The sequence below is a fragment of the Actinomadura parmotrematis genome, from assembly GCF_019458805.1.
GTDB classification, from domain to species: domain Bacteria; phylum Actinomycetota; class Actinomycetes; order Streptosporangiales; family Streptosporangiaceae; genus Spirillospora; species Spirillospora parmotrematis.
In genome coordinates this window covers 1-54,766 of record NZ_JAIBOA010000022.1, presented here as the reverse complement: position 1 = coordinate 54,766, position 54,766 = coordinate 1, and the positions used below count along the sequence as shown (strand labels likewise).

Below are 54,766 nucleotides of genomic sequence, written 5' to 3'. Positions count from 1 at the left end.
GTTAGGCCCCGACCTTCTTGGCGGCGCGGCGGCCGGTGCGCTTGGCGTCGCGGACCTGCCGGGCGGCCTCGCGGCGGGCGTTCTTCAGCTCGGCCTGCGCCTGCTTGCGCAGCACCTTGCTCTCCGCGCTCGCCTGGACCCGGGCGTCGTGGACCTGGCGGCGCAGCTCGGCGGTGCGGGGGGAGCGGCGCGGCTCGGTCGCGACCATCAGCAGGGCCCCGAACAGGCTGGCGTTCTTCAGCAGGTGCGAGCGCTCGTTGGCGCGCCGCTCGGGGTCGTCCTCGGTCCAGTACCGGTGCTCGGTGGCGAGGGAGGGGACGAGCTGGGCGGCGAGCAGCAGCGTCGTCAGCCGCCGGAACTTGCCGGTCAGCAGCAGCGCGCCGGTGCCGAGGCTGAGGGCGCCCTCGATGCGGACCAGCTTCTCGGGGTCCTTGGTGGGCAGCCAGTCGAGCCGGTCGGCGATCGGCTTGACGGTGGGGGCGACCTGCTCGGCGCGCGACCCCGGATCGCGCAGCGTCTCCAGGCCGGTGATGATGTAGGGCGCCGCCACGAACGGGCGCGCCAGTGTCGTGAAAGGTCGCATGAGCCCTTCATGCCCACCGCATCGAAGAACAAGCACCGCCCCGGCGGTTCTGGACGCAGCGCGGTGGCGGCCGTCGAGCGGGAGCGGGCACGGACGGCCTCGGGGGCGTGCGCGGCCATTCTCGGGCGGTGCGGAGAAGGCCATTCGCGGGGGTCCCTTTGTTCGCGGAAGGCGGGGATGCGCGCCATTCCGGGAAAGGGGGGACGATCATGAGGATTTCCGCGCGACCCCGGAACGTCGGTGGCGGCTCATAAGCTGGGGCGTCCGGGGAAGGGGAGGGACATGTGCGGTCGATACGCCACGGCGCGGGCGAGACAGGAACTGCTCGACCAGTTCCAGGTGCAGGACGACGAGCTCGGCGGTGAGCTGGCGCCCGACTACAACGTCGCGCCCACCAAGCAGGTGCCCGCCGTCCTCACCCGGGCGCCGAAGGACGCGCCCGAGGAGAAGGCCGTCCGGCAGCTGCGGACGCTGCGGTGGGGCCTCGTGCCGTCCTGGGCCGAGGACCTGTCCGTCGGCGCCCGGATGATCAACGCGCGGGTCGAGACCGTCGCCGAGAAGCCCTCCTACCGGCGGGCCTTCGCCAAGCGGCGCTGCCTGCTGCCCGCCGACGGCTACTTCGAGTGGTACGTCCTCGAAGGCCAGGAGGACGCCAAGCGCAAGAAGAAGCAGCCGTTCTACATCCGCCCGAAGGACGGCTCGGCGATGGCCATGGCCGGCCTGTACGAGCTGTGGAAGTCCCCCGAGGACGAGTGGGTGTGGACCTGCACGATCATCACCACCGACGCGCCCGACGACCTCGGCCGCATCCACGACCGGATGCCCATGGTCGTCGAGCCGGAGCGCTGGGACGCCTGGCTCGACCCCGGACTCACCGACGCCGACGAGGTGCGCGGCCTGCTCGTCCCCGCCATGGCCGGGACCATGGAGGCGTACCCGGTCTCCCCGGCCGTCGGCAATGTGAAGAACAACGGCCCGCAGCTCATACAACCGGCTTCAAGTGGGGATACATCCGGCAAACAGGCCGACGGCCTGTTCTGACCGCTGCCGGCGGTGGCGGTCATCGGCGCCACCCCCCTTCCCCGGGGCCGACCGGGAGGAGTCCAGCGATGGACGTCCCCACCGCCCGCAGCCGCCTTCAGGACATGCTCGCCGAGCTCGACCGCTCCCTCGGTGTCCTGCGCGGCGAGTACCCCGAACGGGAGTCCTCCGCCGCCGACGCGGGGACGGTCCTCACCGACGGCGACCGCGTCCAGGCCGCCCTGGCCTCCCTGGGCCGCCAGCGCCGGGCCGTCGCCGCGGCCCTCGACCGCGTCGAGGCCGGCACCTACGGGCGCTGCGTCGGCTGCGGCGAGCCCGTCCCCGAGGGCCGGCTGGAGGTCCGGCCCGACGCCGCGCGCTGCGTCCCCTGCCAGTCCAGGCACGACCGCGCGCACCGCTGACGGGACGGCCGCGCCGCTAGTCCTTGCGGCGGGCGCTCGCGAGGAGCTGGACGCCGAGCGATTCGTCCTCGGCCGGGGCCGTCAGCTCGGTGCGCACGAGCCGGTCCAGGGAGCTCGGCGAGCGCTTCAGCAGGTGCTCCACCGTGGAGGGCGACAGCACCGTGCGCGGCCGCACCCACTCGACCTCCAGGCCGCCGTCGGTGAGCAGCTCGCGCAGCTGGTCGCCGCCGAAGCAGCGGGTGATCGTGCCGTCCGGCCAGGGGACGAGCAGCACCTCGGCGGCCGGCACGTCCGACAGGTGCGCCCAGTAGTTGCGCTCGGCGAGCAGCGCCATGCCGAGGGTCTGGGAGTCGACCGACAGCAGCAGCCGCCCGCCGGGCCGCAGCACGCGGGCGATCTCGCCGACGGCGGCCTCGGTGACGAGCTGGCGCGAGAGCGCCCGGTTCTCCGCGATCACCGCGTCCACGCAGCCGTCCCGCAGGAAGGGCAGCGTGCCCGAGTCGCCGGTGAGGCGGCGGAGCGGGCCGCGGGTCCGATGGCCGTTCGCGGGCGGAGGCCCGTGCGGAGGCCCGTGCGGAGGCCCGTGCGGAGGCCCGTGATCAGGGGCGGGGCCGTCGGCGGGCGGTGCCGCCGGGTCCAGCACCTCGACGACGCGGTGGCCGGCGCCCGCCGCCTGCACCGCCGTGCGGCCCCCGCCGCCCGAGACGTCCAGCACCAGCGACGGCCGGCCCGGCAGCCACTCCGCGAGCTGGGTGCGGGCGACCGCCCAGTAGAACCGCCAGTAGAGCGCGAGGGGGTCGCCGTCCCCCGCACCGCCCCCGAGGGCCGGAGGGGCGGTGGGCTCGGGAGGTCGCGCCGGCACCGGTAGCAAGGGTTTGCTCCTGTTCTAGCCGTGTATGGGACTTGTTCCCCATCAAGGACGTCATCACCCTCCGTACAGGACGAAGGATGATCCGCCAATGTTCCGGGCTTCCCCCGACGAGCATGCCAAGCCGGGAATCCTAGCGCTGTGACCGGTGTTGCAGAGTCTCACAGGACGTACCGCCCGGCCCGTCCCCCGACGCCCGCCCGCAGGAGGCCCGCACGATGACCGCTCTCGTCGCCCCGCGATCCGCCGCCGTCCCCGCGGCGCGGACCGGCGACGCGCCCGCCCCCGGAGGGGCCGCCCGGCGGCGCGGCCCGATATCGTCTGTGAGGTACGGCGCGGACAACGTCGTCACAGACGAGGGGGTGGGTACGGTTCCGGGCACCGCGGAAACCGTGGAGCAGCGCCAGGAGCGCTTCCAGCGCGACGTGCTCCCGTTCTTGGACCAGTTGTACTCGGCCGCCCTGCGCATGACGCGCAACCCGGCGGACGCCGAGGATCTCGTGCAGGAGACGTTCGCCAAGGCGTTCGCCTCCTTCCACCAGTTCAAAGAGGGCACCAACCTCAAGGCCTGGCTGTACCGCATCCTCACCAACACCTTCATCAACTCCTACCGCAAGCGCCAGCGGCAGCCGCAGCAGTCGGCCACCGAGGAGATCGAGGACTGGCAGCTCGCGCGCGCCGAGTCGCACACCTCCAGCGGCCTGAAGTCGGCCGAGGCCGAGGCGCTGGAGCACCTGCCCGACTCCGACGTGAAGCGGGCGCTGCAGGAGCTGCCGGAGGAGTTCCGGATCGCGGTCTACCTCGCCGACGTCGAGGGCTTCGCCTACAAGGAGATCGCCGACATCATGGGGACCCCCATCGGGACCGTGATGTCGCGTTTGCACCGCGGCCGCCGGCAGTTGCGGTCCATGCTGGAGGACTACGCCCAGGACCGCGGACTGTCCCGGGCGACGGCGAGTGGGAAGGGTGAGTAGGCCATGAGCTGCGGCGACCACCACGAGACGCCCTGCAGCGAGGTGCTGGCGCGCGTCTACACCTACCTCGACGGCGAGCTCGACCAGGGGGGCTGCGGCGAGGTGCGCGAGCACCTGGACGAGTGCGGCCCCTGCCTGCGCGAGTACGGCCTGGAGGAGGTCGTCAAGAAGCTGGTCGGCAAGTCGTGCGGCTGCGAGCCGGTGCCGGGCGACCTGCGCGCCAAGGTCCTCGTCCGCATCGAGGAGCTGTGCGGCGAGATCAAGACCAAGGAGGCGGCGGAGGCCGCCGACCCGGCCTGACGCCGCTCGCGGCCCGGCTATCGTGCTGGGATGCGCGTTCTCGTGACCGGCGCCGCCGGGTTCATCGGTTCCCACCTCGCCGACCGCCTGGTCTCCGACGGCCACGAGGTCGCCGGGCTGGACGACATGTCCGGCGGCGCGAACGAGCGCCCCGGCGTCGACCTGTGGCGGATGGACGTCGCCGCCCCCGCGCTCGCGGACCGGGTGAAGGGCTTCGGCCCCGAGGTCGTCTGCCACCTGGCCGCCCAGGTCAGCGTGCGCCGCAGCGTCGAGGACCCGCGCCACGACGCCCGGGTCAACGTGCTCGGCACCGCCAACGTGCTGGAGGCGGCGCTCCGGGCGGGCAGCCGCAAGGTGGTGTTCACCTCCAGCTGCGCGGTGTACGGCGTGCCCGACGCGCTGCCCGTCCCGAACGACGCCCCGCTCCGCCCCGCCTCGCCGTACGCCGCCTCCAAGGTGACGGGCGAGGTGTACGCCGGGATGTACCGCAGGCTGCACGGCCTGGACTTCACCACGCTCGCCCTCGCCAACGTCTACGGGCCGCGCCAGACGCCCGAGGGCGAGGCCGGCGTCATCTCGATCTTCACCGACGCGCTGCTGGCCGGCCGCCCGACGCGGGTGTTCGGCGACGGCACCCAGACCCGCGACTACGTCTACGTCCTGGACGTCGTGGACGCCTTCGCCCGCGCGGCGGGCGAGGCGGGCGGCGGGGGCCGGTTCAACGTCGGCACCGGCCGCCAGACCACCGACCGCGACCTGCACGCGCTGGTCGCCGGGGCCGCGGGCGCGCCCGACGACCCGGCGTTCGCGCCGCCCCGCCTCGGCGACCTGCCCGCGATGGCGGTCGACCCGTCGGCGACCGAGCGCGACCTCGGCTGGACGGCCCGCACCCCGCTGGCCGAGGGCCTCGCCGCCACGGTCGCGTGGGCGCGCTCGCGCACGACATGAAATGCACATCGCCAATGCACGTGCAGAACATTTGTGCGTGTACGCGCCGTCGCTTTTTCGGGAATGCCGCTCACCTCTGGTGACGATTACTTCACGCTTTGCTCACGATTCCCGGCTTGCCTGTGTGACCTGCGCCTCTCGCGTTAGGCTTGGGTCGAATTCAGTGGCGGGGACCAGCGGAGCGCGCCTTGGCGACGAGAGCGGGCCCGGGGGCCGCGGAGGGCGGCCCCGTCTCCACGCGCGCGGGGGGAGATCTCGGGACATGGTCGATCGGAAGCGGATCGGTCGCGGCACCGCGGGTGCCGCCGGCGCGCCGGGGGCACCGGCACTGAACCTGCCCATGGGCGTGTCCTGGGTCTAGACGCGGTCATCGGCGCCGGGCAGGGCGCCGACCGCGCCCGGACCGAGGACGGCAGCCCGCACTGCGTCACTCCCCAAGGGGCGGCTATGCGTGGACTACCTCTCGCCGCGTGGGTGTACGTCTGCGGTGTGGCCGCGCTGGCGGCCTACGTCATCGCGACGGCACCCTACGGCGATCTCGACTGGCGCGCGCTCGCGGTGCTGGCCGTGCTGTTCCTGGTGTGCGACTCGGCCCCGGCGCAGCTCAACGTCGCCCGCGCCCGCGTGTCCCTCGGCTTCGCCGCGGCGCTCGCCGGCGTCGTGCTGCTCGGCCCCTACGGCGCGGCGCTGCTCGGCGCCGTCGCGATCGTCACCGGGCAGCGCTTCTTCGCGCCCGTCAAGCGGCTGTTCAACGGCGCCCAGTTCGCGCTGAGCGGCTACGCCTCGGGCGTGGTGTTCGACCTCCTCGGCGGGCACCGCTTCGAGGCCGGCCGGCAGGAGTGGGTCGAGCACGTCATCGGGCCCTTCCTCGGCGCCCTCATCACCTTCGTGCTGGTCAACCTGACGCTGATGACCGGCATCCTGCTGCTGGCCAAGCAGGAGACCGCCCGCACGCTGCTGCGCGAGAGCGGCCAGCTCGCCTTCGGCTGCCTCGGCTACGGCATGTTCGGGCTGCTCATCGCGGGCCTCTGGCCGGGCATCCAGGCGTTCGCCGCCGTCCTCGTGCTGCTGCCGCTGTTCATCGCCCGCTGGGCGCTGGAGCAGGCGCACGCCCAGCAGCAGGCGCACGCCGCGACGCTCGCCGCGCTCTGCCAGGCGGTGGAGACCAAGGACTACTACACCCGCGGCCACTCCGAGCGGGTCTCCCGCGGCTCGGTCATGATCGCCCAGGAGATCGGGATGCGCGCCGACCGGGTCGAGGCCATCCGGATGGCGGGCATGCTGCACGACGTCGGCAAGCTCGGCGTGCCGACCAAGGTGCTGCGCAAGGACGGCCCGATGACCGAGGAGGAGTTCGCCGCGATCCAGCTCCACCCGATGCGCGGCCTGGAGATCGTCCGCGAGATCGGGTTCCTGGACGAGGCGCTCGCCGGGATCATGCACCACCACGAGAAGATGAACGGCCGCGGCTACCCGATGGGCCTCGCCGGCGAGGAGATCCCCGAGTTCGCCCGGGTCATCTCGGTGGCCGACGCGTTCGACGCGATGACCTCCACCCGCTCCTACCGGGCCGCGCGCAGCGTGGAGGCGGCCGTCACCGAGCTGCGCCGCAGCGCCGGCGACCACTTCGACCCGGTGATCGTCGAGGCGTTCCTGCGGGCGCTGGAGCGCGACGGCTGGGAGCCGCCGCAGCCGCCGGTGCTGCCCGACGACGACGTCGCCCAGACCACCCGCCAGGACCACGACGACCCGACCGAGCCGATCCGCATCGCCCGGGACGGGGCCGCCAGATGACCGTCCGGACGGCCGCCCGCGAGCGGCAGCGCTGGCAGACCGTCGACTCGGGCTACCTGCTGCTCGTCGCGCTCGCCGGGCTCGGCGTGCTGGTCGCGGTCACCCAGGTCGCCGTCGTCGGCGTCGCGCAGCCCGACGTCGCGCTGGTGTTCGGCGTCCTCATCGCGCTCGGCGAGCTGTTCCGCATGGTGATGCCGGGCAACCGCGAGGTCGCGCCGGTCGCGTCGGCGGGCGCGCTCGGCTACGCGCTGCTCGTCGGCGTCGGCCCCGAGCGCTCCGGCCAGGCCGCGTCGCTGGACGTGGTGCCCGCGGTGCACTCCACCTTCCAGGTCGTCGCGATCACCGCCGCCGGGATGATCGTCGGGTCGCTGCCGCACGTGCTGGTCGGCCGCACCCCGCGCCTCGACGCGATGGCCCGCCGCCTCATCACCGTCGCCGTCGTCGCCACCTGCTTCCGGCCGCTGCTCGCGCTCGACCCGAAGTGGCCGGTGCTGATCGTGCTGATGGGCCTGGTCGTCGTCGGGTCCTGCTTCACCGACGTGCTGATCGCCGCGCTGATCCGCGCCGAGGCGGTGCGGGCCCGGCTCGGCATCGCGATCCGCGACGAGATCGGCGCCAAGATGGCGCTCTGCGCCGCGACGAGCGCCACCGCCATGCTCATCGCCGTCGCCACGACCGTGATGGGCCCGGCGGCGCTGCTGGTGTTCACCGTCCCGATCCTGGTGTCGCAGTTCGCGTTCCGGCGGTACGCCGGCATCCGCGCCACCTACCTGCAGACGGTCCGCGCCCTGTCGCGCGTCACCGAGGTCGGCGGCTACGTCGAGACGGGCCACTCGCGGCGGGTGTCGCGGCTGTCGGTCGCGATGGGCCGCGAGCTCGGCATGTCCGAGGAGGAGCTGCTGGAGCTGGAGTACGCCGCGCTCATGCACGACATCGGGCAGCTCTCGCTCGGCGACCCGATCCCCGGCGGCGCCACCGTCCTCGCCTCGCCCGCCGAGCAGCGCCGCATCGCCGAGCTCGGCGCCGAGGTCATCCGCCAGACCGGCGTCCTCGACCGGGTCGCGCACATCGTCCGCCAGTCCTCGCACCCCTACCGCACCGGGCACGCCGCCGCCGCGGGCGCCGGGTCGGCCGTCGCGCCGCCGCTGCCGCCGCCGCTCGCCAGCCGCATCATCAAGGTCGCCAACGCCTACGACGACCTGGTCGGCGACTCCGCCGACCGCGACCGCGGCGCCGCCGTCCTGGAGCGGCTCCGCCTCGACTCGGCCGCCGAGTACGATCCGGCGGTCGTGGAGGCGCTCGGCCGCGTCGTGGACCGCCGCCCCCGCCTCTGAACGGGCGGGACGGGCGGGACGGGCGTTTCCGCTGGGACCTGGGGGGAAGCACCGCTGCCGACAGGACCCGGGAGCCGGTCTTTGTCGCCGTCCAGGGCCGCCACCGGCCGCGCCGCCGCTAGGGTCGGCGGGGGAGCGGCACGGGCCGGCCCCGCGATCGGCGTGAGGAGTGGCGACAGGTGTTCGAATCCGTGCTCGTGGCGAACCGCGGCGAGGCCGCCAGCCGGATCATCCAGACCGTCCGCGGCCTCGGCGCCAAGTCGATCGCGGTGTACTCCGAGGCCGACGCCGCGCTGCCGTTCGTCGCCGAGGCCGACGAGGCCGTCCTCATCGGGCCGCCGGAGCCCGCCCGTAGCTATCTGGACGCCGCGTCGGTGCTGGAGGCCGCCGAGCGCTCCAACGCGCGCGCCGTGCACCCCGGCTACGGGTTCCTCGCCGAGAGCGCCGCGTTCGCGCAGGACGTGCTGGACGCCGGCCTCGCCTGGGTGGGGCCGCCGCCGCTCGCCATCGCCCGCATGGGCGACAAGATCAACGCGCGGAACCTGATGAAGGAGGCCGGCGTCCCGGTCGCGCCGGGGAGCTGGGAGCCGGTGCCCGACGAGGCCACCGCCGTCGAGGAGGCCGCCCGGATCGGCTACCCCGTCATGGTGAAGGCCGCCCTCGGCGGCGGCGGCCTCGGCCTCGCCGCGGCGGCGGACGAGCCCGCGCTGCGCCAGGCGTACCGCTCGGCCCGCGCCGGCGCCGAGCGCCACTTCGGCGGCGGCGACGTCCTGGTGGAGCGCTACATCGAGGGCGCCCGCCACGTCGAGGTGCAGATCTTCGGGCTCGCCGACGGCACCGTCGTCGCGCTCGGCGAGCGCGACTGCTCGGTGCAGCGCCGCCACCGCAAGGTCGCCGAGGAGACCCCGTCGCCCGCCCTCACGCCCGAGCTGCGCGCCCGGATGCTGGACGCGGCGGTCGCCGCCGGGCGGGCCGTCGGCTACCGCAGCGCCGGCACCGTCGAGTTCCTCCTCGACCCGGCGGCGGGGGAGTTCTTCTTCCTGGAGATGAACACCCGGCTCCAGGTGGAGCACCCGATCACCGAGATGGTCACCGGCGTCGACCTCGTCGAGCAGCAGCTCCTCCTCGCGGCCGGCGACCCCGTCGGGATCGGCGCCGTCCAGCCTCGCGGGCACGCCCTGGAGCTGCGCGTCTACGCCGAGGACCCGCAGCGGTTCCGGCCGAGCGCCGGCCGGATCGAGCACTGGGAGGAGCCGGTCGGCGACGGCATCCGCATCGACGCCGGCTACATCGAGGGCAACACCGTCACCCCCTTCTACGACCCGCTGCTCGCCAAGCTGTGCGTGCACGCCGCCGACCGCCCGGCCGCGCTGGCCCGCGCCCGCGCCGCCGTCGCGGCGTTCCGCATCGACGGCCCGGCGACGAACCTGCCGTTCCTCGCCGAGCTCCTGGACGACCCGGGCTTCACCGCCGGCGACTACGACACCGGCATCGTCGCGCGGATGCGGGCCCGCTGAGCGCCGGGCCGGGCGGGGGTAGGGTGCGGCCTGTGGAGACGACCTACTGCGACCGCTGCGGCGAGCCGGCCGGCGGGCCGGACGATGCCGCGCACGAGGCGTGCCGGACGGCGCGCGAGATGGAGCCGCCGCGCTACTGCGCGGCCTGCCGCCGCCGGATGGTCGTCCAGGTGACGCCGACCGGCTGGACGGCGAGCTGCTCCCGCCACGGCGAGCTGCACGGCGTCTGACCCCTGCCGCGAGGCCGGTCAGAGGGCCAGGCGATAGGTGACGAGGTCCACGCCCGGCGCGGGCGACCAGTCGCGGTCGGGCGTGCGGACGAAGCCCATGCGCTCGTAGAGGCGGTGCGCGTCGCGCATGTTCCGCTGCGTGGACAGCCGCAGGCCGCGCAGCCCCGCCGCGCGCGCCCGGTCGACGCACGCCTGCACGAGCGCGCGTCCGGCGCCGCGCCCGCGCGCCTTCTCCAGCACCGCCAGCATCCGGAACTCGCCCTCGTCTGGCCCGGCGAGCTCGGCGTACGGGCTGCCGGGCGGCGCGTAGGCGACGGCGCCTACGACGTCGTGGTCGGCGACGGCGACGAGCAGCTCGGCCTTCGCGGCGCGGTCGGCGGCGTCGGCCAGCGTGGCCACGTAGCCGGACTCCGGGCCGACGAGGCCGCCGTGGACGTACACCTCGACGGTCAGCTCGCCGATCCGCGCGACGTCGGCGGCGCTCGCGCGCCGGACGGTCACCGGTGCCGGCTCGGCCATCGGCGCCCCCTCCTCGCGTCCCGCGTTCCCGGCCAGGGTACCGGCGGTCCGGGACGGACCACGGGGGCGCCACCCGATAGTCGTTAGGGTCTTGACGACGGGCGGGTGCGGGCGGTTCATTGGGTCCGTCGCCGGACGAACCCCCGCAGGAGGCGCCGTGCCCGTGCCCCGCTCCATCCTCAGCAAGGACGACGTCACCGACCTGGACCTGCGGGTCGTCGCGGGCGCCTGGCCGGACGACCTCACCGGCCACTTCGTCGTCAGCACCTCCGACCAGCGCACCCACCCGCTGCACGCCTTCTTCGGCGACGGGATCCTGGCCCGCCTGGCGCTCCGGCCCGGCACCGACGGCGCCCCGCCGGACGCGTTCGCCTGGCGGCCCCGCGTCATCGACACCCCGTCGGTGCGGCTGCGCCGCGCCCGCCCTGACCTGTTCACCGCCGGGCCCGTCGGCACCAGCTCCCCGTGGGGGTTCCAGAACGCCGCCAACACCGCGCCGCTGCCCTGGGGCGACCGGCTGTTCGCGACCTGGGACGCGGGCCGGCCCGTCGAGGTCGACCCGGTCACCCTGGCGTTCGTCGCCGAGGTCGGGCACCGCGACGGCTGGAAGCCGGCCATCGACCAGCCGGTGCTGCCGCTCGTCTCCTCGTCGGCGCACCCGGTGGTCGACCCCGAGCGCGGCTGCCTCTGGACGGTCAGCCGGGACGTCATGACGGGCACCGTCCACGTGATCCGCTACGACGGCACCGGCAAGCACGTGCGGCGCTGGCTCGTCGAGGGCGCGACGCTCCCGCAGGCCACCCACACCATCACCCAGACCCGCGACTGGCTGGTCCTCGCCGACACCGCCTACAAGATCGACACCGATGAGATCTTCGGCGCGGACCGGACCGTGGCCAACAACCCCGACGGGCCCGTCCTGCTGATCCGCAAGGACGACCTGGACCCCGGCCGCGCCACCGTCGCCTGCGCCGAGTTCCGCATCGCGCCCGAGGTCAACCACTTCTACGCCCGCTACGACGACTCCGACGGCATCGACGTCGTCATGGAGCACACGCCCGGCGTCGACATCGGCATGTACCTGCGCGAGGACGACCTGGACGCCTTCGGCCGCCCCGTCGATCCGGCGCTGCGCGGCATGTACTGCCACGGCATGACTCCCGCGCTCACCACCGTCCTGCGCTTCGACCCGGAGTCAGGGCGCGTCACCGAACGCGCCCGCGCCTGCGACCCGGCCCGCTGGTGGCAGGCCGAGCTGTCGGCGATCGACTGGAGCCTGGAGGGGCAGCTCGCCCCGACCCGCCACCACCTGGTCCACCTGGGCTTCCACCCCGAGGCGATCAACCAGCGGGCGCTCGCCAACTACGGCGACCGCGTCGACCGGTCGCTGTTCCCGCCCGAGGAGACCCCGGCCGTCCTCGCCAGCCTGGACCGCGACGACCTGAAGCCGCTCGCCGAGTGGACCTTCGACCTCGCCGACTACCCGACGTCGCCGGCGTTCGTCCCGCGCGGCCTCGGCGCGCCCGGCCGCAGCCGCTACGCGGGCGCCGACCCCGGCGGCCACGACGGGTACCTGGTCGTCGCCGTCCACAACGACGACCGCTTCCGGATCGAGGTGTTCGACGCCGCCGACGTCGCGCGCGGCCCCGTCGCCGTCCTCGCCCCGCCGCACGGCACGACGGTGCCGTTCCTCATCCACTCGGCGTGGCTGCCCGACGCCGTCCCCGCGCCGCCCGGCCTGGACCGCCTGCGCTTCGCCGACGACCTCGACGGCCGCCTGGACGCCCTGCCCCCGGACCTGGTCGCCCTCACCCGCGAGGTCGCCGCCGACCTCGACGCCCGTTAGGAGCGGGCGGCGTCGGCGCAGGTGCGCTCGTCGGGGAGCAGGGGGCGCAGGCGCACCGAGTAGACCTTGCCACCGCTGCGCCAGCGCGCCTCGCGGGACGCCGCGACGCGCTGCGCCGTCCGCGCGTCCGCGCCGGTGTAGACGGTGCAGAGCCCGCCGAGGGCCTGCTGCCCGCCGCCGAGCGCCGCGAGCGGCCAGGGCTTGGCGGGGCCGGGCTCCTCGCCGGTGTCGCCCGCGATCACCGCGGCGCGTTCGGCGACGTACGGCTTCGCGGGGGCGGCCTGGTCGGACGTGGCCCAGCCGGCCGGGTCGAGCCGCTTCCAGAAGCGCGTCTGCGGGACGTTCTCCGCCTCCGGCTGGGAGATCGTGGTGCGGGCGGCGCCGAAGGTCAGCACCAGGACCCGGACGTCGGCGACCTGGCCGCGCTCGATATGCCGGGGCGTGCCGAGCCCGGCTGCGCGCGCGCCGTCGAGCAGCCGTTGCAGCGCGTCGGGCTTCAGCCGGTACTCCAGGCCCTTGGCGAAGGCGCGGCCGTCGCCGTAGAGGGAGAAGTCGGGGACCGTGCCGGGGCCGCCCATGCCGGCGATGCCGCCGGTGAGCCGCCAGCGCAGCACGAGCTCGCCCGGCGCCGTGGGCGCAGCGGACGGGCCGGTGGTCGGGGTGGTCGGGGTGGTCGGGGTGGCCGGGGTGGCCGGGGTGCGGCCGGGTTCGGCGACCGGGTCCTGGCCGCCGCATGCGGTGAGGACCGCGACGGCGACCAGCGGCACCGCCAGTCCGGCCCGTACGGAGGGAACCGCCATGACGGCTTGGACGCGGCGGCGCCCGCGCCGGTTCCCGCCCGTACAAAAAGGGGTCGGTCAAGACTGTGGGATCCGGCCGGGGCGCGCCGTGCGGGCGCGCGCTAGTGTGCGCGTCGTGAGTGTTCTCGTGGTGACCGGGACCTGCACCGGTGTCGGCAAGACCGTCGTCACCGCCGCGCTGGCGGCGCTCGCGGCGGCGCGCGGCGCGTCCGTCGCGGTCGTGAAACCGGGCCAGACCGGCGTCGCGCCGGGCGAGCCGGGCGATCTCGACGAGGTGCGGCGGCTCGCCGCCGTCACCGACCTGCACGAGACGGCCCGGTTCCCCGACCCGATGTCGCCGGCCGCCGCCGCCCGCCACGCGGGCCTGCCGCCCGTCCGGCTGACCGAGGTCGCCGCGACGGTGAGCGGGCTCGCCGAGACCCGGGACCTGGTGCTGGTGGAGGGCGCGGGCGGCCTGCTCGTCCGCTACGACGAGGAGGGCGCCACGATCGCCGACCTGGCGCGCTGGCTCGGCGCGGCCGCCGTCGTCGTCACCCGCCCCGACCTCGGGACGCTCAACCACACCGCGCTGACCCTGGAGGCGATGGCGCACCGCGGCGTGCTGCCCGCCGGCGTCGTCGTCGGCGCCTGGCCGGCCGACCCCGACCCGGTGATGCGCGGCAACATCCGGGATCTGGAGACCCTCGCCGCCCGTCCCCTCGCCGGCGCGCTGCCGGCGGGCGCGGCCTCGCTGGACGCCATGGAGTTCCTGGTGACCGCGCACCGCGCGCTCGCCCCCGTGTTCGGGGGCGCGTTCGACGCCGCCGCGTTCCGCGCCACCTACGGTCTCGACAAGGAGATTCAGTGACCGACATCCTCGAAGTCGCCCGCCGCCAGGTCCTCGCCGAGGGCCGGGGCCTCACCCGCGAGCAGGCCCTGGAGTGCCTGACGCTGCCCGACGACCGCCTGGAGGAGCTGCTCGCCCTCGCGCACGAGGTCCGGATGGCCTGGTGCGGCCCGGAGGTCGAGGTCGAGGGCATCATCTCGCTGAAGACCGGCGGCTGCCCCGAGGACTGCCACTTCTGCTCCCAGTCCGGCCAGTTCACCTCCCCGGTCCGCGCGGTGTGGCTGAACATCCCCGAGCTCGTCGAGGCCGCCAAGGAGACCGCGAAGACGGGCGCGACCGAGTTCTGCATCGTCGCCGCCGTCCGCGGCCCGGACGAGCGCCTCATGTCCCAGGTCCGCGCGGGCGTCGAGGCGATCAACGCCGCCGTCGAGATCAACATCGCCTGCTCGCTCGGCATGCTCACCCAGGAGCAGGTCGACGAGCTCGCCGGAATGGGCGTGCACCGCTACAACCACAACCTGGAGACGGCCCGCTCGCACTTCCCCAACGTCGTCACCACCCACTCGTGGGAGGAGCGCTGGGACACCCTGCGGATGGTGAAGGCCGCCGGCATGGAGGTCTGCTGCGGCGGCATCGTCGGCATGGGCGAGACCGTGGAGCAGCGCGCCGAGTTCGCCGCCCAGCTCGCCGAGCTGGAGCCCGACGAGGTCCCGCTGAACTTCCTGGCCCCCCGCCCCGGCACCCCCTTCGCCGACATGCCCCTGGTCGAGGGCACCGAGGCCCTCAAGACCATCGCGACGTTCCGCCTCGCCCTGCCCCGCACGATCCTGCGCTACGCGGGCGGCCGCGAGCTCACCCTCGGCGACCTCGGCACCCGCGGCGGCATGCTCGGCGGCATCAACGCCCTCATCGTCGGCAACTACCTCACCACCCTCGGCCGCCCCGCCGAGAAGGACCTGGACCTCCTGGAGGAGCTCCAGATGCCCATCAAGGCCCTCTCCAAGACCCTCTGACCCCGCCCCCGGGTTCACCCGCCGGAATCGTCGGGCTCCGCCATCGTCCGGCGGGTGAACTCGCGCGACTCGGCGACGGTGAGGGGTCTGGCGCGCGCCGCCCCCGGATCCGGTCGCCGCGGCTCGCCGTCGATGTAGATGTCACCTTCGAGGACTTCGACCTTGGCGCCCTCGGCGGCGTTGACGTGCTCCCAGAGCTCGCCGCTCCGCCACAGTTCGATGGGTGTGCCGGGGAGCTCGATGTCGTAGTACTGCCGGACGACGTACCAGGGCATGCGTGCTCCTCTCCGCGGCTACCAGGGGAGCCAGGCGGTGGTGTCGATGTCGAGGGCGAACGGGTCGGGGAGGTGGACGGTCTCGCCGAAGGGCCATTCCTCCTCGTGGAGGTAGGCGGCCGTGCCCTCGTCAGGGATGGAGTACAGGACGGACCGCGCGGCCTGGGGGTCGCGGTCGACGAGCAGGTAGTACGGGATGCCGACCGCCGCGTAGCAGCTCCACTTGTTGCCCGGCAGCCGCGCGCCCGGACGCCGGTCGGTGTCGGCGTTCCTGGGGGAGGTCACCTCGACGACGAGTTCGACCTCCTCCGCGACGATCTTCTTGACGCGGCCGTCGCGGACCCGGCGGAGCGTGTCCCTGTCCAGGACGGCCAGATCGGGCACGAAGCCCTTGAGCGAGCCGGTCATGGTGAGCCCGCTGTTGATGTCGACGTCCCAAGGGAAGCCCGGCCGCAGGATCTCGGCGCGGTGGAACTCCCGCGAGACGTCCATGACGATCCCGTTGTGCGCCGGCGACGGTGCGGGGGACACGACGACCTCGCCTTCGACGACCTCGACCCGGGAGCCCTCGGGGAAGGGGAAGAGACCGTCGAGCGCGTCGTCGACCCACAGGTCGTAGACCTGCGCGGCGTCCGTCGGGACCAGGTAGGTGATCCGCAGGGTGTCCACTTTCGGTGACCCCTCCCTCACGATCTGCTCCCGGCCATCGTAGGGACCGCGCGCCGGGACCGTACCCCGAACGCGTCAGGTGCGGCGGAGGCGGGTGATGAACTTGTAGCGGTCGCCGCGGTACATCGACTGGGCCCACTCGACGGGCTGGCCGGTGGAGTCGAAGGCGTGGCGGGACAGCAGCAGCATCGGCAGGCCGACGTCGACGGCGAGGAGCTGGGCGTCGTGCGGGGTCGCGAGGACGGTCTCGATGGTCTCCTCGGCCTCGGCGAGGTGGACGTCGTAGGCGGTCGCGAGGGTCTCGTACAGGGAGCGGTGGCGGGGGAGCTCGCGGCGCAGGCCGGGGAAGCGGCGGGCCGGCAGGTGCGAGGTGTCGATCGACATGGCCTCGCCGTCGGCGAGGCGGAGGCGGTGGATGCGGAGGACGCGGCCGCCGGGGCGGATGCCGAGCAGGGCGGCGAGGCGCTCGTCGGCGCTGACGTAGCCGATGTCGAGGATGCGGGTCTCGGGGTGCAGCCCGTGGTGCCGCATGTCCTCGGTGTAGCTGACGAGCTGGAGCTCCTGGGAGACCTTCGGCTTGGCGACGAAGGTGCCCTTGCCCTGGATGCGCTGGAGGCGGCCCTCCACGACGAGCTCGGCGAGGGCCTGGCGGACCGTGGTGCGGGACGTCTCGTACTTCTCGGCGAGGGCCCGCTCGGGCGGCAGCGGGCTGCCGGCCGGGAGCGACTGGATCAGCTCGACCAGCAGCTCCTTCAGCTTGTAGTACTTGGGGATGCGCGGGGCCGGGGCGGCGTAGTGCTTGGCGAACTCGCCGAGCGGCGCGCGGTCGTAGCCGCCGTAGGGATCCCCGTGCCGGGGCCCGCCTCTGACCTCCGTCACGGTCTCTCCTCACGTTCATCACCGGTTGTCCCCGATGTTACGTGTGAAGACTACGGCCGGTAGAGTCCGCCACCGCCGCCAGGGCGGTCCGGACCGTTGTGAGGTCGGCCTCCCCGAGGGCGGCGCGCGCGGTGAACCGCAGGCAGGCGCGGCCCTTCGGCACCGACGGTGGCCGGAAGCAGCCGACCCGCGCGCCGCGGGCGCGGCACGTCTCCTGGGCCTCCAGCGCGGCGCGCGGCTCGCCGAGGAAGACCGGGACGACGGCCGCCGCCGGCTCCGCCGTCTCCAGGCCGAGGTCCGCCGCCGCGGCGGCGATCCGGGCCGCGTTCGCGCGGGCGCGGGCGGGCAGGTCCGGTTCGGCGGCGAGGACGTCCAGGGCGGCGAGCGCGGCGCCGACGGCGGCGGGGTTCAGGCCGGTGTCGAAGATGAAGGCGCGGCCGGCGTCCACCAGCGTCCCGATCACCTCGGGGGCGCCGAGGACGGCGCCGCCCTGGGACGCCAGCGACTTCGACAGCGTCAGCGTCAGCACGACGTCCGGCTCGCCCGCGAGGCCCGCGGCGTGCGCGGCGCCCGCGCCGCCCGCCCCGACGACGCCGAGCGCGTGCGCCTCGTCGACCACCAGCAGCGCGCCGTGCGCCCGCGCGACGCGGTGCAGCTCGGCGAGGGGCGCGGCGTCGCCGTCGACGGAGAACACCGCGTCGGTGACGACGAGGGCGTGCTCCTCCTCGCGGCCGGCGAGGAGCCGCGCGACGGCGGCGGGGTCGCGGTGCGGCGCGACCGCCACGCGCGACCGCGACAGCCGGCAGGCGTCCACGATCGAGGCGTGGTTGGTCTCGTCGGACACCACCAGGACGCCGGGTCCGCCGAGTCCCGCGACGGCGCCGAGGTTGGCCAGGTAGCCGGAGGAGAACACCAGGCCGGCGGCGCTGCCGGTGAGGGCGGCGAGCCGGGCGTCCAGCTCGGCGTGCAGGGCGGTGGTGCCGGTGACCAGGCGCGACCCGGTGGCGCCGGTGCCCCACTCGCGCGCGGCGCGGGCGGCGCCTTCGGCGAGGCGCGGATCCCGCGACAGCCCGAGGTAGTCGTTGGACGCCAGGTCGAGGAGGCCGTCGTGGTCGGCGCTCCGCGGCCGCAGCGCGCGGTGCAGCCCGGCCTCGGCGCGGCGAGCGGCGGCGGCCCGGAGCCGGTCCAGGGGGTCGGCGGGCGATACGGCGTCCATGCCGGGGATCCTGCCAGCTCACCGCCGGGGGAGGGGCACAGAAACCGGTGCGCGATGATTGGAGGGTGCCTACGTTGACCGATCTGGTGCGCGACCACACCGATCTGACCGACACCGACCTGGAGTGGCTGCACGCGCTGGTCTCCGACTGGCAGCTCCTCGCCGACCTGTCCTTCGCCGACCTGCTGCTGTGGGTGCCGCTGAGCTCCGCCGACGCGCTGCCCTCCGACTCGGGGCGCCGCCGCCCCGCGCTCCCCGACCAGGCGGTCCCCGGCTGGGTCGCGATCGCGCAGATGCGCCCGACGACCGGCCCGACCGCCTACTCCGGCGACCTGGTCGGCAAGGTGGTGCGGACGGGCCGCCGCGGCCTCATCGACGTCGCCTGGCGGGAGCGGCGCATCGTCCGCGAGGGCGACCCGGAGTGGGGCAGCGGCATCCCGGTCCGCGAGGAGTCGATCCCGGTCCGGCGCGGCGCCAAGCTGCTCGGGGTGATCCAGCGCAGCACCAACCTGTCGTCGGCGCGCACCCCGTCCCGGCTGGAGCTCACCTACCTGCAGTCGGCCAGCGACCTCGCCCAGATGATCTCCGAGGGGCGGTTCCCGGTGCCCGGCCAGGAACCGAACCTGGTGCGCTCGCCGCGCGTCGGCGACGGCCTCATCCGCCTCGACCGGGCGGGCGGGGTCACCTACGCGAGCCCGAACGCCCAGTCGGCCTACCGGCGGCTCGGCTTCCCCGCCGACCTCGTCGGGGAGTCCCTCGGGGAGGTCACCGGGCGGCTCTGCGACACCGGCGAGCCGATGGAGGAGGCGCTCACCGTCGTGCTGAGCGGCCGCGCGCCCCGCGAGGTGGAGGTGGAGGCGCACGGGTCGGTCATGCAGCTCCGCACGATCCCGCTCATCATCGCCGGCAACCGGATCGGCGCGATCGTGCTGTGCCGCGACGTCACCGAGCTGCGCTGGCGCGACCGGGAGCTGATGAGCAAGGACGCCACCATCCGGGAGATCCACCATCGGGTGAAGAACAACCTGCAGACCGTCGCGGCGCTGCTCCGCCTCCAGGCGCGGCGGCTGCGCGTCCCCGAGGGCCGCGCCGCCCTGGACGAGGCGGTGCGCCGCGTCGGGTCCATCGCGATCGTGCACGAGACGCTGTCGCACACCCCCGACGAGCTGATCGACTTCGACGACATCGCGGACCGCGTCATCACCATGGCGGGCGAGGTGTCGGCGCCCGAGACGCAGGTGCAGCCGAAGCGGACCGGGTCGTTCGGGGTGCTGCCCGCCGAGATCGCCACCCCGCTGGCGATGGCGCTCACCGAGCTGCTGCAGAACGCCCTGGAGCACGGCCTCGCCGACGGCGCCGGGACGCTGGAGGTCGTCGCCGCCCGCTACGGCGAGGGCGCCGACCCGGCCGTCCCCGCCAGCGTCGCGGTCTGGGGCGACTGGCCGGGCGCCGGCGACGGCGCGGCGCCCGCGCCCGCCGCGCCCGCGGGGGAGGGCCGCCGCCTCATCACGGTGGTGAGCGACGACGGCGTCGGCATCCCCGCGGACTTCGACATGGACGCCAGCAACAGCCTCGGCCTGCAGATCGTGCGGACCCTCATCGTCGGCGAGCTCGGCGGCCGCCTGGAGTTCCGGCGCCGCGACGGCGGCGGCACCGAGGTCGTGGTGGACGTCCCGCTGGACCAGCAGCACCGGCCGGGGCCGCCCCGCTGAACCGGCGCCGCCCGGCGGGTGCGGGGACGACGAGAGCCCGTGGCGATGCCACGGGCTCTTCGTCGTCAGAGGCGCTCCTCGCGCGATCCGGCCAGGGGGTCCGGACGCGGGCGCCGCCGGGTGCCGTTCAGGCCCCCGCGTTCGCGCGGGCGCGGGCCCGTGCCGTCCGGCGCTTCAGGGCGCGGCGCTCGTCCTCGCCCATCGCGCCCCACACGCCCGAGTCCTGGCCGGACTCCAGCGCCCAGCGCAGGCAGGCGTCGGAGACGCCGCACTGGCGGCACACCTGCTTGGCCTCCTCGATCTGCAGGAGGGCGGGGCCGGTGTTGCCGATCGGGAAGAACAGCTCGGGATCCACGTCACGGCAGGCTGCCTCGTGGCGCCAGTCCATGCGGTCCACTCCTTCGTCAGCGGTGGCGGTTGCTCACTCAACTTGTGAACAGATTCACATGTCGCGAACACCCCAGGACGCAAAAGATTTGGTCAGGGATGATTGTCGGCGGCGCTGCGAGCAGAAGGCGCACGGCACTGGTCCTTCAGTCGTTGGGCGCACTTTGAGCCTGTCAGGGCCGCTACGACACACGCAAGACCTGGGGGAAACGTTTCGCCAAAGAAGCGTGTCGTATGTGTCACATCCACGGGTCGGGCCCGTTTCTTTCCTGTTAACAACCGGGCCCGGCCCGTTGTTAGATGACGATGCGTATCGCCTTCGCCACCGAACGGAAGGTGATGGCCTCCTGCTCGCCCAGGTAGTCGCCGTCCAGCTGGAAGGCCACCGGGCGCTCCGCCCGCAGCGTGACCTGCGCCGCGTCGTGCACGTTGGCGACCTGCCCGCCCTGCACCGGGCGGTTGCGGGCGAGCATCATCTGCGCGGCGGTCCCGAGCACCGGCGGCACCTTCAGCGAACGCATCGCGAAAACTTCGAGGCCGCGGTTGAAGTTCGCCAGCGGGCTCGGATTGAGCGGCAGCGGACCGAGGAAAGTCCACGGCGAGGTATTGGACACGAACGACAGGAACAAACCCGATTCCGGGGGGCGGCCGGGCACTTCCAAGGTAAGCGCGGGGCGGCGGCGGTCGGTGCCGCGGAAGAAATGCCGGAGGGTGGTGCGCACATACAGCGAGGGGTCGGCGCGGGCGCCCTCCAGGCGGCGCAGCTCCACCTCGCGGACGACCTCGGCGTCCAGCCCGACGCCCGCGCAGAACGTGAAGTAGCGCTCCCCGCCGTCCGGCAGCGAGGCCGTGCCGAGGCCCACCGTCCGGTGCCGGCCCGCGCGGAGCGCCGCCAGCACCATCCGCATCGCCGCGATCGGGTCGTTTGGCATGCCGAGGGCCCGCGCGAACACGTTGGCGCTGCCGCAGGGCAGCACGGCGAGGCCCGGAACCGCCGGGGAGGGCCCGTCCGCGAGCAGGCCGTTGACGACCTCGTTGACCGTGCCGTCGCCGCCGAGCGCCACCACCACGTCGTACTTGTCGCGGGCGGCGTCGCGGGCCAGGTCGGTGGCGTGGCCGCGGCGGGCGGTCTCGGCGACGAGCACGTCGGCGTCGCCGGCGAAGGCCCGCACGAGGACGTCACGGGCCCGCTGGGAGGTCGAGGTCGCCTTGGGGTTGGCGATGAGCATGGCGCGCACGGCGACAGGGTATCCAGCCGGGCGGACCGGACGTCCCGCCGTCCCCGCGCCGGTGCGGGCCGGGCGGCGGGGGGCGGGTAGGGTCTTGGACCGTGTCGAAGCGTCCTGCCACCGTGTACGCCGCCGCCGCCCTGGAGGGCGCGGAGGGGCTCGCCGCCCTCGGGTTCGGCGCGTTCGTCGGGATCGAGACGGCCGTCGGCGCGGCCGTGGACCCGCCGAGCGCCATCGGCGTCACCGTGCTCGCGCTGATCGGCGCCGTGGCGATGCTGGCGTGCGCCCGCGGCCTGCTGCGGGGCGCCCCGGGCAGCCGGGCCCCGACGGTGGTGACGCAGCTGTTCTCGCTGCCGGTCGCCTGGTCGCTGTGGCAGAGCGACCGGCCGTGGATCGCCGTGCCGCTCGGCGCCGTCGCGATCGTCGCGCTGCTGCTCACCCTCAGCCCCCCGACGACCGCGTGGCTGGCCCGCGAGGACGAGCCCGGCGACGCGCCGGTCCCGTAACGCGCCGGAACCCCGGCCTGGCGGCGCGGGGTCCCGGTCACGGTGCTGCGGTGCGGTGTCACGGTGCTGCGGTGCGGTCTATTCGTCGGCGGTGAGGCCCTCGCGGAGCTGCGCGAGGGTGCGCGCCAGCAGCCGCGACACGTGCATCTGGGAGATGCCGAGCTCGGCGGCGATCTGCGACTGCGTCATGTTGCCGAAGAAGCGGAGCAGCAGGATCTTCTTCTCCCGCGGTGGCAGCTTCTCCAGCAGCGGCTTCAGCGACTCGCGGTACTCCACGCCCTCCAGCGACTCGTCGATCATGCCGAGCGAGTCGGCGACCGCGGGGGCGTCCTCGTCGCCGGAGTCGGGGGCGTCCAGCGAGACGGTCGAGTAGGCGTTGGCGGACTCCAGGCCCTCCAGCACCTCCTCCTCCGACATCTGCAGGTGCGCGGCCAGCTCGCTGACCGTCGGCGCCCGCCCCTCGCGCTGCGCGAGCTCGCTGATCGCCTTGGTGAGCGAGAGCTTCAGCTCCTGGAGGCGGCGCGGCACGCGCACCGCCCAGCCCTTGTCGCGGAAGTGCCGCTTGATCTCGCCGACGATCGTCGGGGTCGCGTAGGTGGAGAACTCCACCCCGCGCTCCAGGTCGAACCGGTCGATCGACTTGATCAGCCCGATGGTGGCGACCTGGATGAGGTCGTCGAGCCACTCGCCGCGGTTGCGGAAGCGGCGGGCGAGGTACTCCACCAGCGGCAGGTGCAGCTCGACGAGCTGGTCGCGGATGCGCTGGCGCTCCGGGTCGCCCTCGGGCAGCTCGGCGAGCCGCACGAACAGCGCGCGGGCCCGGGTGCGGTCGGGGACCGCGCTGCTCTCGGACCGCTCGGACCGCTCGGGGGCGGTGTCGCTCCCGGCCACAGTCGTCTTTTCCGTCACAGTGCCCCCGCTGCACCGCGACGCTTCTGCAGCGTCACGGTCACCCGGTCGTCGGCGCCGGCCTGCGCGTCCACCTCGCCGGCCAGCGAGGAGAGCACGGTCCAGGCGAAGGTGTCGCGGCTCGGCACCTGGCCGTCCACGGTGAGCACCGACACCGCGATGCGCACCGCGTCGCCGGTCAGCTCGAACTCGCAGGTCAGGTCGGTGCCGGGCACCGCCTGGGGGAGGAGCATCGCGCACGCCTCGTCGACGGCGATGCGCAGGTCCTCGATCTCGTCCAGCGTGAAGTCGAGCCGTGCGGCGAGACCCGCGGTCGCAGTGCGCAGCACCGAAAGGTACGCACTGGCCGCCGGCAGCTTCACGGTCACCACATCGCGCACGGACAACTTCGTACTGGCCGCCATTGCAGCGGTTTCCTCGGTCACGTCACTCCTCGTGGGATGGTCCCGCTGCTTTGAAAGTACCGCTAACCGGGGCCGTCGCGAGCATTCGCCGCGCGTGGCTTTCTCACCAATGTCCCCGGGGAGGTGTGGCGACGGGTCCCAAACCTCCCTCCACTGAGAGGTGTATCACTCGTCCTGCGAGGTCAGCGCCGCCGCGCCGCCGAGCGCGGCCAGCGGCTCGCCCGTCAGCCGGTAGACGGTCCACTCGTCCTGGGGGCGCGCGCCGAGCGACTCGTAGAAGGCGATGGAGGGAGCGTTCCAGTTCAGCACCGACCACTCGACGCGGCCGTAGCCCCGTTCGGCGGCGATGCGGGCGAGCTCGGCCAGCAGCGCCTTACCGTACCCGCGGCCGCGCATCGCCGGGTCGACGTAGAGGTCCTCCAGGTAGACGCCGTGGCGGCCGAGCCAGGTGGAGAAGTTGAGGAACCAGAGGGCGAAGCCGACGACGCGGCCGCCGTCCTCGGCGATGTGGGCGAACGCCTTCGGCTCGGGGCCGAACAGGGCGGCGCGCAGGTCGTCCTCGGTGGCGCGGACCTCGTGCAGCGCGCGCTCGTACTCGGCGAGGTCGCGGACGAGGCGCAGGATCTCGGGGACGTCGTCGGGGGCGGCGGGCCTGATCATGCGGGTCAGGCTACCGGGATGCGGGCCGGTGCTCCCTTCTTCGGGCCTGCGCTGGAAAGGCCGCCATATCCAAGTGGTGGCTTGAGCGGGGCATTTGTGCTGCTCGGCGACGTCGGCGGTACGCCGCCCGCAGGATCGGTGAACACCTCGCGCCCGGAACCCGGCCACCGCGACCGGACGGATATGCCTGGTAAGAACGCGGTGTCCGCCGATGATGTCATCTAACGGGCCGGTCACTTGCCGGCACGGTACGGTTACTCATTCGGCAGGCCGTCCGCTTCACCCGCAACTCCAATTTCAAGATCCTGGGCAACGGACGGCTGCGGCTGCCCAAGATCGGCGACCTGGCTGTGCGCTGGTCCCGGAGCCTGCCGTCGGACCCCTCCAGCGTGGCGATCATCCGGGATGCGGCGGGCCGGTACTTCGCCTCGTTCATGGTGCAGACGAGCGGCGAGGTGCTGCCGCCGGTCGAGTCCGAGGTCGGGATCGATCCGGGGCTGACGCACTTCGCGGTGCTGTCGGACGGCACCAAGATCAGTTCGCCCAAGTTCCTGCGGCGGGCGGCCCGCAAGCTGAAGCGGTTGCAGCAGGCGTTGTCACGCAAGCAGAAGGGTTCGATCAACCGCCGCAAGGCGGCGTTGAAGGTCGCTCGGGCTCATGCGCGGGTGGCCGACGCGCGGCGGGACTGGCAGCACAAGCTCTCGACCCAGATCATCCGCGACAACCAAGAGGTGTACGTCGAGGACCTGTGCGTCACCGGCCTGGCCCGCACCCGCCTCGCCAAGAGCGTCCACGACGCCGGCTGGGCATCGTTCACGGCCATGCTGGAGTACAAGGCCGCCCGCTACGGGCGCACGTTCGGTCGGGTGGACCGGTTCTTGCCCTCCACTCGGATGTGCTCGGCCTGCGGCCGCATCGGCGAGAAGAAGGCGCTCGACGTCCGGTCGTGGACCTGCCCGTGCGGGGCGGTCCACGACCGGGACGTCAACGCCGCCGTCAACATCCTCGCCGCCGGGCAGGCGGAGAGGCGAAACGACCGCAGAGCGCGGGTAGGACCGGCACCCGTGCCGGCACCGCGCGGTGAAGCGGTAACCCACCCCGACGCCGCGCGGATCCCGCGCGGCGTAGAGGGGGTCTCCGCCCGTTAGGGCGGAGAGGATGTCACCAGGTGGTGGGCTTGCTCTTGGTGTAGAGCCAGGCGTGGAACAGGCCGTCGAGCTGCTTGTGCGACACCTTCTCGGCGAGGGCGATGAAGTCCTTCGTCGTGACGTTGCCGTTGCGGTGGAGCTTGGTCCACTGCTTCAGCAGGGCGAAGAACGCCTTGTCGCCGATGCGGCCGCGGAGCGCCTGGAGCGTCATCCCGCCGCGGTAGTAGGCGGTGAGGGTGAACATCTCGTCGGCGCCGGGGTTGCCGGCCTGCCGCGCCGTCCACAGGTCGGCGTAGTAGGGCCAGGTCGTCGGCTCGTTGTAGAGCAGGTCGAACGTCTGCTTGGCGGTGCGGCCGCCGTGCTGCTCGTCCCAGAGCCACTCGGCGTAGGTCGCGAAGCCCTCGTTCAGCCAGATGTCCTTCCAGCGCTTCACGCTCACGCTGTCACCGAACCACTGGTGGGCCAGCTCGTGCACGATGACGCCCTGGTCGGGCTCGAAGCCGTAGATGGGGCGGCTCTGGGTCTCCAGCGAGAACTCCACGTCGACGCCGACGCGGATGCCGCCGGTCGACTGGAAGGGGTACTTCCCGAAGACCTTCTCCTCCCAGTCGATGGCCTTGATGGTGTCGTCGTGGATGGTGGTGAGCTCGTCCGCGCGGTTCGGGGCGACGGCGGTGATGACGGGGACGCCCGAGGCGGTCTTGCCCTTCTTCACCTGGAACTTGCCGATGGCGAGCATGGCGAGGTAGCTGGCCATGGGCGTCCGCTCGTTCCACACGAAGGTGGACTTGCCGCCCTTGGTGGTGGTCCCGCCGGGCTCGCCGTTGGACAGCACCTGCGTGCCCTTGGGGACGGTCACCTTGTAGGTGTAGGTGGCCTTGTCCTGCGGGTGGTCGTTGGAGGGGAACCAGGTGGACGCGCCGTCGGGCTCGCTCACCACGTACGCGCCGTCCGGCGTCTTGATCCAGCCGAACTTGCCGATGTCGGGCCGCTCGATGGGCTTCGGCGTGCCGCCGTAGACGACCTTGACGGTGAACTTCTTGCCGCGGTGCAGGCCCTTGGCGGGCGTGATGGCGAGCTCCTGGCCCTTGCGGGTGTACTTGGCCTTCCTGCCGTTCACCGTCACGCTCTTGACGGTGAGCTGCTTGAGGTCCAGGTCGAAGCGCGACAGGTCCTGCGTCGCCCGCGCCGAGATGACGGCGGTCGCCGCGAGGGTGTCGGCGGCCGGGGCGTAGTCGAGCGACAGGTCGTAGTGGCCGACGTCGTAGCCGCCGTTCCCCTCGGCGGGGAAGTAGGGGTCGCCGCCGCCCGGCGCGCCGGGCCGGAAGCCGTGCGGCGCCGCCGCCGTCGCGGGGGGCGCGGCCGCGAGGACGCAGGCGCCGGCGGTGAGCGCCGCGGCGGCCAGACGGAGGGTGCGGATCCTGGGGGGCATGGATCACCTTTCTGTGACTGATCCGCCCTAGAGGATCACGAAATGCCCCTCCTGTCAGTCCTGTCCGGAAATTTTCCGCTGCCGGACAGCGCGACGGGGGCCGTCCGCGTGCGGACGGCCCCCGCGAAGCGCGCCGGTCCGCCGGCGCCCGGGAGGAAGGCTCAGGCCTTCTTGGTCTCCCAGAAGATGTCGGAGATCTCCTGGATCTTGGCGAGCAGCTGGTCCGCCGTCGCGACGTCGGTGCTGCTCTTGGTGCCGCCACCGCCGCCGGCCAGCTTGGTGGCCTCGTTGATCAGCGTGTGCAGCTGCGGGTACTTCTCGAAGTGCGGCGGCTTGAAGTAGTCGGTCCACAGCACCCAGAGGTGCTCCTTGACCAGGTTGGAGCGCTGCTCCTTGATGATCAGGGCCCGGGCGCGGAACGCCGGGTCCTCGTTGGCGTGGTACTTCTCCAGGATCGCCTTGACCGACTCGGCCTCGATGCGGGCCTGGGCCGGGTCGTAGACGCCGCACGGCAGGTCGCAGTGCGCGGAGACCGTGGTCTTAGGACGCAGAAGGTTGGCGAACACCTGCGTATCCCTTCCCTCGTTACGGATCATGCTCAGGGCACCGACATTACTCTGATGCGGTGCGGCGGGACCGGCCAGGGCGCTCGGTACATCGGCCTAGGACCCGCCGCCGACACCATCACCGATCGGGGGCGATCCATGCGGGGACCGGCACGGCGCTGGACGCGCGTCGAGGTGGCCGGGCCGTCCATGCGGCCCGTGCTGGAGCCGGGCGACCGGCTGTTGGTGCTGGTCGGCGGCCGGGTCCGGGCCGGGGACGTCGTCGTGGCCCGGCATCCGCACGACGCCGCGCTGCTCGTGGTGAAGCGCGCCGCGCACCGCGACGGGGACGGGTGGTGGCTGGAGAGCGACAACCAGCGCGCGCCCGGCCGGCAGGACAGCTGGGACTTCGGGGCGGTTCCGGACGCGGCGGTGCGCGGGCGTGTCGTCGCCCGCTACGGCCCGCTGCGGCGCGCCGGCCGCGTCCGCCGCCGCCCCCCGGACGCGGCGCCCGCGTCCGCCTAACCGCCGGCGCGGGGCTGCGCGCGGGCCGTCACGGGGGTGCGGGCGGGGCGGCGCTGCGCGGCGGCGGCGCTCGGGGCGCCGCGCCGGGCGCAGTGCGCCGAGCAGTACCGCCGCGACCGGTTGGCCGTGGTGTCGAAGAAGACCCGGCCGCAGCCGTCGGCGGCGCAGACGCCGAGGCGCTCCAGTCCCCGGTCGGCGATCGTGACGGCGAGGCCCATCGCGGCGCGCGCGGCGAACCGGTCGGGGACCGAGCCGCCCTCGTTGATGTGCAGGTGCCAGCGCTGGCCGTCGTGGCCGGACACCTGGGGATGGACGGGATGCTGGATGAGCAGCGTGTTGAGGCGGTCGATGGCGTCCTCCTCGTCGCCGCCGGCGGCCGAGACGAAGACGGCCCTCAGTTGCCCGCGGAGGCCGCGCATGGCGTCCAGGTCGCGGTGGGAGATCCGGCCGCCGAGGTGCGGGTGGCCGGCCAGCAGCTCGTGCAGCCCGTCCAGGCTGCGCAGGGTGTCACCGTCGGGGCGCTGGGTGTTGACGAGGTCGACCGCGAGGTCTGCGTATGAGGCGAGGTCCACGTGCGCTCCTGCCGGAGTCGACCCGATGAGGGAATCGCAGGGTTGATTCCCGTATGTCGATTATTACACCTGCGGCGGCGGGAGAAGGGCGTCCGATGCCGAGCCCCTATGGAACATCGTGCGGTCGCGGTGCCCGAGAGCCGACAATTCACTCGCGAGAAGGGCGTTCTGCCGGAGATTTCAAGGTCGTCTCCGCGGCGGGTGCGCCGGGACGCGAGCGGCCCGCGACCCCGGGTGGGGGGTGCGGGCCGCGCGGGACGTGCGGGGGCCGGGCGGGGCCGTCAGATCCGGGCGACGCCCTCCGCGCGGGCCTGCTCGGCGACGGCGGTGGTCACCGCGGGCGCCACGCGCTCGTCGAAGGGGTTCGGGATGACGTAGTCGGGCCGCACGTCGTCGCCGACGATCGCGGCGAGCGCGTCGGCGGCGGCGAGCTTCATGCCCTCGGTGATGGAGTGCGCGCGGGTGGCGAAGGCCCCGGCGAAGATGCCGGGGAAGGCCAGCACGTTGTTGATCTGGTTGGGGAAGTCGCTGCGGCCGGTGGCGACGACGCGCGCGTGCCGGGCGGCGACCTCGGGGTGCACCTCGGGGGTGGGGTTGGAGAGGGCGAACACGATGGCGTCCTCGCTCATCGTGGCGATGCACGACTCGTCCACCGTCGCGCCGGACAGGCCGATGAACACGTCGGCGCCGCTCAGCGCCTCCTCGGTGGAGCCCGAGCGGCCCTCCCGGTTGGTGATCCGGGCGATCCGCTCCTTGACCGGGTTCAGCCCCTCGCGGCCCTCATGGATGAGGCCCTTGCTGTCCGACAGCGCGATGTCGCCGATGCCGGCCTCGATGAGGATGGTGGAGACGGCGATGCCGGACGCGCCCGCGCCCGCGACGACGGCGCGCAGCTGCGAGAGGTCCTTGCCGATCAGCCGCGCCGCGTTCTTCAGCGCGGCGAGCGTCACGATGGCGGTGCCGTGCTGGTCGTCGTGGAAGACCGGGATGTCGAGGGCGGCGCGCAGCCGGTCCTCGATCTCGAAGCAGCGCGGCGCGCTGATGTCCTCCAGGTTGATGCCGCCGAAGCTCGGCGCCATCCGGATCACGGTCTCCACGATCTCGTCCACGTCGGTGGTGGCGAGCGCGATCGGCACCGAGTCGACGCCGGCGAACTCCTTGAACAGGATCGACTTGCCCTCCATGACCGGCATCGAGGCGGCCGGGCCGATGTCGCCGAGGCCGAGGACGGCGGTGCCGTCGGTCACCACGGCGACGACCTTGGAGGTCCAGGTGTAGTCGTGGGCGAGCTCGGGGTTGTCGGCGATCGCCGAGCACACGCGGGCGACGCCCGGGGTGTAGGCGAGCGACAGGTCGTCGGCGTCGCGGACGGGGATGGTCGAGCGCATCTCCATCTTGCCGCCGCGGTGCAGCGGGAACGCCGGGTCGGTATCGAGGAAGGACTGATCGGTGGGAATGGGCTCGGCGGCCACAGCGACCCCTGTCGGTAGATGATTTCGGACGATGCCGCCGCAGCGGTGCGGTCTGGTGGCCGTCACCTGGGTGGCATCTCGCGACGCACGGGGGTCACCCGTTGCCCGATTGTGCCACATCCGTCGGAAGTATCCAGGGGGAAGCCCCGGTGGCGGCCGTCACGCCCGTCGCCCAGCGTACACGGGCGCGCGCGGAGCGTCCCGAATCCCAGGCGGGGCGAGGTGGCGGGGGAACGGCGTTGTTGTCCGATTGTTTCGGAGCCTTAATCCCGTGCCCGCCTCCTGTGAGCCAAAATGTGCAGCTAACCGGCAGATCTGACCGGATCGGCCTACTTCACCTGGAGGGGGACCTGTGATCACTGGTTCTCTGCGCCGCCGCGCCGTTGCGGGGGCCGCACTCGTGCTGACGGGCGCCCTCGCCCTGTCGGCCTGTGGCGACGACAGCGACTCGGGCGGATCCGGCGCGAAGGTCACGCCGTCCGGCGGCGCCGACGCCAAGCTGTCCGCGCTGGTGCCCGCGGCGATCAAGTCCGACGGCAAGCTCGTCATCGGCACCGACGCGTCCTACCCGCCCAACGAGTCGGTGGACCCGGCCTCCCAGAAGATCGTCGGCTGGGACGTCGAGCTGGCCGAGGCGATCGGCGTGAAGCTGGGCCTGAAGACCGAGTTCCAGAACGCCGGCTTCGACACGATCATCCCGGGCGTGCAGTCGGGCAAGTACGAGCTCGGCGTCTCCTCGTTCACCGACAACAAGGACCGCGAGAAGGTCGTCGACTTCGTCACCTACTACACGGCCGGCACCTCCTGGGCCGCGCTGAAGGGCAACCCCAAGGGCGTCAACCCCGACGACGCCTGCGGCAAGAGCATCGGCGTCCAGCAGGGCACCGTCCAGGTGGACGACCTCACCGCGCGCAGCAAGAAGTGCACCGCCGCCGGCAAGCCCGCCATCAAGCAGGTCGTGCGCAAGCAGCAGACCGAGGTCAACAACGACCTGGTCGCGGGCAAGGTCGACGCGATGGCGGCCGACTCCCCGATCGTCGGCGGCGCGGTCAAGAAGACCGGCAAGCTCGACATCATCGGCCAGGCGTACGACACCGCCCCCTACGGCTACGCGGTCGGCAAGAACTCCGGCCAGCTGAAGGAGGCCGTCCAGGGCGCGGTGAAGGCGCTCATCGCCGACGGCACCTACAAGAAGATCCTCGAGAAGTGGGGCGTGGAGCAGGGCGCCGTCACCGACCCGGCGATCAACGGCGCGCAGAGCTGACGCGATGACCGTCACCGCAGACGACGGCGGGAAGGGGCGGCCCGAAGCGATCCGGGCCGTCCCGGTCCGCCACCCCGGCCGCTGGGTCGGCGCGCTCGTCGTGCTGGTCCTGGCCGCGATGTTCGTCCACTTCCTGTTCACCAACGACGCGCTGAACTGGCCGGAGCAGCGCAAGTTCATGTTCTCCGACGCCGTGCTGAAGGGCGTCCGCAACACCGTCTGGCTGACGCTGGCGGCGATGGCGGGCGGCATCACGTTCGGCGTCGTGCTCGCGCTCATGCGGATGTCGGCGAACCCGCTGATGCGCGGGGCCGCCTGGTTCTACCTGTGGTTCTTCCGCGGCACCCCGCTCTACACCCAGCTGCTGATCTGGGGCTCGATCGGCGCGCTGCTGCCGACGATCAGCCTCGGCGTCCCGTTCGGGCCCGAGGTCCACACCTGGCAGACGCAGAAGCTGATCAACGCGGCGCTCGCCGCGGCGCTCGGCCTCATCCTCAACGAGGCGGCCTACATGGCCGAGATCGTGCGGGCCGGCATCCTGTCGGTGGACACCGGCCAGCAGGAGGCGGCGAGCGCGCTCGGCATGTCCCGCGGGCAGACGATGCGGCGGGTCGTGCTGCCGCAGGCGATGCGGGTGATCGTGCCGCCGACCGGCAACGAGACGATCTCGATGCTGAAGAACACCTCGCTGGTGGCGGCGGTGCCCTACGCGGAGCTGACCTGGACGGCGCAGACCATCTACGCCGACACCTACCAGGTCATCCCCATGCTGATCATGGCGTGCCTGTGGTACCTGTTCCTGTCCTCGCTGCTGATGGTCGGCCAGTTCTACCTGGAGCGCTACTTCGGCCGCGGCTTCGCCGGGCAGGGCGGCCGGCCGGCGCGGCGCCGGATCCCGCTGGTCCGAGGGGGGCACCGATGACCGAGATCGACACCCCGCCCGGCGCGGCGCCGGCGGACGGCCTCATGGTCCGGTCCGAGCAGGTGCACAAGTCGTTCGGCAGCGTGGAGGTGCTGAAGGGCATCGACCTGGAGGTCCGGCAGGGCGAGGTGATGTGCATCATCGGGCCGTCCGGGTCCGGCAAGTCCACCTTCCTGCGCTGCATCAACCACCTGGAGAAGATCAACGCCGGCCGGCTGTGGGTGAACGGCCACCTGGTCGGCTACCGGCAGAAGGGCGACAAGCTCCACGAGCTGCGCGACAAGGAGGTCGCCGCGCAGCGCCGCGAGATCGGCATGGTGTTCCAGCGCTTCAACCTCTTCCCGCACATGACCGCGCTCGGCAACGTCATGGAGGCGCCCGTCCGGGTGAAGCGGCGGCCGAAGGCCAAGGCGCGCGAGGACGCGGTCGCGCTGCTGGAGCGCGTCGGCCTCGGCGACAAGATCGGCAGCTACCCGGGGCAGCTGTCGGGCGGCCAGCAGCAGCGCGTCGCGATCGCCCGCGCGCTCGCGATGGAGCCGGCGCTCATGCTGTTCGACGAGCCGACGTCGGCGCTCGACCCCGAGCTCGTCGGCGAGGTGCTGGAGGTCATGAAGCAGCTCGCGCTCGACGGCATGACGATGGTCGTCGTCACCCACGAGATGGGGTTCGCCCGCGAGGTCGGCGACTCGCTGGTCTTCATGGACGGCGGTGTCGTCGTGGAGAAGGGCGCGCCGCGCGACGTGATCGGGAACCCGCAGCACCCCCGCACCCAGGACTTCCTGTCCAAGGTGCTCTAGCCGCGCGCCGCGGGCCCCGCCGCCGTGCCGGCGGGGCCCGCGGCGCGCTCAGGCGGGGGAGAGGCGCCGGACGACGACGCCGACGACCAGCTCGCGCCGCACGAACCCGTAGTGGCGCGAGTCCCAGCTCGCCGCCCGGTTGTCGCCGAGCACGACCAGCGCGCCGCGCGGCACCGCGGCGCCCGCGAGGCCGCGCGCGTCCGGGGCGGCCCAGCCGTCCGGGACGCGGTCGCCGCCGACCGCGACGGCGCGCTTCAGCAGCAGCTGCCGGTCGCGGACGGCGCGCGGGCCGCGCCCGCTCGGCAGGTCGGGGAAGCGGATCAGGGCGACCTGCCCGGCGCGGACCCGCCGCGTCCGCCGGACGAGGACGCGGTCGCCGTCCCGCAGCGCCGGCTCCATGCTGGCGCCGTCGACCGAGGTCAGGAGCAGCGCGCGGCGGGCGGCCAGCAGCGCCGCGAGCCCGGCCGCGGCGGCGAGCCCGGCCGCCGCCCGCCTCACGGCACCTCCTGGTAGCCGGCGGCCTGGAGGCGGAACAGCCGCGCGTAGCGGCCGTCCTTCGCGAGCAGCTCCTCGTGGGTGCCCTCCTCGGCGACGCGGCCGCCGTCCAGGACGGCGATGCGGTCGGCGTCGCGGACGGCGCTCAGCCGGTGCGAGATCAGCAGGCTGGTGCGGCCCGCGCGGAGCTCGCGCATCCGGGCGTGCACCTCCTGCTCGGCCTCGGGGTCGAGGCCCGAGCCGGGCTCGTCCAGGATCATCAGGTCGCGGTCCTCGCGGACGAGCGCCCGCGCGAGCGCGAGGCGCTGCCACTGGCCGCCCGACAGGACCACGCCCGCCCCGGCGCCGCCCGCCTCCCCGCCCTCGGCGCCGTCCAGCGCGAACATGCGGGTGAGCGGGGTGGCGTAGCCGCGCGGCAGGGCGGCGAGCCGGTCGTGGACGCCCGCCCGCGCGGCCGCCCGGATGAGGCGGCCCGGGTCGTCCAGCGCGGCGGGGTCGCCGATCGCGATGTTGTCGGCGGCGGTCATCTCGTAGTTCACGTGGTCCTGGAAGACGGCGCTGACGCGGGCGCGCAGCCGCTCGGGCGGGATGTCGCGCAGGTCGACGCCGTCCCAGCGGATGCTGCCGCGCGTCGGGTCGTACATGCGGCAGAGCAGCTTGACGAGGGTGCTCTTGCCCGCGCCGTTCAGCCCGACGAGCGCGACGGCGCGGCCGTGCGGGATCGTCAGGTCCACGCCGCGCAGGATCCACGGATGGTCGTCGCCGTAGCGGAACCACACGCCGCGCAGCTCGACGCCGCGCCGCAGCTCGGGGGCGTCGCCGTCCTCGGCGCGCGGCAGGTCGGGGGCGGCGCGGACGACCGCGACGTAGTGCGCGAACGCCAGCAGCCGGGCCTGCCCGCCCGCGACGGCCGAGGTCAGGGTGGCCAGGGCGGCCTGCACGCCGATGACGGCGGCGAGGAACATCGCCACGTCGCCGATGCCGAGCCGCCCCGCGCGGGCCGTCGCGACCGCCCACCAGAGGCCCGCGCCCGCGACGGCCGCGCCCAGCAGGGTGAGGCCGCCCTGGGCGCGCAGCTCCCGCACGTCCATCCGGCGGCCCTCGGCGTTCGCGCCGCGCCGCTCGGCCATCATGCGGGCGCGCAGGAACGCGCCCGCGCCGAACAGCCGGATCTCGGTGGCGGCGGCGGTGCCGGTGAGGAGCTGGCCGTAGAAGAACTCGCGGCGGTGGTGGTGCTCGACGTTCCACTCCATCGCCGACCGGCTGCGGGTCAGCAGGATCTCGGCGGCGAGCGCGGGCAGCGCGGCGACCACGACCAGGGCCGTCATCGGCGGGCTGAGGACGAGCAGCGAGCCGACGAACCCGGCCAGCGACAGCGTCCCGCCGAGCGCGCTGCCGAGCCCGTCGACCAGCTCGGCCGACCGGCGGGTGCCGTCCTGGGCGAGCCGCAGCCGGTCCTGGAACGCCGGGTCCTCGAAGCGGGCGAGGCCGACCTGGCGCTCGGCCGCCGCGAACAGCCGCTCGGTGCCGGCGGCGCTCGCCGCCCGGCCGAGCTCGGACCGCAGGTACTGCGCGGCGGCCGGCAGCGCGGCGGCGGCGAGGCCCGTGACGGCGAGCCCGGCGGCGAGACCGCCGACGGCGCCGTGCGGGGCGGCGAGCCGGTCGAGGACGAGCTTGGTGAGCCAGGCCGTCGCGATCGGCGCGGCGGCCGCCGCGACCGTCGCGGCCAGGAACAGCGCCAGCGCCGCGGGCGCCGACCGCCAGAGCAGCAGGCCGGCCTCGGCGGCCGCCGCCCGCAGGCCGCGGCCGCCGCTCGCCCCCCTCACCCCCGCGCCGCGGCGCGCTCGCGGGCGGGCGCCAGCTCCTCGACGCGCGCGCCGGTCGCGGTGACGCGGCCGTCCTCGACCCGGTAGAGCGCGGGCGTCCAGGTGTTCTGGAAGGCGCGCGCGACCGGGCCGCCGTCGGGGTCGGCGGCGACGACGCGGGCGACGGGCGCGAGGGCCTCCAGCAGGGCGGGGTCGTCGCCGCCGACGACGGCGAGGACGCGGTCGCGGCCGACTTCGCGGGCGTGCTCGATGAAGCGCGGGAGCAGCTCGTGGCAGGGCTCGCAGCCCGCGGAGAAGAAGCCGACCGTCCCCGACAGCCCGGCCGCCGACACCGTCTCGTCCGCGGTCGTGACGGCCTCGAAGCCCGCCACCCGCGCGCCCGGCCGCAGCGCGAACGGCGCGCCGGGCCCGGCCGCGTCCGCGCGCATCCGCCGCAGGATCCCGAGCGTCAGCAGCAGGTTGACCAGGCAGAGCGCGCCGAGCAGCACCACGGCTGCCACCAGGTAGGGCATCACGAACTCCTCGCGAACAGGTCGACGACGTCGTCGAAGGCGACGAACAGCAGCGCGCCGGCGAATCCCGCGACGGCGGCGACCGCCAGCCCGGCCGCCTGCGGCGCGCCCGCCGGGCCGGCCGCGCCGACGGCGGCGACGGCGAGCAGGGCGGCGTTGCGGACCAGGTGGCGCGGGCCGATCGGGGCGCCGGACGCGCCGAAGCAGCGGCAGTGGGGGCGCCGGCCGCGCCGCAGCGCGGCGGCGATGGCGGCGGTGAAGGAGGCGAGCAGGACCCCGGCGAGCGCGAACCCCCAGCCGGCGGTGGCGGGCACCGCCGCGAGGACGGCGGCGGCGAGCTCGGCGGCGACGACGGCCGCGGCGAGCGGGCCCGTCCACGCCGCCGGGACGGGCGCGAGCGCGCGCACCGACCGGCGGAAGCCGCCGGGGTCGCGCAGCTTCGCCAGCGCCGACGCGGCGAACACCGCGGCGATCAGGCAGGCGCAGCCGATCCGCGCGTACTCCATCCGGGGGCTCCTCTCCGAAGGGGCCGGGCCGGGCGGCGACGGCACGCGCCGCCCGGCGGGCACGGGCTAGCAGCTGCTGCGGATCTTGCTCCACTCGCAGCCGGTCTGCGGGCAGCAGAACCGGTACCAGTAGCCCGGGTGGCCGGCGGAGTTGCAGAAGTAGCCGCCGGCGCACGCCGAGGCGGTCGCGCGCGGGGCCACCCGCTCGATCAGCCGGTCGATGAGGCGGTTCATGGACGCTCCCTTTCTTGCGCCGCGGGGCACGGCGCGGGCGGAGGGCGTGCCCGGGGCCGGGCACATGATCATTACCGCCCCGTCCCGGCGGGGGATCAAGACCTGGCGCCGCACCGCCCGATCTTCGTGGGATGTTGCCGACCGGAACCGGAATCGGTCCGCGCCCCGCCCATTACGGACGCGGCGGGCGCGCGTGCCCGGCGGACCGCCGTCCCCGTGCGCGACCGGGGGAGCGCGGTCCGTCAGAGCCGCGGACGCCCCGCCGCCCGCCCCGTCACGGACGGTGCCGGGAAGGCCGGGCGCGCCCCGCGCCGCCCGTCGGCAAAGATCAACAAACGGGCCGAAAAAGCCCCGTTGCGCCCGCGCAACGCCCCTTGCGGAAGCGGCGCGCGGGCGGCCCGTAGGGTGGGCGCATGTTCGCTGTCACGGCATCGCGATTCGACGAAGACAACCCCCTGGACGGTCTCGCGCTCGGCGAGCGGCCCGACCCGGACGTCCCCGACGGCTGGACGACCGTCACGGTGCGGGCGGCCGCGCTGAACCACCACGACCTGTGGTCGCTGAAGGGCGTCGGGCTCGCCGCCGAGCGGCTGCCCATGGTGCTCGGCTGCGACGCGGCGGGCGTCGACGAGGACGGCAACGAGGTCATCGTGCACGCCGTGATCGGCGACCCGGCGCGCGGCGGCGGCGACGAGACGCTCGACCCGAAGCGGACCCTGCTGTCGGAGCTGCACCCGGGCACGCTCGCCGAGAAGGTCGCGGTGCCGCGCCGCAACCTGGTGCCGAAGCCCGCCGAGCTGTCGTTCGAGGAGGCGGCCTGCCTGCCGACGGCCTGGCTCACCGCCTACCGGATGCTGTTCACCAAGTCGGGCGTGCAGCCGGGCGGCAGCGTCCTCGTGCAGGGGGCGGGCGGCGGCGTCGCGACCGCCGCCATCGCGCTCGGCGCGGCGGCCGGCTTCCGCGTCTACGCCACCAGCCGCAGCGCGGGCAAGCGCGAGCGGGCCGCCGGGCTCGGCGCGACGGGGGTGTTCGAGAGCGGCGCGCGGCTGCCCGAGCGGGTGGACGCGGTCATCGAGACGGTCGGCGAGGCGACCTGGTCGCACTCGCTGAAGTCGCTGCGGCCCGGCGGCCGGATCGTGGTGTCGGGCGCGACGAGCGGCCCGCTGCCGCCCGCCGACCTCAACCGGGTGTTCTTCCTGCAGCTGTCGGTGGTCGGCTCGACCATGGGCACCCGCGACGAGCTGGAGCGGCTCGCCCGGTTCCTGGTCGCGACCGGCGTCCGGCCGCCCGTCGACCGGGTGCTGCCGCTCGCGCGGGCCGCCGAGGGGTTCGCGGCCATGGCGGACGGCGAGCTCTTCGGGAAAATCGTCTTCACCCCGTAGGGCGGCCCGTCAGTCGCCGCCGAAGATGTCCCGGCGCAGCCGCTCGCGGGTCTCCTCCAGGATGGAGCGGGCCGCGGCGAGCCGCTCGTCGTCGAGGCCCGAGCGCGCCGCCTGGGTGCGGACGTCCTCCACGAAGGTGCCGAGGAGCCGCTCCAGGCGGAGCCGGGCGACGTCGCTCTGGCTGCCGGTCGCGGTCTTCCACGCGTCCTCCCAGTTGCGGCGCCACTCCTCCTTCCACGCCTGCGTCTGCTCGCGCCAGTGCTGCTTCTGGCGGCGCCACTCGTCCTTCTGCCGCCCGGTCGACTCCTTCCAGGCGTCCTTGGAGCCCTTCCAGGACTCCCCGGACGCCGACCGGGCCTCCTCGCGCATCGTCTTCGCGGCCTGCGTCAGCTCCTCGCGGAGCGAGCGGACGGTCTGCCGGACGTCCTGCTGGACCTCGCGGGCGAACTCCTGCGCCGACGCGGAGATCTCCTCCTCCAGCTCGGCGAGCTCGTCGAGGCGGCGCTCCAGCTCGGCGCGGCCCTGGTCGGTGAGCGAGTAGACCTTCTTGCCCTTGACGACCTCGTGGCTGACCAAGCCCTCGGCCTCCAGCCGGGCGAGGCGCGGGTAGATGGTGCCGGGGGAGGGCGAGTAGACGCCGAGGAACCGGTCCTGGAGCAGCCGGATCACCTCGTAGCCGTGCCGCGGGCTCTCCTCCAGCAGCTTGAGCAGGTACAGCCGCAGGCGGCCGTGGCCGAAGACGGGGCTCAACTCACTTCTCCGTTCGCGGGGTGGTGGTGCCGCCGGCGCCGCCGTCCTCCCGCGCCCCGCCGGGGCGGTGCAGGAGGGTGACGCCGCCGGAGACGGTCTGCACGGCGAGCCGGCCGGAGCCGTCGCCGAGCCGGCCGGACAGGTGCCGGGCGGCGGGCCGCGCGTCCCGGTCCAGCCCGGCGAAGGTGCTGTTGATCTCCCCGGCCGCCGAGTTCAGCGACACCCGCGCGCCGGTGGAGTCCGGGACGCGCAGGGTGACCTCGCCGGTCACCGTGTTGACCTCGATCCGGCCGGCCGCGCCGAGCGCCACGTCGGCGGCGATCCGGCCGCTCACCGAGCGGGCCGCCAGCCGGGCCAGGGTGCCGCCGGCGAGCGACAGGTCGCCCGACAGCGAGGTGAAGGCGACCGAGCCGTCCAGGCCCTGCGCCTCGACCGCGCCCGACACGGTGTTGGCGTCCACCGCGCCGGTGACGCCGTCCAGGGTGACCAGGCCGGACGCGGACTTGATCGAGGTGCGGGCGGCGAGGCCGCTGACGACCGCGTCGGCCGAGACCAGGTTCAGCGTCACCGGGCACTCGCGCGGCACGGTGACGGTGATGTCGGCGCGCACCCTGCTCGCGCCGAACCAGCCGAGCACCCCTTCGAGCAGGCGCTCGTGGCCGATGGTGAGCATGCCGGCCTCGTGCGTCACGGTGAGCGGCTGCCCCCGCACCTCGGCCACGGTGAGGGACGGGCGCTCGTCGGTGGCGAGCACCGAGACGCTGCCCGCGACGAGGGTCGCGCGCAGCGCGACCGCCCCGTCGAAGTCCAGGGTGGCCGGTTCGTCGATGGTCCAACGCGCCATCTCGTCATGCCTTTCGTCGGGGCGCCGGGAGCGGGGCGGGCGGGAACCCCCGCCTCTCACACGATATGTCGCGTTGACCAGAAGTCAAGATGTATCGCGTTGTGCGGGTGGGCCCTCCTCGGGCGGTGCCCCGGGCGGGCCGTCCCCCGTCAGAAGCCGTCGTCCTCGTCCTCGGCGTCGTCCAGCCGCGCCAGCCAGGTCGCCAGCCGCTCGACGGGCGTCTCGAACTCGGGGTTCAGGTCCACGAACTCGCGGAGCCGCTCGGCGAGCCACGCCAGGCTGACCGACTCCTCGCCGCGCCGCTCGGTCAGCTCCTCGATGCCCCGATCGGTGAAGTACATCAGCGTTCGCCCTCTCTGGCGGCCTGTCGCCGCCGCAATGCCGAGGGCTCCGGTGCGCGTCCGCGCACCGGAGCCCTCGGGCCGTCCTCCCGCTTCCCCGCTACTCGGCGTCGCCGAACAGCCGGCCGAGCAGCGCCTCCTGCTCGGCCTGGTGCAGCTTGGCCGACCCCACCGCGGGCGAGGACGACGCCGGGCGCGACACCCGGGTCATCGTCAGGCCCTCGATGTGGTGCGGCAGCTTCAGCGCCATGAACGGCCAGGCGCCCATGTTCGCCGGCTCGTCCTGCACCCACACGACCTCGACGCCGGCCGGGTACTTGGCGAGCTCGGCCTTGATCTCGTCGACCGGCGGCGGGTACAGCCGCTCGACCCGCACGACCGCGGTGTCGGTCGCGCCGGCCGCGTCGCGGGCGTGCGCCACGTCGTAGTAGATCTTGCCGGTGGTGAGCAGCACCCGCCGCACGCCGTCCGGCGCCACGTCGGGGCTCGACTCGGGGATGACCGGCTGGAACGCGCCGCCGGTGACCTGCTCGACCGACGACGTCGCCGCCTTCAGCCGCAGCAGCGACTTCGGCGTGAACACGACCAGCGGCTTGCCGCGGCCCGACAGCACCTGCCAGCGCAGCAGGTGGAAGTAGTTCGCCGGGGTGGTCGGGTAGGCCACCGTCATGTTGTCCTGCGCGCACATCTGCAGGTAGCGCTCGATGCGCGCGGACGAGTGGTCCGGCCCCTGGCCCTCGTAGCCGTGCGGCAGCAGCAGCACGACGCTGGAGCGCTGGCCCCACTTCTGCTCGCCGGAGGAGATGTACTCGTCCAGCACCGACTGGGCGCCGTTGGCGAAGTCGCCGAACTGCGCCTCCCACGCCACCAGCGCGTCGGGGCGGGTCATCGAGTAGCCGTACTCGAAGCCCATCGCGGCGTACTCGCTGAGCAGCGAGTCGTGCACGTAGAACTTCGAGACGCCCTGGCCGAACTGCTTGAGCGGCGTGTACTCCTCGCCGGTCCGCCGGTCCACCAGCACCGCGTGCCGCTGGCCGAAGGTGCCGCGGCGCGAGTCCTGGCCGACGAGCCGGACGGGCCGCCCGTCGATCAGCAGCGAGCCGACCGCGAGGAGCTCGCCGGTCGCCCAGTCGATCGCGTCGTCCTCGATGGACTGCACGCGGCGCTGCAGGATCGGCTGGAGGCGCGGGTGCACGACGAAGCCGTCGGGCAGCGTCACCTGCGTGTCGATGATCTGCTTGACCGTCTCCGGGGAGATCGCGGTGCCCGCCGACCCGTGGTCGATCGGGATGCGCTCCTCGACGTCGGGCTTCACGACCGAGCCCGGTTCGAGGGGCTTCTTGGCCGCCTCCCGGGTCTCGGTGAAGGCGCGCTCCAGCTGCTCCTGGTAGTCGCGGAGCGCGGCCTCGGCCTCCTCGACGGTGATGTCGCCGCGGCCGATCAGCGCCTCGGTGTAGAGCTTGCGGACCGAGCGCTTGGCGTCGATCAGGTCGTACATCAGCGGCTGGGTGAACGAGGGGTTGTCCGACTCGTTGTGGCCCCGGCGCCGGTAGCAGACCATGTCGATGACGACGTCCTTCTTGAACGTCTGCCGGTACTCGAAGGCCAGCTGCGCGACGCGCGCGCACGCCTCCGGGTCGTCGCCGTTGACGTGGAAGATCGGCGCCTGGATCATCCGGGCCACGTCGGTGGAGTACACGCTGGAGCGCGAGTACTCGGGCGCGGTGGTGAAGCCCACCTGGTTGTTGATCACCACGTGGACGGTGCCGCCGGTGCGGTAGCCGCGCAGCTGCGACAGGTTCAGCGTCTCGGCGACCACGCCCTGGCCGGCGAACGCGGCGTCGCCGTGGATGAGGATCGGCAGCACGCTGAAACCGGCCTCGCCGACGTCGAGGAGGTCCTGCTTGGCGCGGACGACGCCCTCCAGCACCGGGTCGACGGTCTCCAGGTGCGAGGGGTTGGCCACCAGCTCGGTGCGGATCTTGGAGCCGTCGGCGGCGACGAAGTCGCCCGCGGCGCCGAGGTGGTACTTCACGTCGCCCGAGCCCTGGGCGCTGCGCGGGTCGAGGTTGCCCTCGAACTCGCCGAAGATCTGCCCGTAGGACTTGCCGACGATGTTGGCGAGGACGTTCAGCCGGCCGCGGTGGGCCATGCCGATGACGACCTCGTCCAGGTGCTCCCGGGCGGCCGAGGAGATCACCGCGTCGAGCAGCGGGATGACCGACTCGCCGCCCTCCAGCGAGAACCGCTTCTGGCCGACGAACTTGGTCTGCAGGAACGTCTCGAACGCCTCGGCGCTGTTCAGCCGCCGCAGCACGTGGAGCTGCTCCTCGCGCGAGGGCTTGTCGTGCGGGACCTCGACGCGCTCCTGGATCCAGGCGCGCTCCTCGGGGTCCTGGATGTGCATGTACTCGATGCCGACGGTGCGGCAGTAGGCCATGCGCAGCACGCCGAGGATGTCGCGCAGCTTCATCGTCGGCTCGCCGCCGAACCCGCCGGTCGCGAACTCGCGCTCCAGGTCCCACAGGGTGAGGCCGTGCTGGAGGATGTCGAGGTCGGGGTGGCGGCGCTGCTTGTACTCCAGCGGGTCGGTGTCGGCCATGAGGTGGCCGCGGACCCGGTAGGCGTGGATCAGCTCGTGGACGCGCGCGACCTTGGCCACGTCGTCGTCGTGGCTGGTGGAGATGTCCTTGACCCAGCGGACCGGCTCGTAGGGGATCCGCAGGGCCTCGAAGATGTCGTCGTAGAACCCGTCCTCGCCGAGCAGCAGCAGGTGGATGCGGCGGAGGAAGTCGCCGGACTGGGCGCCCTGGATGATCCGGTGGTCGTAGGTCGAGGTGACCGTCATGACCTTGGAGATGCCCATCCGGGCGAGGGTGTCCTCGGAGGCGCCGGCGAACTCGGCCGGGTACTCCATCGCGCCGACGCCGATGATCGTGCCCTGGCCGGGCATCAGCCGCGGCACCGAGTGCACGGTGCCGATGGTGCCCGGGTTCGTCAGGCTGATCGTGGTGCCCTGGTAGTCCTCGATCGTCAGCTTGTTGCCGCGCGCCTTGCGGACGATCTCCTCGTAGGCGGCCCAGAACTGGCGGAAGTCCAGCGTCTCGGCGGCCTTGATGCTCGGCACCACCAGCTGCCGGGTGCCGTCGTCCTTCTGCAGGTCGATGGCCAGGCCGAAGTTGACGTGCTCGGGCTTGACCAGCACCGGCTTGCCGTCGACCTCGGTGTAGGCGGCGTTCATCTCCGGCATCGCCGCGAGCGCCTTGACGATCGCGTACCCGATGAGGTGGGTGAAGGAGACCTTGCCCCCGCGCCCGCGCTTCAGGTGGTTGTTGATGACGATGCGGTTGTCGATCAGCAGCTTCGCCGGGACGGCGCGCACGCTCGTCGCCGTCGGGACCGCGAGGCTCGCCTCCATGTTGGTGGCGGTCCGCGCCGCCACGCCGCGCAGCCGGACCTCCTCGGCGCCCGCCGGCACCGGCGTCGGCTTCGACGCGGGCCTGCCGGCGGCGGCCTTCGGCTCGGCCTTGGCGGCCGGGGCCTTGGCCGCGGGGGCGGGCGCGGACTGCTGCTGCGGTGTCGGCGGAGCGGCCGCGCCCCCCTTGGCGCCGTCGGTGTTCGCCTTCGGCGCATCCTGGGCAGGACCACTGGACGCGGACGGCCGGGAGCCCGGCCGGTAGTCCGCGAAGAAGTTCCACCAGGCTTCGTCCACCGAGGAGGGGTCTTCGAGGTACTTCTGGTACAGCTCGTCGACCAGCCACTCGTTGGCACCGAAGTCGGTCAGTCGGGGGTCGGCACTAGTTTGCGACGACTCTGTCGACACGGCGGAGATCGCCCTCTTCCGCAGCTCGCAGGTGAGTTCTGAGACGAGTCAAGGCTACTCGCCTCGAGGCGCGGACACGCCAGCGCGAGACGATCTCCGCCGGCACGGATGTTCCAGCGGTGCTCGCGGCGCGCGAGGGCTCAGTGGGTGTGCGGGGCGACCGTCGGGCCCTCGCTGGCCTGCACCAGGACGAAGCCCTGCCCCTGGAACGCCAGCTGCATGGCCTCGCCGCTGCCCCGCCCGATGAGCGCCGCCGCCTTCATGGTGCGGTTGACGCCGACCTGGAGGCTCGTCGACCACGCCACGGCGGACTGCCCGTCGGCGAACGTCGGCGCGCGGCTCGCGTCCAGCATCACCGGCGCCCCGTGGGTGTGCAGCGCGACCCAGCCGGTGCCGCCGATGGTGGTGTTGAACAGGCCGCCCGCCGCGATCCCGGCGCCCTGCACCCGCTGGACGTCGGTCTGCAGGTGCGCGTCGTAGGCCAGGATGTTGGCCCCGTTCACGGTGAGCTGCTCGTTCTCCAGGTAGAACAGGTGCAGGTCCTCGGCGTTGTGGGCGAGGAACAGCAGGCCCTGACCGCGGGCGCGCATGAGCGGCGCCCCCTCGCCGGTCAGGGCCTTCTTCAGGAACTTGCCGACGCCGCCGGCCCCCTGGTACTCGAAGTCCATCTGCCCCTGGAAGGCGACCATCGCCCCCTGGCGGGCGATGACGTCCCCGTTGAGCTGGACGCGGAGCATCTTGGAATTCTGCAGGGCGAAATTCCCGGGCACCTGCCCCTGGTCGAGGTTGCCGAAGAACTGGCTGCGCATCGCGGTGGGCCTCTCAAGACACGGATCGGTACGCCGCGGGCGGCGCCGCGGAGATCGCCAGCCTAGGGGGAGGCCCGGACATCAGCGGAGGTTCCAGTCGATCTCGGGGCCGATCGGCACCACGCCCGTCGGGTTCACGTTGCGCTGCGTCACGTAGTAGTGCCGCTTGATCTGGTCGAGGTCGGTCGTCTCGCCGAAAGCGGGGATCGCGTGCAGCTCGCGGGCGTAGCGCCACAGGTTGGGGTGGTCGACGAGGCGCCGGACGTTGCACTTGAAGTGGGAGTAGTAGACGGCGTCGAACCGGGCGAGCGTCGGGTAGAGGCGGACGTCGGCCTCGGTGAGGTCGTCGCCGAACAGGAACCGGCGGTCTGACAGCCGTTCTTCCAGCCGGTCCAAAGTGGCGAAAAGGGCCCGCGCGGCGTCCTCGTAGGCGCCCTGCTCCTTGGCGAAGCCGGCCTTGTAGACACCGTTGTTGACGGTGGCGTAGACCAGCGCGTTGAGTTCGTCGATCTCGCCGCGCAGCGCCTGCGGGTACAGGTCGGGCGCGCCGGGCGCGTGCCAGGCGGCGAAGGCGGTCTCGAAGGTCGTGGTGATCTCGGGGAAGTCGTTGGTGACGAGCCGCCCGGTGGCGGTGTCCCAGACGCAGGGGACGGTGTAGCGGCCGTCGAAGGAGGGGTCGGTGGCCAGGTACAGCTCCGACAGGAAGGACGCGCCGGTCACCGGGTCGGGCTCGGGGAAGCGCCAGCCGCGCTCGTCGCGGATCGGGTCGACGACGCCGACCGGGATCGCCTCCTCCAGGCCGAGCAGCCGCCGCACGATGAGGGTGCGGTGCGCCCACGGGCAGGCGTAGGACACGAACAGCCGGTAGCGGCCCGGCTCGGCGGGGAACTCCGCCCCCGGGTCCGCGCTGATTTTGGCGGTGAAGCGGTTGGCCTGGCGCACGAACGCGCCGCCCCCGCCGAACTCCGCGTTCTTCATGATCCGGTCTTCGGTGCTGGTCTCGTCCATGCTGGGGTCCTTCCCTGAAGTAGGGGGGCGGCCTCCGACCTGAGGCGGATACCGGGGCGCGCCCCGCCGATTACGATTGCGGTCATGCTGGAGAACTTCAACGCCCTGGTCGACGGGTTGCCGCCGGCGCTGGTCTACCTGCTGATCGCCTTCCTGGTGTTCGCCGAGGCGGCGCTGTTCTTCGGCTTCGTCTTCCCCGGCGAGACCGCCATCGTGGTCGGCGGCCTGCTGGCCAGCCAGGGCGAGCTGTCGTTGCCGCTGCTGCTGGTGATCGGGGTGGTCGCCGCCGTCGTCGGCGACTCGGTCGGCTACGAGATCGGCAAGAAGTACGGGAGCCGGCTGCTGGACACGCGGCCGATGCGCAAGCACGCCGTCAAGGTCGCCTCGGCCCAGGACCTCATCCGGCGCCGCGGCGCGTTCGCGGTGTTCATCGGGCGCTTCACCGCGCTGCTGCGCGCGCTCATGCCCGCCCTGGTCGGCAGCTCGCGGATGCCCTACCCGAAGTTCCTGCTGTTCAATTTCCTCGGCGGCCTGTCCTGGGTGCTGATCTTCGGGTTCGGCGGCTACTACGCGGGCGCCGCGTTCGAGCACGCCGCCCAGATCGCCGGGCGGGGGCTGGCGATCGGGCTGGCCGTCGCGGCGGTCGTCGCGATCGCGGTGTGGAGCGTGCGGCGGCACCGCCGCGAGCGGGCCGTGGAGGGGGCCGCCGAGACGGGCCGCCCGGCCGAGCCCGCCGTCACCGACGCCGGCTGACGGCGCCGGGCGACGGCGCCCGGCCGGTCCGGCTCAGCGGAGCAGCCGCCCGGTGACGGGCGGCAGGTCCAGCACGGTGCGGATGCCCGGCGGCGCGGCGCAGACGACGGGGACGGCGTTCAGCGCGTGCGCGGCGGCCGCGGCGACGCCGCTGGAGACCCAGTCCTCGCCGGTGGTGAGGGTGATCGACGGGCGGCCGTCGACCCGCACCGCGTACCCGGGGCCGCCCCACTCGGGCATCCGGACCGCGTCGGCCTTGTGGACCGCCTCCACCGTCAGCACCGGTCGGCCGCCCGCCATCCCCGAGAAGCGCCAGCGCGCCGCCGCGACGGTGCCGGCCGGGACGGTGCCCGCGGCGATCTCCAGGTCGGCGGGGGCGAGGCGGTGGTCGACGTCGACGTCCACCTCGTCGAGCTCGGCGCCGAGACCCGCCGCGACCAGGTGCAGGCTCTCGGCGAACAGCGCCCGCATCGCGGCCCGCGCGGGCCGCAGGGCGCTCAGGTAGTCCTCCTCGCTCTTGCCGAAGCCGAGGGTGTCGTGCACCATCCGCCAGGACGGGTGGGCGGCGAGGCAGGAGCACTCGCGCGCGTAGACGTGGCTGATCTGCTTGGACAGGCCGGACAGCGTCAGCGGCATCAGGTCGGCCATGAAGCCGGGGTTCACGCCGGTGCCGTGCAGCGAGCTGCCGCCGCGCGCGCAGGCCGCCTCCAGCTCGGCGACGAGGCCGGGGCCGTGCGCCGCGGGGTAGACGTAGCCGTTGGTGGCGATCACGTTCTTGCCCGACGCCAGCAGCGCGCAGACGGTCGGCAGGTCGTCCAGCGGCGCGCCGTGCGGGCCGGGCGCGTAGACGACGCAGTCGGCGTCGCAGGCCAGCACGTCCGCCGGGTCGCCGGTGGCGGCCAGGCCGACCGGGTCGCGGCCGGCGAGCGTCCCGGCGTCCCGGCCGACCTTGCCGGGGTCGTAGACGAGGACGGCGGCGAGCTCCAGGCCGGGGTGGTCGAGGACGCCGCGGATGGCGCTGCGGCCGAGCGATCCGGCGGCCCACTGCACGACGCGGAGGGGACGAGGGCTCATGGGGTGGGGTCTCCGTGCTCTGCTGGGGCGGGCGGGGCGGACGAGCGGCGGCGGGGGAGACGTGACGAGGAGCGTACGCCGCCGCACCGCCGGACGGCCGCCCCCCGCGGCGACTTTCGGGCGGTTCCGCGCCGGTTTCGCGCCGGTTTCCTGGGCGAACGGGAAAAACCCGGGGGCGAAGCCGAGCGGGATTCGGTCTTCGTGGTACTTCTGGGTGACCCGCGGGTAATCGCCCGGGGACGCAGCCGCTGCGACATGAGGAGAGCAGGATGTCGGAACTGCGCTATGACGGCCGGGTCGCGGTCGTCACCGGGGCCGGCCACGGCCTCGGCCGCCAGCACGCGCTGGAGCTGGCCGCCCGCGGCGCCAAGGTCGTGGTGAACGACCTCGGCGGCGACCGGTCCGGCGTCGGCGCCTCGGCCGGACCGGCCCAGGACGTCGTCGAGGAGATCGTCAAGAACGGCGGCGAGGCCGTCGCCGACGCCGGCAACGTCGCCACCCCCGAGGGCGCGTCCGGCCTGATCAAGACGGCGGTGGACGCCTTCGGCAAGGTCGACGTCGTCATCAACAACGCGGGCATCCTGCGCGACAAGTCGTTCAAGAACATGAGCGTCGACGAGTTCGACGCGGTCATCGCGGTGCACCTGCGCGGCTCGTTCCTGGTGTCCAGCGCCGCCTGGTCGCACCTGCGCGAGCAGGGCTACGGCCGCATCGTCAACACCTCGTCGCCGGCCGGCCTGTTCGGCAACTTCGGCCAGGCCAACTACGCGACGGCGAAGATGGGCCTCGTCGGGTTCACCAAGACGCTCGCGCACGAGGGCGCCAAGTACAACATCAAGGCCAACGCGATCGCCCCGGTCGCCTGGACCCGGATGACCGAGGACCTGCTGCCCGCCGACTTCGCCGAGAAGGTCGGCGTGGACCAGGTGACGCCGCTCGTCGCCTACCTGGCGCACGAGGAGAACCCCGACAGCGGCCAGGTCTACACCGTCGGCGGCGGCCGCATCGCCAAGATCTTCGTGGCGGAGGGCCCCGGCTACGGGCAGCAGGAGACCCTCACCGTCGAGGCCGTCCGGGACAACTGGGCGGCGATCAACTCGGCCGACCCGCTCACCGTGTTCGCCAACGTCGGCGAGCAGATGGGCCCGATGATCCAGCTGCTCACCTCCTGACGCCTTGGGCGACCTGCGGATCGACCGGCGGGACGGGGTGCTCACGATCACCCTGTCCCGCCCGGAGCGGCTGAACGCCGTCACCGCGGACCTGACCGAGGAGATGCTCGACGTCCTCAACGAGCTGATGCGCGACGCCGCGACCCGCGTCGTCGTGCTCACCGGCGAGGGCCGCGGCTTCTGCTCGGGCATGGACCTCGGCGGCGGCGACCCGGGCGGCGGCGGCGAGGGCCGCGCCCAGCGCATCTACCGCGGCATCGCGCGCGGCGGCGAGGTGACGGCGCGGCTGCGGGAGATCCCGCAGCCGGTCATCGCGGCGCTGCACGGGCCGGTGGCCGGGATGGGCGTCTCCTGGGCGCTCGCCTGCGACCTGCGGGTCGCCGACCCCACCACCCGGTTCGTGGTGCCCTTCACCGACCTCGGCCTGTCGGCGGGCGACTGCGGCCTGTCCTGGCTGCTGCCCCGGCTCGTCGGCCCCGCGCGGGCCGCCGAGATCTGCTACCGGGCGCAGCGCCTGGACGTCGCGCGCGCGCACGAGCTCGGCCTCGTCACCGAGCTGGCGGCGAAGGGCGAGGACGTGGCGGGCGCGCAGGCGCTCGCCGACGAGCTGCTCGCCCGGTCCCCCTACGGGCTGCGCCGCACCAAGGAGCTGCTCAACGTGTCCCTGGACGCGCCGGGGCTCCGGCAGCAGCTCGCGATGGAGACCGGCGTGCAGACGCTGGCGTTCTTCACCGAGGACCTCGCCGAGGGCATGACCGCGACGGTGGAGAAGCGGCGTCCGGAGTTCCGGAACCGCTAGCCGGGAACGCGCGCGGGGCTTCCCGGCGGCCGTGGAGCGGGCCGCCGGGAAGCCCCGCGCGCGTTGCGGACCGTCAGCCCGACAGGGCGCCGGCGAGGGCCTCGGTGTAGCGGAGCGCGGCGAGGCGGGCGAGCGCGGGGTGCGCGCCGAGCGGCGCCGCGCAGCCCGCGCCGATGGCGCCGGTCGCCGGGCCGAGCAGCTCGGCCTCCGGCTCGTGGCCGATCAGGTGCGGCGCGATCGCCACGTTGGTCACCCCGGAGGCGCGCAGCTGGTCGGCGGCGCGGCGGGTCGCCGCCTCGTCGCGGAGCGGCGTGGTGAACACCGGGCAGGCGAGCCGGGAGGCCAGCAGCACGCTGCTCACCTCGGCCTGCTGCGCGGCCGCGTAGTCGCCGGGCGTGACGACGACCACGCCGCCCGCCTCGGTCACCATCGTCATCATCCGGACGCGGTCGGCGCGGGCGAGGCCCGCGTCGGCCAGCCGGTCGTGCAGCGCCTCGGCGATGAGCGGGTGCGGGCCGAGCGCCTCGGCGGCCACCACCGGCACCTGGGCGGAGGCCGCCAGGTGCCGCACGGCGCCGTCCACGCCCGGGTCGGGCACGGTGGTCAGCGGGACCACGACCGCCGCCGGCTCGTCCGGCCGCTGCTGCCGCAGCCCGGCGAGCAGCGGGCCGAGGGCCGACTCCTCGCCCTGGAGGTGCCCGACCAGGGCGGGCTGGCCGGTGTGCTCCAGCTCCACCAGCCGGGCGATCTCGGCCGCGATGCCCGCGCCGGCGCTGCGGGCGGGCCCGGGGACGGCGAGGACCAGTGCGGGGGAGCCGGGGGGCAGCAGGAACGATTCGTCGCCGCGGTGCCGCCCGCCGCGGGGGGCGCGGCGGCGTCGCGACGGAAGTGCCTCGGATGCCTGGCTTTCTGGACTCACGGCGGGAATCGTAACGCTGTCGGTGGTGAACCGGAGATTCCACCGCTCGTCAGGAGTGAACTGTGACCCGATCGCCGTCCTGGAAGATGGCGACTTTTGTTGACGAAAGCTGGAAATCTCGGCGGATGGCCGTTGCGTCGCGCGGACCGCGATACTCCTGATCGGCGGACGTAGTAGGCTCCCGCAGACCCCCGCACATCCCGCATCGGGAGGTTTTCCTGGCATGGTTCTGCGAATGCTGGCAAAAGCCCCTATGGACCGCGCGGTCCGCGAGCCGTGATCCGCCGCCGCCTCTCCACCATCCGCACGAGGATCACGATCCTGACCCTCGTGCCGCTCGCCTCCCTGGTCGCGCTGTGGAGCTTCACCACCGCGATCAGCTTCCAGGAGGCGCGGAACCTGCTGCGGAGCGACCAGTTCCAGCGCACCGTCGTGCTGCCCGTGCAGGCCACCGTCGACGCGCTCCAGAAGGAGCGCCGCCTGTCGGCCTGGTACGTCGGGGCCGGCAAGGGGGCCGACGGCGCCGCGCTGCGCGCCCAGCGCGCGGCGACCGACCGGACGCGCAGGATCGTGCAGGAGAACGTCGAGCAGGGCCGGGCCCGGAACTCGACCAAGACGCGCGTCCGCCAGCGCCTCGACGAGCTGGTCCGCAGCCTCGGCCGCCTCAGCGTCGTGCGCGGCGCGGTCGACGAGCACCGCGCGGACCGCGACAAGGTGGTGGCCGACTACACCGGCATCGTCGACGCCGGCTTCGCGGTCTTCCAGCAGGTCTCGCCGGACGATGGCCGGATCACCTCCGACGCGCGCACCCTCGCCTCCATCGGCCGCACCCACGAGTTCCTCGCCCGCGAGGACGCGGTGCTGAGCGGCGCCCTCGCGGCCGGGCGGCTGTCGGCCGCCGAGCGCGACCAGTTCGCCCAGCTCGTCGGCGCCCGCCGGCTGCTGTCGGAGGACGCGACGGCCGGCCTGAACGAGACCGACGTCGCCCGCTACCGCGCGCTGCACGCCTCGACCGAGGCGGTGCGGCTGCGCAAGCTGGAGGACGCCGTCGTCGCCGGCCCGGCGAAGGCCCGCGCCCCGCGCGCGCCCGGGACCGCCGGCGCGCCCGGGACGTCCGTCGGGCCGGTGTCCAACATCGGCGTGCAGGCGGCGGACTGGCGGGCGAGCGCCGACGCCGTCCAGCGGGACCTGTTCGCCTTCGAGGACCAGGTGCTGAAGGGCATCACCGAGCGGGCGCAGGGCATCGCCATCGGCGTGTTCGTGCGGCTCGGCATCGCGGGCGGCCTCGGCCTCCTGGCGGTCGTGCTGTCCTCGGTGCTCGCCTGGCGCGTCGCGCGCCGGCTGGTCCGCGAGTGCCGCACCCTCGCCTCGGGGGTGGTGGACTTCGCCACCCGGCAGCTGCCGCGGCTCGCCGACCGGGTCCGCTCCGGCGAGGAGCCCGCGGTGTCCGGGCCCGACCCGGTGTTCCGGCTCCGCGAGATCCAGCAGATCTCCGACTCCTTCACCCGCACCCGCGACGCCGTCCTCGTCGCGGCCGCGGGCGAGATCGCCGCGCGGCGCGGCCTCAGCGAGGTGTTCGTCAACCTCGCCCGCCGCAACCAGGCGCTGCTGCACCGCCAGCTCAGCCTGCTGGACGCGATGGAGCGGCGCATCGACGACCCCTCCGAGCTCGCCGACCTGTTCCGCCTGGACCACCTCGCCACCCGCATGCGCCGCCACGCCGAGGGCCTGGTCATCCTCGCCGGCAAGTCCGCCGGGCGCGGCTGGCGGAAGCCGGTGCCGCTGGTGGACGTGGTGCGCGGCGCCGTCGCCGAGGTCGAGGACTACCCGCGGGTGCGGGTGCAGCCGCTGCCGCGCATCGCGCTGCGCGGCTCGGCCGTCGCCGACGTCATCCACCTGCTGGCCGAGCTGGTGGAGAACGCCACCACCTTCTCGCCGCCGCAGTCGCCGGTGCTGGTCAGCGGGCACGCCGTCGGGCACGGCTACGTCATCGAGATCGAGGACCGCGGGCTCGGCATGGACGAGCAGCAGGTGCGCGACGCCAACGCCAAGCTCGCCGACGCGCCCGAGTTCGACCCGGCCGACAGCGCCCAGCTCGGCCTGTTCGTGGTGGCGCGGCTCGCCGAGCGGCACGACGTGCGGGTCACGCTGCGGCCGTCGCCCTACGGCGGCACGACCGCGATCGTGCTGATCCCCGCGTCGCTGATCGTGGCGGACGCCGACGCCGAGCCGGCGCCGCGCCGCGCCGCGACCGGGCCGATGAAGGTGCTCGCCGGGCCGCAGAGCCCCGCCCTGCCGGTCGAGGCCGGTGCGGGCGCGGGCGAGGGGCCGGTGCGGCTGGTCGCCGACCTCGCCGTCGAGACGGTGCCCGCCGAGCCCGTCCCGGACGAGGCGCCCGCTCCGGCGCCGGCCTCCGCGGAGCAGGCCGAGCCCGGACCGCCCGAGCTCACCGCCGACGGGCTGCCGCGCCGCCGCCGCCAGGCCAACCTGGCGCCGGAGCTGCGCGAGCGCGTGGACGCGCGGCTGGCCGCCGAGAACGGGCAGCGCGCCGGGGACCGTCCGGGCGGCGGCACGGGCGGGCACGCGGTGCCGGCCCGGCCCGCGCCGATGATGCCGCTGGCCGCCCCGACGCCGCCCGCACCGGCCGCGCCGCCCGCGGCCGGCCCGGCGCCGGCGGATCCGACGCGGACCGACCCGGGGACGCGCTCGCCCGAGGAGCTGAGGTCGATGATGTCGGCGATGCAGGCGGGCTGGCAGCGCGGAAGGCACGAATCCGGGCAAGATGGTGCCGGACGGGATGAACAGTCTCGATCCCACCCCGACCATCAGGAGGACGACCAGCGATGACACAACCCCAGCAGGTCCGGGGCTCCGACGCGGCCGGGGCGGCGGGCGCGGAGCTGAACTGGCTGCTCGACAGCCTGGTGCAGCGCGTCGCCCAGGTGCAGAACGCCGTCGTGCTGTCCAGCGACGGCCTGCGGATGGCGGCCTCCAGCGGCCTGGCCCGCGAGCAGTCCGACCACCTGTCGGCGGTCGCGGCGAGCTTCCAGAGCCTCGCCCGGGGCGCCGGGGAGTCCTTCGGCGGCGGCAGCGTCCGGCAGACCATCGTGGAGATGGAGTCGGCGTTCCTGTTCGTCACCGCGGCGGGCAGCGGGGCGTGCCTGGCGGTGCTCGCCGACGCGGGCGCCGACCTCGGGATCATCGCCTACGAGATGGCGATGCTGGTCACCCGCGTCGGCCAGCACCTGTCGGCGACGCCGCGGGTCGCCGCCGGCGAGGCCCCGGGCGGCGGCTGAGGTGTCGCCCGAGTCCGCCTGGTACGACGACGCCGCCGGCCCGGTGGTGCGTCCCTACGCGCTCACCGGAGGGCGCACGCACTACGCGGCCGAGTTCGACATGGTCGCCCTGATCGTCGCCCTGGCGCACCCCGCCGACCTGGCCGGACAGCACTCCGGGACGCCCGGCGCGGCGGCGGCGCAGTGGGCGCCGGACCCGGAACATGAAATGATCTTGGAGCTTTGCCGCACTCCGTTGTCGGTTGTCGAGATAGCGTCAGAGCTGGAACTGCCCCTCGGGGTCGTCCGGGTCCTGCTCGGCGACCTGCTCGACCGCTCGCTGATCGAGGTCCGAAGGCCCGCGCCGGTGGCCCAGTTCCCGAGCGAGCGCGTACTCAAGGAAGTGATCGATGGAATCCGTGCGCTCTGACCCCGGCCCCCAGGCCGGGGATTCCGCGCTGACGGTCAAGATCCTTGTCGCCGGCGGTTTCGGCGTCGGCAAGACCACCCTGGTCAGCGCGGTCAGCGAGATCCGGCCGCTGCGCACCGAGGAGGCGCTGACCGAGAAGAGCATCGGCGTCGACGACACCTCGGCCGTGCAGAACAAGACCACGACCACCGTCGCGATGGACTTCGGCCGCATCACGCTGCCGAACGGCCTGGTCCTGTTCGTCTTCGGCACCCCCGGCCAGGACCGCTTCTGGTTCATGTGGGACGAGCTGGCCAAGGGCGCCCTCGGCGCGGTCGTGCTCGTCGACACCCGCCGGCTCGCGGACTGCTTCCCCTCGGTGGACTACTTCGAGCGGCGCGGCGTGCCGTTCATCATCGGCGTCAACCGGTTCGACGGCGCCGGCCAGCACACCCCCGACCAGGTGCGCGACGCGCTCGACCTGTCCCCGGACATCCCGGTGGTCGACTGCGACGTGCGCGACCGCGAGTCCGCCAAGCAGGTGCTCATCACCCTCGTCGAGCACATCATGCGCACGATGAGCGGCCGCGGAGCGCTGACGCACTAGCCGGGCGAGCGCGCCCCGCCGGCCCTCGCCGGCCGGCGGGGCCCTCAGAGCGCGCGGAAGTCGGCGAAGTCGAAGCCGGGGGCGACGACGCAGCTGACGAGCACCTCGCGGTCGCCGGCGGGGCGGGCGGCCTGCCAGTGCCCGGCCGGGACGACCTGCTGCGGCACCTGCCCGGCGGCGAGGTCGGGGCCGAGCGCCACCGCGTCGGCGGTGTCGGGGCGGTCGCCGTCGCCGCCGAGCAGCAGCGTCAGCGGGCCGCCGGCGTGCCAGAGCCACACCTCGTCCGACCGCACCGCGTGCCAGATCGACTCCTCGCCGGGCGGCAGCAGGAAGTAGATGCCGGTCGCGGCGGCGCGCTCGCCGGGGTAGCCGGCCGGGGTCGACGCGGGCCCGGCCCGCCAGGTCTCCCGGTACCAGCCGCCCTCGGGGTGCGGCAGCAGGTCCAGGAGCTCGGCGGTGGCGGGCCGCTCCAGCAGCGCGACGTGCCGCCCGTCGGGGCCGCGCCGCAGGTAGCGGACGCGGACCGCGCGGGTGCGGTCGATGACGCCGGGCGACAGGCCCGGCCCGTCCAGGTCGACGGCGATGACCTGGCCGTCGGTGAACACCTCGTCGGCGAGGGCCAGCGCGTCGGGCACGTCGTCGGCGCCCCAGACCGCCCCCGCGTCTCCGAGGACGAACCGGGGGCCCGGCTGGGCGCGCCAGCCGTCGAGC

Annotated in this window: 58 protein-coding genes; 27 read left to right on the top strand and 31 right to left on the bottom strand. The window is 73.8% G+C overall.

From position 1 onward, the window contains the following. Window position 1 precedes the first annotated feature (1 nt). On the bottom strand, window positions 2-583 hold the full coding sequence (locus tag K1Y72_RS28145; RefSeq protein WP_220169509.1) for a DoxX family membrane protein: 582 nt from the start codon (window positions 581-583) through the stop codon (window positions 2-4). A gap of 282 nt (window positions 584-865) precedes the next feature. On the opposite strand from K1Y72_RS28145, the gene K1Y72_RS28140 reads away from it, so the two are divergent. Further along, on the top strand, window positions 866-1,624 hold the full coding sequence (locus tag K1Y72_RS28140) for an SOS response-associated peptidase (RefSeq protein WP_220169508.1): 759 nt from the start codon (window positions 866-868) through the stop codon (window positions 1,622-1,624). A gap of 68 nt (window positions 1,625-1,692) precedes the next feature. Next, window positions 1,693-2,025, top strand: coding sequence for a TraR/DksA family transcriptional regulator (locus K1Y72_RS28135; protein WP_220169507.1), 333 nt, complete (start codon window positions 1,693-1,695; stop codon window positions 2,023-2,025). 16 nt (window positions 2,026-2,041) lie between these two features. Here K1Y72_RS28135 and K1Y72_RS28130 read toward each other — a convergent pair whose 3' ends face one another. Then, window positions 2,042-2,887, bottom strand: a complete 846-nt coding sequence (locus K1Y72_RS28130) for a class I SAM-dependent methyltransferase (protein WP_220169506.1) — start codon at window positions 2,885-2,887, stop codon at window positions 2,042-2,044. A gap of 368 nt (window positions 2,888-3,255) precedes the next feature. Between K1Y72_RS28130 and K1Y72_RS28125 the strand changes: the two genes are divergently transcribed. The 7 genes from K1Y72_RS28125 (at window position 3,256) to bsaP (ending at window position 9,990) form a co-directional block, all read left to right on the top strand. Continuing rightward, complete coding sequence (locus K1Y72_RS28125) at window positions 3,256-3,867, top strand: sigma-70 family RNA polymerase sigma factor (protein ID WP_220169505.1); 612 nt, start codon at window positions 3,256-3,258, stop codon at window positions 3,865-3,867. A 3-nt stretch (window positions 3,868-3,870) separates the two neighbouring features. Further along, window positions 3,871-4,167, top strand: a complete 297-nt coding sequence (gene rsrA / locus K1Y72_RS28120; protein WP_220169504.1) for a mycothiol system anti-sigma-R factor — start codon at window positions 3,871-3,873, stop codon at window positions 4,165-4,167. Window positions 4,168-4,197: 30 nt separating this feature from the next. Continuing rightward, complete coding sequence (locus K1Y72_RS28115; protein ID WP_220169503.1) at window positions 4,198-5,115, top strand: NAD-dependent epimerase/dehydratase family protein; 918 nt, start codon at window positions 4,198-4,200, stop codon at window positions 5,113-5,115. Between the two features lie 447 nt (window positions 5,116-5,562). Further along, window positions 5,563-6,909 (top strand): HD-GYP domain-containing protein, encoded by a 1,347-nt coding sequence (locus tag K1Y72_RS28110; protein WP_220169502.1) that lies wholly within the window; start codon window positions 5,563-5,565, stop codon window positions 6,907-6,909. After that, window positions 6,906-8,243: an HD-GYP domain-containing protein gene (locus K1Y72_RS28105; protein WP_220169501.1), complete on the top strand. Its 1,338-nt coding sequence runs from the start codon at window positions 6,906-6,908 to the stop codon at window positions 8,241-8,243. The genes K1Y72_RS28110 and K1Y72_RS28105 overlap by 4 nt, the downstream gene beginning before the upstream one ends. A gap of 179 nt (window positions 8,244-8,422) precedes the next feature. Further along, complete coding sequence (locus tag K1Y72_RS28100; RefSeq protein ID WP_220169500.1) at window positions 8,423-9,760, top strand: acetyl-CoA carboxylase biotin carboxylase subunit; 1,338 nt, start codon at window positions 8,423-8,425, stop codon at window positions 9,758-9,760. Window positions 9,761-9,792: 32 nt separating this feature from the next. Further along, window positions 9,793-9,990 carry a biotin synthase auxiliary protein BsaP gene (gene bsaP, locus K1Y72_RS28095; RefSeq protein WP_220169499.1) on the top strand — a complete coding sequence of 66 codons (198 nt, stop codon included), beginning with the start codon at window positions 9,793-9,795 and terminating at the stop codon, window positions 9,988-9,990. Between the two features lie 18 nt (window positions 9,991-10,008). Here bsaP and K1Y72_RS28090 read toward each other — a convergent pair whose 3' ends face one another. After that, window positions 10,009-10,509 (bottom strand): GNAT family N-acetyltransferase, encoded by a 501-nt coding sequence (locus tag K1Y72_RS28090; RefSeq protein ID WP_220169498.1) that lies wholly within the window; start codon window positions 10,507-10,509, stop codon window positions 10,009-10,011. A 157-nt stretch (window positions 10,510-10,666) separates the two neighbouring features. Between K1Y72_RS28090 and K1Y72_RS28085 the strand changes: the two genes are divergently transcribed. Then, window positions 10,667-12,355: a carotenoid oxygenase family protein gene (locus tag K1Y72_RS28085; RefSeq protein WP_220169497.1), complete on the top strand. Its 1,689-nt coding sequence runs from the start codon at window positions 10,667-10,669 to the stop codon at window positions 12,353-12,355. On the opposite strand, the gene K1Y72_RS28080 is transcribed toward K1Y72_RS28085, so the two are convergent. After that, entirely contained in the window at window positions 12,352-13,155 is an 804-nt protein-coding gene (locus K1Y72_RS28080) for a hypothetical protein (protein WP_220169496.1), read from the bottom strand. The two genes, K1Y72_RS28085 and K1Y72_RS28080, sit on opposite strands and share 4 nt — an antisense overlap. A 115-nt stretch (window positions 13,156-13,270) precedes the next feature. Here K1Y72_RS28080 and bioD point away from each other — a divergent pair, with 115 nt between their 5' ends. Both bioD and bioB read left to right on the top strand, forming a co-directional pair. Further along, the gene (bioD, locus tag K1Y72_RS28075; protein ID WP_220169495.1) at window positions 13,271-14,002 is read left to right on the top strand and encodes a dethiobiotin synthase; all 732 of its coding nucleotides are present in this window, start codon (window positions 13,271-13,273) and stop codon (window positions 14,000-14,002) included. After that, window positions 13,999-14,994, top strand: a complete 996-nt coding sequence (bioB, locus tag K1Y72_RS28070) for a biotin synthase BioB (RefSeq protein WP_220169494.1) — start codon at window positions 13,999-14,001, stop codon at window positions 14,992-14,994. The genes bioD and bioB overlap by 4 nt, the downstream gene beginning before the upstream one ends. Window positions 14,995-15,008: 14 nt before the next feature. Here the strand turns inward: bioB and K1Y72_RS28065 are convergent, their stop codons facing one another. The 4 genes from K1Y72_RS28065 to K1Y72_RS28050 form a co-directional block, all read right to left on the bottom strand. Continuing rightward, window positions 15,009-15,269 carry a hypothetical protein gene (locus tag K1Y72_RS28065; RefSeq protein WP_220169493.1) on the bottom strand — a complete coding sequence of 87 codons (261 nt, stop codon included), beginning with the start codon at window positions 15,267-15,269 and terminating at the stop codon, window positions 15,009-15,011. 18 nt (window positions 15,270-15,287) lie between these two features. Then, on the bottom strand, window positions 15,288-15,938 hold the full coding sequence (locus K1Y72_RS28060; RefSeq protein ID WP_220169492.1) for a Uma2 family endonuclease: 651 nt from the start codon (window positions 15,936-15,938) through the stop codon (window positions 15,288-15,290). Between the two features lie 75 nt (window positions 15,939-16,013). Further along, entirely contained in the window at window positions 16,014-16,817 is an 804-nt protein-coding gene (locus K1Y72_RS28055) for a GntR family transcriptional regulator (protein ID WP_220169491.1), read from the bottom strand. A gap of 37 nt (window positions 16,818-16,854) precedes the next feature. Next, on the bottom strand, window positions 16,855-18,033 hold the full coding sequence (locus K1Y72_RS28050; RefSeq protein WP_220169490.1) for an 8-amino-7-oxononanoate synthase: 1,179 nt from the start codon (window positions 18,031-18,033) through the stop codon (window positions 16,855-16,857). Window positions 18,034-18,098: 65 nt separating this feature from the next. Here K1Y72_RS28050 and K1Y72_RS28045 point away from each other — a divergent pair, with 65 nt between their 5' ends. Beyond that, a complete protein-coding gene (locus K1Y72_RS28045) occupies window positions 18,099-19,745 on the top strand; it encodes a GAF domain-containing sensor histidine kinase (RefSeq protein ID WP_220169489.1) in 1,647 nt (548 codons plus the stop codon). A gap of 127 nt (window positions 19,746-19,872) precedes the next feature. Here K1Y72_RS28045 and K1Y72_RS28040 read toward each other — a convergent pair whose 3' ends face one another. Both K1Y72_RS28040 and K1Y72_RS28035 read right to left on the bottom strand, forming a co-directional pair. Next, on the bottom strand, window positions 19,873-20,133 hold the full coding sequence (locus K1Y72_RS28040) for a WhiB family transcriptional regulator (RefSeq protein WP_220169488.1): 261 nt from the start codon (window positions 20,131-20,133) through the stop codon (window positions 19,873-19,875). Between the two features lie 295 nt (window positions 20,134-20,428). Next, complete coding sequence (locus tag K1Y72_RS28035) at window positions 20,429-21,361, bottom strand: diacylglycerol/lipid kinase family protein (RefSeq protein ID WP_258574039.1); 933 nt, start codon at window positions 21,359-21,361, stop codon at window positions 20,429-20,431. 101 nt (window positions 21,362-21,462) lie between these two features. On the opposite strand from K1Y72_RS28035, the gene K1Y72_RS28030 reads away from it, so the two are divergent. Next, window positions 21,463-21,867, top strand: coding sequence for a hypothetical protein (locus K1Y72_RS28030; protein WP_220169486.1), 405 nt, complete (start codon window positions 21,463-21,465; stop codon window positions 21,865-21,867). A gap of 78 nt (window positions 21,868-21,945) precedes the next feature. Here K1Y72_RS28030 and K1Y72_RS28025 read toward each other — a convergent pair whose 3' ends face one another. The 3 genes from K1Y72_RS28025 to K1Y72_RS28015 form a co-directional block, all read right to left on the bottom strand. Further along, the gene (locus K1Y72_RS28025; RefSeq protein WP_220169485.1) at window positions 21,946-22,758 is read right to left on the bottom strand and encodes an RNA polymerase sigma factor SigF; all 813 of its coding nucleotides are present in this window, start codon (window positions 22,756-22,758) and stop codon (window positions 21,946-21,948) included. 14 nt (window positions 22,759-22,772) lie between these two features. Then, window positions 22,773-23,201 carry an ATP-binding protein gene (locus tag K1Y72_RS28020; protein ID WP_372453023.1) on the bottom strand — a complete coding sequence of 143 codons (429 nt, stop codon included), beginning with the start codon at window positions 23,199-23,201 and terminating at the stop codon, window positions 22,773-22,775. 144 nt (window positions 23,202-23,345) lie between these two features. Further along, window positions 23,346-23,840 carry a GNAT family N-acetyltransferase gene (locus tag K1Y72_RS28015; protein ID WP_220169484.1) on the bottom strand — a complete coding sequence of 165 codons (495 nt, stop codon included), beginning with the start codon at window positions 23,838-23,840 and terminating at the stop codon, window positions 23,346-23,348. A 260-nt stretch (window positions 23,841-24,100) separates the two neighbouring features. On the opposite strand from K1Y72_RS28015, the gene K1Y72_RS28010 reads away from it, so the two are divergent. Beyond that, window positions 24,101-24,988 carry an RNA-guided endonuclease InsQ/TnpB family protein gene (locus K1Y72_RS28010; protein ID WP_504739492.1) on the top strand — a complete coding sequence of 296 codons (888 nt, stop codon included), beginning with the start codon at window positions 24,101-24,103 and terminating at the stop codon, window positions 24,986-24,988. 13 nt (window positions 24,989-25,001) lie between these two features. Here K1Y72_RS28010 and K1Y72_RS28005 read toward each other — a convergent pair whose 3' ends face one another. After that, on the bottom strand, window positions 25,002-26,420 hold the full coding sequence (locus tag K1Y72_RS28005; protein ID WP_220169483.1) for a M1 family metallopeptidase: 1,419 nt from the start codon (window positions 26,418-26,420) through the stop codon (window positions 25,002-25,004). Between the two features lie 161 nt (window positions 26,421-26,581). Continuing rightward, complete coding sequence (gene sodN / locus K1Y72_RS28000) at window positions 26,582-26,986, bottom strand: superoxide dismutase, Ni (protein ID WP_308287260.1); 405 nt, start codon at window positions 26,984-26,986, stop codon at window positions 26,582-26,584. Window positions 26,987-27,124: 138 nt separating this feature from the next. Between sodN and K1Y72_RS27995 the strand changes: the two genes are divergently transcribed. Further along, a complete protein-coding gene (locus K1Y72_RS27995) occupies window positions 27,125-27,490 on the top strand; it encodes a S24 family peptidase (RefSeq protein WP_220169481.1) in 366 nt (121 codons plus the stop codon). Here K1Y72_RS27995 and K1Y72_RS37380 read toward each other — a convergent pair. Together K1Y72_RS37380 and K1Y72_RS27985 are read right to left on the bottom strand one after the other, a co-directional pair. After that, window positions 27,487-28,062, bottom strand: a complete 576-nt coding sequence (locus K1Y72_RS37380; RefSeq protein WP_220169480.1) for a CGNR zinc finger domain-containing protein — start codon at window positions 28,060-28,062, stop codon at window positions 27,487-27,489. The two genes, K1Y72_RS27995 and K1Y72_RS37380, sit on opposite strands and share 4 nt — an antisense overlap. Window positions 28,063-28,343: 281 nt before the next feature. Then, complete coding sequence (locus K1Y72_RS27985) at window positions 28,344-29,534, bottom strand: NAD(P)-dependent malic enzyme (RefSeq protein WP_308287259.1); 1,191 nt, start codon at window positions 29,532-29,534, stop codon at window positions 28,344-28,346. A 352-nt stretch (window positions 29,535-29,886) separates the two neighbouring features. On the opposite strand from K1Y72_RS27985, the gene K1Y72_RS27980 reads away from it, so the two are divergent. The 3 genes from K1Y72_RS27980 to K1Y72_RS27970 are packed head-to-tail and all read left to right on the top strand — an operon-like array spanning window position 29,887 to window position 32,517. Then, window positions 29,887-30,798 carry an ABC transporter substrate-binding protein gene (locus K1Y72_RS27980; protein WP_220169478.1) on the top strand — a complete coding sequence of 304 codons (912 nt, stop codon included), beginning with the start codon at window positions 29,887-29,889 and terminating at the stop codon, window positions 30,796-30,798. A gap of 4 nt (window positions 30,799-30,802) precedes the next feature. Next, complete coding sequence (locus tag K1Y72_RS27975) at window positions 30,803-31,720, top strand: amino acid ABC transporter permease (RefSeq protein WP_220169477.1); 918 nt, start codon at window positions 30,803-30,805, stop codon at window positions 31,718-31,720. After that, window positions 31,717-32,517 carry an amino acid ABC transporter ATP-binding protein gene (locus tag K1Y72_RS27970; RefSeq protein WP_308287258.1) on the top strand — a complete coding sequence of 267 codons (801 nt, stop codon included), beginning with the start codon at window positions 31,717-31,719 and terminating at the stop codon, window positions 32,515-32,517. The genes K1Y72_RS27975 and K1Y72_RS27970 overlap by 4 nt, the downstream gene beginning before the upstream one ends. Window positions 32,518-32,565: 48 nt before the next feature. On the opposite strand, the gene K1Y72_RS27965 is transcribed toward K1Y72_RS27970, so the two are convergent. The 5 genes from K1Y72_RS27965 to K1Y72_RS27945 form a co-directional block, all read right to left on the bottom strand. Continuing rightward, window positions 32,566-33,015: a S26 family signal peptidase gene (locus K1Y72_RS27965; protein ID WP_220169476.1), complete on the bottom strand. Its 450-nt coding sequence runs from the start codon at window positions 33,013-33,015 to the stop codon at window positions 32,566-32,568. Continuing rightward, window positions 33,012-34,838 carry an ABC transporter ATP-binding protein gene (locus K1Y72_RS27960; protein ID WP_220169475.1) on the bottom strand — a complete coding sequence of 609 codons (1,827 nt, stop codon included), beginning with the start codon at window positions 34,836-34,838 and terminating at the stop codon, window positions 33,012-33,014. The genes K1Y72_RS27965 and K1Y72_RS27960 overlap by 4 nt, the downstream gene beginning before the upstream one ends. Continuing rightward, complete coding sequence (locus K1Y72_RS27955; RefSeq protein ID WP_220169474.1) at window positions 34,835-35,350, bottom strand: thioredoxin domain-containing protein; 516 nt, start codon at window positions 35,348-35,350, stop codon at window positions 34,835-34,837. Before K1Y72_RS27955 ends, K1Y72_RS27960 begins: the two co-directional genes overlap by 4 nt. Beyond that, complete coding sequence (locus tag K1Y72_RS27950) at window positions 35,350-35,856, bottom strand: MauE/DoxX family redox-associated membrane protein (protein WP_220169473.1); 507 nt, start codon at window positions 35,854-35,856, stop codon at window positions 35,350-35,352. The genes K1Y72_RS27955 and K1Y72_RS27950 overlap by 1 nt, the downstream gene beginning before the upstream one ends. Window positions 35,857-35,922: 66 nt before the next feature. Then, the gene (locus K1Y72_RS27945) at window positions 35,923-36,090 is read right to left on the bottom strand and encodes a hypothetical protein (RefSeq protein WP_220169472.1); all 168 of its coding nucleotides are present in this window, start codon (window positions 36,088-36,090) and stop codon (window positions 35,923-35,925) included. A 413-nt stretch (window positions 36,091-36,503) separates the two neighbouring features. Here K1Y72_RS27945 and K1Y72_RS27940 point away from each other — a divergent pair, with 413 nt between their 5' ends. Then, window positions 36,504-37,472 carry a zinc-binding dehydrogenase gene (locus tag K1Y72_RS27940; RefSeq protein ID WP_220169471.1) on the top strand — a complete coding sequence of 323 codons (969 nt, stop codon included), beginning with the start codon at window positions 36,504-36,506 and terminating at the stop codon, window positions 37,470-37,472. A 9-nt stretch (window positions 37,473-37,481) separates the two neighbouring features. Here the strand turns inward: K1Y72_RS27940 and K1Y72_RS27935 are convergent, their stop codons facing one another. The 6 genes from K1Y72_RS27935 to K1Y72_RS27910 form a co-directional block, all read right to left on the bottom strand. After that, the gene (locus tag K1Y72_RS27935) at window positions 37,482-38,222 is read right to left on the bottom strand and encodes a PadR family transcriptional regulator (protein WP_220169470.1); all 741 of its coding nucleotides are present in this window, start codon (window positions 38,220-38,222) and stop codon (window positions 37,482-37,484) included. A 1-nt stretch (window position 38,223) separates the two neighbouring features. Beyond that, window positions 38,224-39,066 carry a DUF4097 family beta strand repeat-containing protein gene (locus tag K1Y72_RS27930; RefSeq protein WP_220169469.1) on the bottom strand — a complete coding sequence of 281 codons (843 nt, stop codon included), beginning with the start codon at window positions 39,064-39,066 and terminating at the stop codon, window positions 38,224-38,226. Window positions 39,067-39,215: 149 nt separating this feature from the next. After that, the gene (locus K1Y72_RS27925) at window positions 39,216-39,407 is read right to left on the bottom strand and encodes a DUF6104 family protein (RefSeq protein WP_220169468.1); all 192 of its coding nucleotides are present in this window, start codon (window positions 39,405-39,407) and stop codon (window positions 39,216-39,218) included. Window positions 39,408-39,507: 100 nt separating this feature from the next. Further along, window positions 39,508-43,230: a multifunctional oxoglutarate decarboxylase/oxoglutarate dehydrogenase thiamine pyrophosphate-binding subunit/dihydrolipoyllysine-residue succinyltransferase subunit gene (locus K1Y72_RS27920; RefSeq protein WP_220169467.1), complete on the bottom strand. Its 3,723-nt coding sequence runs from the start codon at window positions 43,228-43,230 to the stop codon at window positions 39,508-39,510. Window positions 43,231-43,370: 140 nt separating this feature from the next. Beyond that, window positions 43,371-44,039 (bottom strand): AIM24 family protein, encoded by a 669-nt coding sequence (locus K1Y72_RS27915; RefSeq protein ID WP_220169466.1) that lies wholly within the window; start codon window positions 44,037-44,039, stop codon window positions 43,371-43,373. Between the two features lie 81 nt (window positions 44,040-44,120). Continuing rightward, window positions 44,121-45,047, bottom strand: coding sequence for a glutathione S-transferase family protein (locus tag K1Y72_RS27910; protein WP_258573997.1), 927 nt, complete (start codon window positions 45,045-45,047; stop codon window positions 44,121-44,123). An 84-nt stretch (window positions 45,048-45,131) separates the two neighbouring features. Between K1Y72_RS27910 and K1Y72_RS27905 the strand changes: the two genes are divergently transcribed. Beyond that, window positions 45,132-45,800 (top strand): DedA family protein, encoded by a 669-nt coding sequence (locus tag K1Y72_RS27905; RefSeq protein ID WP_220169465.1) that lies wholly within the window; start codon window positions 45,132-45,134, stop codon window positions 45,798-45,800. A gap of 33 nt (window positions 45,801-45,833) precedes the next feature. Here K1Y72_RS27905 and K1Y72_RS27900 read toward each other — a convergent pair whose 3' ends face one another. Beyond that, on the bottom strand, window positions 45,834-46,874 hold the full coding sequence (locus K1Y72_RS27900) for an NAD(P)H-dependent amine dehydrogenase family protein (protein ID WP_220169464.1): 1,041 nt from the start codon (window positions 46,872-46,874) through the stop codon (window positions 45,834-45,836). Window positions 46,875-47,143: 269 nt separating this feature from the next. Between K1Y72_RS27900 and K1Y72_RS27895 the strand changes: the two genes are divergently transcribed. Next, window positions 47,144-48,046: an SDR family oxidoreductase gene (locus tag K1Y72_RS27895; protein ID WP_220169463.1), complete on the top strand. Its 903-nt coding sequence runs from the start codon at window positions 47,144-47,146 to the stop codon at window positions 48,044-48,046. Window positions 48,047-48,050: 4 nt separating this feature from the next. Beyond that, entirely contained in the window at window positions 48,051-48,845 is a 795-nt protein-coding gene (locus K1Y72_RS27890) for an enoyl-CoA hydratase/isomerase family protein (protein WP_220169462.1), read from the top strand. A 73-nt stretch (window positions 48,846-48,918) separates the two neighbouring features. Here K1Y72_RS27890 and K1Y72_RS27885 read toward each other — a convergent pair whose 3' ends face one another. Then, window positions 48,919-49,764 (bottom strand): sirohydrochlorin chelatase, encoded by an 846-nt coding sequence (locus tag K1Y72_RS27885; protein WP_220169461.1) that lies wholly within the window; start codon window positions 49,762-49,764, stop codon window positions 48,919-48,921. Between the two features lie 330 nt (window positions 49,765-50,094). On the opposite strand from K1Y72_RS27885, the gene K1Y72_RS27880 reads away from it, so the two are divergent. The 4 genes from K1Y72_RS27880 to K1Y72_RS27865 are packed head-to-tail and all read left to right on the top strand — an operon-like array spanning window position 50,095 to window position 54,055. Beyond that, a complete protein-coding gene (locus tag K1Y72_RS27880) occupies window positions 50,095-52,611 on the top strand; it encodes a sensor histidine kinase (protein ID WP_308287257.1) in 2,517 nt (838 codons plus the stop codon). Then, complete coding sequence (locus K1Y72_RS27875) at window positions 52,608-53,060, top strand: roadblock/LC7 domain-containing protein (RefSeq protein WP_220169460.1); 453 nt, start codon at window positions 52,608-52,610, stop codon at window positions 53,058-53,060. Before K1Y72_RS27880 ends, K1Y72_RS27875 begins: the two co-directional genes overlap by 4 nt. 1 nt (window position 53,061) lies before the next feature. Further along, complete coding sequence (locus tag K1Y72_RS27870) at window positions 53,062-53,469, top strand: DUF742 domain-containing protein (protein ID WP_220169459.1); 408 nt, start codon at window positions 53,062-53,064, stop codon at window positions 53,467-53,469. Next, window positions 53,450-54,055 carry a GTP-binding protein gene (locus K1Y72_RS27865; RefSeq protein WP_220169458.1) on the top strand — a complete coding sequence of 202 codons (606 nt, stop codon included), beginning with the start codon at window positions 53,450-53,452 and terminating at the stop codon, window positions 54,053-54,055. The genes K1Y72_RS27870 and K1Y72_RS27865 overlap by 20 nt, the downstream gene beginning before the upstream one ends. A gap of 44 nt (window positions 54,056-54,099) precedes the next feature. Here K1Y72_RS27865 and K1Y72_RS27860 read toward each other — a convergent pair. Next, window positions 54,100-54,766 (bottom strand): cupin domain-containing protein (locus K1Y72_RS27860; RefSeq protein WP_220169457.1); only part of this gene is annotated, 667 nt, incomplete at its 5' end.

Bases quoted from the DNA above. Each gene is read 5' to 3' on its own strand.
- K1Y72_RS27970 (WP_308287258.1), top strand. From the start codon at position 31,717: ATGACCGAGATCGACACCCCGCCCGGCGCGGCGCCGGCGGACGGCCTC.
- K1Y72_RS27975 (WP_220169477.1), top strand. From the start codon at position 30,803: ATGACCGTCACCGCAGACGACGGCGGGAAGGGGCGGCCCGAAGCGATC.
- K1Y72_RS28035 (WP_258574039.1), bottom strand. From the start codon at position 21,361: ATGCTCATCGCCAACCCCAAGGCGACCTCGACCTCCCAGCGGGCCCGT.
- K1Y72_RS27915 (WP_220169466.1), bottom strand. From the start codon at position 44,039: ATGCGCAGCCAGTTCTTCGGCAACCTCGACCAGGGGCAGGTGCCCGGG.
- K1Y72_RS28040 (WP_220169488.1), bottom strand. From the start codon at position 20,133: ATGGACTGGCGCCACGAGGCAGCCTGCCGTGACGTGGATCCCGAGCTG.
- K1Y72_RS28105 (WP_220169501.1), top strand. From the start codon at position 6,906: ATGACCGTCCGGACGGCCGCCCGCGAGCGGCAGCGCTGGCAGACCGTC.
- rsrA (WP_220169504.1), top strand. From the start codon at position 3,871: ATGAGCTGCGGCGACCACCACGAGACGCCCTGCAGCGAGGTGCTGGCG.
- K1Y72_RS27865 (WP_220169458.1), top strand. From the start codon at position 53,450: ATGGAATCCGTGCGCTCTGACCCCGGCCCCCAGGCCGGGGATTCCGCG.
- K1Y72_RS28065 (WP_220169493.1), bottom strand. From the start codon at position 15,269: ATGCCCTGGTACGTCGTCCGGCAGTACTACGACATCGAGCTCCCCGGC.
- K1Y72_RS28080 (WP_220169496.1), bottom strand. From the start codon at position 13,155: ATGGCGGTTCCCTCCGTACGGGCCGGACTGGCGGTGCCGCTGGTCGCC.
- K1Y72_RS27940 (WP_220169471.1), top strand. From the start codon at position 36,504: ATGTTCGCTGTCACGGCATCGCGATTCGACGAAGACAACCCCCTGGAC.
- K1Y72_RS28005 (WP_220169483.1), bottom strand. From the start codon at position 26,420: ATGCCCCCCAGGATCCGCACCCTCCGTCTGGCCGCCGCGGCGCTCACC.
- K1Y72_RS28050 (WP_220169490.1), bottom strand. From the start codon at position 18,033: ATGGACGCCGTATCGCCCGCCGACCCCCTGGACCGGCTCCGGGCCGCC.
- K1Y72_RS28140 (WP_220169508.1), top strand. From the start codon at position 866: ATGTGCGGTCGATACGCCACGGCGCGGGCGAGACAGGAACTGCTCGAC.
- K1Y72_RS27925 (WP_220169468.1), bottom strand. From the start codon at position 39,407: ATGTACTTCACCGATCGGGGCATCGAGGAGCTGACCGAGCGGCGCGGC.
- K1Y72_RS27895 (WP_220169463.1), top strand. From the start codon at position 47,144: ATGTCGGAACTGCGCTATGACGGCCGGGTCGCGGTCGTCACCGGGGCC.
- K1Y72_RS28015 (WP_220169484.1), bottom strand. From the start codon at position 23,840: ATGATCAGGCCCGCCGCCCCCGACGACGTCCCCGAGATCCTGCGCCTC.
- K1Y72_RS28110 (WP_220169502.1), top strand. From the start codon at position 5,563: ATGCGTGGACTACCTCTCGCCGCGTGGGTGTACGTCTGCGGTGTGGCC.
- K1Y72_RS27995 (WP_220169481.1), top strand. From the start codon at position 27,125: ATGCGGGGACCGGCACGGCGCTGGACGCGCGTCGAGGTGGCCGGGCCG.
- K1Y72_RS28145 (WP_220169509.1), bottom strand. From the start codon at position 583: ATGCGACCTTTCACGACACTGGCGCGCCCGTTCGTGGCGGCGCCCTAC.
- K1Y72_RS27950 (WP_220169473.1), bottom strand. From the start codon at position 35,856: ATGGAGTACGCGCGGATCGGCTGCGCCTGCCTGATCGCCGCGGTGTTC.
- K1Y72_RS28090 (WP_220169498.1), bottom strand. From the start codon at position 10,509: ATGGCCGAGCCGGCACCGGTGACCGTCCGGCGCGCGAGCGCCGCCGAC.
- K1Y72_RS27900 (WP_220169464.1), bottom strand. From the start codon at position 46,874: ATGAGCCCTCGTCCCCTCCGCGTCGTGCAGTGGGCCGCCGGATCGCTC.
- K1Y72_RS27910 (WP_258573997.1), bottom strand. From the start codon at position 45,047: ATGGACGAGACCAGCACCGAAGACCGGATCATGAAGAACGCGGAGTTC.
- K1Y72_RS27930 (WP_220169469.1), bottom strand. From the start codon at position 39,066: ATGGCGCGTTGGACCATCGACGAACCGGCCACCCTGGACTTCGACGGG.
- K1Y72_RS27955 (WP_220169474.1), bottom strand. From the start codon at position 35,350: ATGCCCTACCTGGTGGCAGCCGTGGTGCTGCTCGGCGCGCTCTGCCTG.
- K1Y72_RS28115 (WP_220169503.1), top strand. From the start codon at position 4,198: ATGCGCGTTCTCGTGACCGGCGCCGCCGGGTTCATCGGTTCCCACCTC.
- K1Y72_RS27945 (WP_220169472.1), bottom strand. From the start codon at position 36,090: ATGAACCGCCTCATCGACCGGCTGATCGAGCGGGTGGCCCCGCGCGCG.
- K1Y72_RS27875 (WP_220169460.1), top strand. From the start codon at position 52,608: ATGACACAACCCCAGCAGGTCCGGGGCTCCGACGCGGCCGGGGCGGCG.
- K1Y72_RS27905 (WP_220169465.1), top strand. From the start codon at position 45,132: ATGCTGGAGAACTTCAACGCCCTGGTCGACGGGTTGCCGCCGGCGCTG.
- K1Y72_RS28135 (WP_220169507.1), top strand. From the start codon at position 1,693: ATGGACGTCCCCACCGCCCGCAGCCGCCTTCAGGACATGCTCGCCGAG.